36 protein-coding genes and 1 pseudogene are annotated in these 42,212 nt (G+C 40.2%); 23 read left to right on the top strand and 14 right to left on the bottom strand.

All coding sequences use genetic code 11. The features are described 5' to 3' along the window. The 13 genes and pseudogenes from BW976_RS29630 to BW976_RS28000 all read left to right on the top strand — a co-directional run. Positions 1-304, top strand: a pseudogene (locus BW976_RS29630) (hypothetical protein); the annotation flags it as partial. A 263-nt stretch (positions 305-567) separates the two neighbouring features. Beyond that, a complete protein-coding gene (locus BW976_RS28055) occupies positions 568-2,163 on the top strand; it encodes a glycoside hydrolase family 10-like protein (RefSeq protein WP_076378879.1) in 1,596 nt (531 codons plus the stop codon). A 131-nt stretch (positions 2,164-2,294) separates the two neighbouring features. Continuing rightward, positions 2,295-2,762: a PaaI family thioesterase gene (locus tag BW976_RS28050; protein WP_217696307.1), complete on the top strand. Its 468-nt coding sequence runs from the start codon at positions 2,295-2,297 to the stop codon at positions 2,760-2,762. Between the two features lie 222 nt (positions 2,763-2,984). After that, positions 2,985-3,941, top strand: a complete 957-nt coding sequence (locus tag BW976_RS28045) for a YpdA family putative bacillithiol disulfide reductase (RefSeq protein WP_076378875.1) — start codon at positions 2,985-2,987, stop codon at positions 3,939-3,941. Between the two features lie 161 nt (positions 3,942-4,102). Beyond that, positions 4,103-4,534, top strand: a complete 432-nt coding sequence (locus tag BW976_RS28040; RefSeq protein ID WP_076378873.1) for a hypothetical protein — start codon at positions 4,103-4,105, stop codon at positions 4,532-4,534. A 710-nt stretch (positions 4,535-5,244) separates the two neighbouring features. Next, positions 5,245-5,892, top strand: a complete 648-nt coding sequence (locus BW976_RS28035) for an N-acetyltransferase (protein ID WP_076378871.1) — start codon at positions 5,245-5,247, stop codon at positions 5,890-5,892. 80 nt (positions 5,893-5,972) lie between these two features. Continuing rightward, entirely contained in the window at positions 5,973-7,175 is a 1,203-nt protein-coding gene (gene argG, locus BW976_RS28030) for an argininosuccinate synthase (protein ID WP_076378869.1), read from the top strand. Further along, on the top strand, positions 7,168-7,521 hold the full coding sequence (locus BW976_RS28025) for a cupin domain-containing protein (RefSeq protein ID WP_076378867.1): 354 nt from the start codon (positions 7,168-7,170) through the stop codon (positions 7,519-7,521). The genes argG and BW976_RS28025 overlap by 8 nt, the downstream gene beginning before the upstream one ends. Further along, positions 7,499-8,497 (top strand): N-acetyl-gamma-glutamyl-phosphate reductase, encoded by a 999-nt coding sequence (gene argC, locus BW976_RS28020; RefSeq protein ID WP_076378865.1) that lies wholly within the window; start codon positions 7,499-7,501, stop codon positions 8,495-8,497. Before BW976_RS28025 ends, argC begins: the two co-directional genes overlap by 23 nt. A gap of 145 nt (positions 8,498-8,642) precedes the next feature. Further along, positions 8,643-9,776 (top strand): aspartate aminotransferase family protein, encoded by a 1,134-nt coding sequence (locus tag BW976_RS28015; protein ID WP_076378863.1) that lies wholly within the window; start codon positions 8,643-8,645, stop codon positions 9,774-9,776. A 23-nt stretch (positions 9,777-9,799) separates the two neighbouring features. After that, a complete protein-coding gene (locus tag BW976_RS28010) occupies positions 9,800-10,747 on the top strand; it encodes an N-acetylornithine carbamoyltransferase (RefSeq protein WP_076378861.1) in 948 nt (315 codons plus the stop codon). A 12-nt stretch (positions 10,748-10,759) separates the two neighbouring features. Then, positions 10,760-11,149: a hypothetical protein gene (locus BW976_RS28005; RefSeq protein ID WP_076378860.1), complete on the top strand. Its 390-nt coding sequence runs from the start codon at positions 10,760-10,762 to the stop codon at positions 11,147-11,149. Positions 11,150-11,177: 28 nt separating this feature from the next. After that, entirely contained in the window at positions 11,178-11,786 is a 609-nt protein-coding gene (locus BW976_RS28000; protein WP_076378858.1) for an FMN-binding negative transcriptional regulator, read from the top strand. A gap of 15 nt (positions 11,787-11,801) precedes the next feature. Here the strand turns inward: BW976_RS28000 and BW976_RS27995 are convergent, their stop codons facing one another. Beyond that, the gene (locus tag BW976_RS27995; RefSeq protein WP_076378856.1) at positions 11,802-13,100 is read right to left on the bottom strand and encodes an NAD(P)/FAD-dependent oxidoreductase; all 1,299 of its coding nucleotides are present in this window, start codon (positions 13,098-13,100) and stop codon (positions 11,802-11,804) included. Between the two features lie 202 nt (positions 13,101-13,302). Here BW976_RS27995 and argB point away from each other — a divergent pair, with 202 nt between their 5' ends. From argB to BW976_RS27975, 4 genes are all read left to right on the top strand, one after another. Continuing rightward, positions 13,303-14,148 (top strand): acetylglutamate kinase, encoded by an 846-nt coding sequence (gene argB, locus BW976_RS27990; protein WP_076378854.1) that lies wholly within the window; start codon positions 13,303-13,305, stop codon positions 14,146-14,148. Then, positions 14,145-14,963: a pyrroline-5-carboxylate reductase gene (gene proC / locus BW976_RS27985; protein ID WP_076378852.1), complete on the top strand. Its 819-nt coding sequence runs from the start codon at positions 14,145-14,147 to the stop codon at positions 14,961-14,963. Before argB ends, proC begins: the two co-directional genes overlap by 4 nt. A 186-nt stretch (positions 14,964-15,149) precedes the next feature. Next, on the top strand, positions 15,150-16,526 hold the full coding sequence (locus BW976_RS27980; RefSeq protein WP_076378850.1) for an aspartate kinase: 1,377 nt from the start codon (positions 15,150-15,152) through the stop codon (positions 16,524-16,526). A gap of 259 nt (positions 16,527-16,785) precedes the next feature. Further along, positions 16,786-19,596, top strand: coding sequence for a S9 family peptidase (locus tag BW976_RS27975; protein WP_076378848.1), 2,811 nt, complete (start codon positions 16,786-16,788; stop codon positions 19,594-19,596). 187 nt (positions 19,597-19,783) lie between these two features. On the opposite strand, the gene BW976_RS27970 is transcribed toward BW976_RS27975, so the two are convergent. The 4 genes from BW976_RS27970 to BW976_RS27950 form a co-directional block, all read right to left on the bottom strand. Further along, positions 19,784-20,908, bottom strand: coding sequence for a serine hydrolase domain-containing protein (locus BW976_RS27970; protein ID WP_076378846.1), 1,125 nt, complete (start codon positions 20,906-20,908; stop codon positions 19,784-19,786). A gap of 276 nt (positions 20,909-21,184) precedes the next feature. After that, entirely contained in the window at positions 21,185-22,657 is a 1,473-nt protein-coding gene (locus tag BW976_RS27960) for a dihydrolipoamide acetyltransferase family protein (RefSeq protein ID WP_076378842.1), read from the bottom strand. A 55-nt stretch (positions 22,658-22,712) separates the two neighbouring features. After that, positions 22,713-23,948, bottom strand: coding sequence for a competence/damage-inducible protein A (locus BW976_RS27955; RefSeq protein ID WP_076378840.1), 1,236 nt, complete (start codon positions 23,946-23,948; stop codon positions 22,713-22,715). A 5-nt stretch (positions 23,949-23,953) separates the two neighbouring features. Further along, positions 23,954-26,761, bottom strand: coding sequence for a putative LPS assembly protein LptD (locus BW976_RS27950; protein WP_245834797.1), 2,808 nt, complete (start codon positions 26,759-26,761; stop codon positions 23,954-23,956). Between the two features lie 97 nt (positions 26,762-26,858). Between BW976_RS27950 and BW976_RS27945 the strand changes: the two genes are divergently transcribed. Both BW976_RS27945 and BW976_RS27940 read left to right on the top strand, forming a co-directional pair. Continuing rightward, on the top strand, positions 26,859-27,767 hold the full coding sequence (locus BW976_RS27945) for an N-acetylmuramoyl-L-alanine amidase family protein (RefSeq protein ID WP_076378838.1): 909 nt from the start codon (positions 26,859-26,861) through the stop codon (positions 27,765-27,767). A gap of 82 nt (positions 27,768-27,849) precedes the next feature. Continuing rightward, the gene (locus BW976_RS27940; protein ID WP_076378836.1) at positions 27,850-28,794 is read left to right on the top strand and encodes an MlaD family protein; all 945 of its coding nucleotides are present in this window, start codon (positions 27,850-27,852) and stop codon (positions 28,792-28,794) included. Positions 28,795-29,036: 242 nt separating this feature from the next. Here BW976_RS27940 and BW976_RS27935 read toward each other — a convergent pair whose 3' ends face one another. From BW976_RS27935 to BW976_RS27920, 4 genes are all read right to left on the bottom strand, one after another. Further along, positions 29,037-29,951, bottom strand: a complete 915-nt coding sequence (locus tag BW976_RS27935; protein WP_076378834.1) for a ribonuclease Z — start codon at positions 29,949-29,951, stop codon at positions 29,037-29,039. 22 nt (positions 29,952-29,973) lie between these two features. After that, on the bottom strand, positions 29,974-30,351 hold the full coding sequence (locus BW976_RS27930; RefSeq protein WP_076378832.1) for an STAS domain-containing protein: 378 nt from the start codon (positions 30,349-30,351) through the stop codon (positions 29,974-29,976). Positions 30,352-30,405: 54 nt separating this feature from the next. Beyond that, entirely contained in the window at positions 30,406-31,350 is a 945-nt protein-coding gene (locus tag BW976_RS27925) for a phosphoribosylaminoimidazolesuccinocarboxamide synthase (RefSeq protein ID WP_076378830.1), read from the bottom strand. A gap of 89 nt (positions 31,351-31,439) precedes the next feature. Then, the gene (locus tag BW976_RS27920) at positions 31,440-32,402 is read right to left on the bottom strand and encodes a PhoH family protein (RefSeq protein WP_076378828.1); all 963 of its coding nucleotides are present in this window, start codon (positions 32,400-32,402) and stop codon (positions 31,440-31,442) included. 100 nt (positions 32,403-32,502) lie between these two features. Between BW976_RS27920 and BW976_RS27915 the strand changes: the two genes are divergently transcribed. From BW976_RS27915 to BW976_RS27900, 4 genes are all read left to right on the top strand, one after another. Continuing rightward, positions 32,503-33,279: an SAM hydrolase/SAM-dependent halogenase family protein gene (locus BW976_RS27915; RefSeq protein ID WP_076378826.1), complete on the top strand. Its 777-nt coding sequence runs from the start codon at positions 32,503-32,505 to the stop codon at positions 33,277-33,279. A gap of 4 nt (positions 33,280-33,283) precedes the next feature. Then, positions 33,284-33,802: a hypothetical protein gene (locus BW976_RS27910; protein ID WP_076378824.1), complete on the top strand. Its 519-nt coding sequence runs from the start codon at positions 33,284-33,286 to the stop codon at positions 33,800-33,802. 28 nt (positions 33,803-33,830) lie between these two features. Next, positions 33,831-35,663, top strand: a complete 1,833-nt coding sequence (locus BW976_RS27905) for an ABC transporter ATP-binding protein (RefSeq protein ID WP_076378822.1) — start codon at positions 33,831-33,833, stop codon at positions 35,661-35,663. 116 nt (positions 35,664-35,779) lie between these two features. After that, complete coding sequence (locus BW976_RS27900) at positions 35,780-37,180, top strand: MBL fold metallo-hydrolase (RefSeq protein WP_076378820.1); 1,401 nt, start codon at positions 35,780-35,782, stop codon at positions 37,178-37,180. On the opposite strand, the gene BW976_RS27895 is transcribed toward BW976_RS27900, so the two are convergent. The 5 genes from BW976_RS27895 to BW976_RS27870 form a co-directional block, all read right to left on the bottom strand. Next, positions 37,171-37,716, bottom strand: a complete 546-nt coding sequence (locus BW976_RS27895) for a GNAT family N-acetyltransferase (protein ID WP_076378818.1) — start codon at positions 37,714-37,716, stop codon at positions 37,171-37,173. The two genes, BW976_RS27900 and BW976_RS27895, sit on opposite strands and share 10 nt — an antisense overlap. A gap of 575 nt (positions 37,717-38,291) precedes the next feature. Then, positions 38,292-39,242, bottom strand: coding sequence for a D-2-hydroxyacid dehydrogenase (locus BW976_RS27885; protein WP_175614200.1), 951 nt, complete (start codon positions 39,240-39,242; stop codon positions 38,292-38,294). Between the two features lie 96 nt (positions 39,243-39,338). Next, on the bottom strand, positions 39,339-40,406 hold the full coding sequence (serC, locus tag BW976_RS27880) for a 3-phosphoserine/phosphohydroxythreonine transaminase (protein WP_076378815.1): 1,068 nt from the start codon (positions 40,404-40,406) through the stop codon (positions 39,339-39,341). 184 nt (positions 40,407-40,590) lie between these two features. Next, positions 40,591-41,259 (bottom strand): ribulose-phosphate 3-epimerase, encoded by a 669-nt coding sequence (gene rpe / locus BW976_RS27875; protein WP_076378813.1) that lies wholly within the window; start codon positions 41,257-41,259, stop codon positions 40,591-40,593. A gap of 187 nt (positions 41,260-41,446) precedes the next feature. Then, positions 41,447-41,770 carry a GIY-YIG nuclease family protein gene (locus BW976_RS27870; RefSeq protein ID WP_076378811.1) on the bottom strand — a complete coding sequence of 108 codons (324 nt, stop codon included), beginning with the start codon at positions 41,768-41,770 and terminating at the stop codon, positions 41,447-41,449. Positions 41,771-42,212: the final 442 nt, after the last annotated feature.

Below are 42,212 nucleotides of genomic sequence, written 5' to 3'. Positions count from 1 at the left end.
AAGTAAAAGTAAGGGTAAACCTGCCGTCGGTCAGATCTTCAAACAAATGGCCCAGGGCTTGCTGAACAGCAAATACATTGGCTGGGGTGCGTTTGCCAGGCGGCTAAGGGGACGTAAAGGGCCGGCAGTCGCCATAAAGGCTACTGCAAGAAAACTTGCCGCTCAATATTGGCGCCTGATCGTCAAGGGAAACGAGTTCGTTGAAAGAGGTATGGAGGCCTATCAAACGATCCTTATCCAGCAGAAAAAGAAGCGCTTAGAAAAGTTAGCCCTCGAATTAGATATGAAACTTGTACCTGCTTAATTAAGTATGTCATGGGTAGGAACGAAGGATCTATTCTACAATTGAAAAGTCTGATATCAGATGCTTCACTCCGTTCAGCATGACAAAAGATTTGAAGCCGGCACTAAAACAACAAATGTCATCTTGAATAAGATATGAGGAGCATATCTTCTACGTGGGATGCATCCAAGTCAACTGTGCAAACGTTGGCTGTCTGGAAAATGTGTACCTTTAGGCATACCTTTTATTTGGTAACAATAGCTTAAAATCTACTCATTTAGTGCATGTTAAAAAAATCAATAATTTTCCTTTGTATAACGTTCCTTTTCACTATTGATCATAAAACAAACGCTCAACTGTTAATCACACCCAAACGAGAGTTTAGAGGAGCGTGGCTATGCACCGTATCTAATTTAGACTGGCCTTCAAAACCCGGATTATCTTCTACAATACAAAAGCAAGAGCTATTGACTATTTTAGACAGCTTACATTCATCAGGAATAAACGCGGTTATGTTCCAGGTTAGGCCCTCAGCAGATGCTTTTTATGGCAGCGGACCCGAATTATGGAGTCGCTATTTAACCGGAAGGCAAGGCTTACCGCCCAACCCTTATTACGATCCCTTAACTTTTATTATTTCCGAGGCACATAAAAGAGGGATGGAATTACATGCCTGGTTTAATCCATACCGGGCATCTATGGATTTAATAGCATCTCATTTTAATGACAAGCACATTAGTAATCAAAAACCCGAATGGTTCTTTAATTACGCCGGACAAAAAATATTTAACCCCGGCCTCCCCCAGGTCAGGCAATATATTACAAGTGTTATTATGAACGTTGTTAGAAATTATGATATTGATGGCGTGCACTTTGACGATTATTTTTATCCTAATGAAGTTCATGGCAAGCCTTTACCGGATTTGGCAGCTTACAAATTATATAATCCTGATAGTTTAAATATCAAAGATTGGCGACGACAAAATGTGGACGTTTTAATCCATGATTTAACAGACAGTATACATGCCTGTAAATCATACATAAAATTTGGTATAAGTCCTTTTGGTGTTTGGAAAAATAAACAGCAGGACGCCGATGGTTCTCTTACAAATGGGGGCTCATCTTATTATGAATTATATGCAGACACCAGGAAGTGGTTAAAGAATGGATGGATAGATTATATTAATCCGCAGCTTTACTGGCCCATAAAGCATCGCTTAGTGCCTTTTGAAAAACTATTGGAATGGTGGAGCAATAATACTTATGGCAGGCATCTTTATATTGGTCAGGCAGCCTATCGGGCACAGGAAAACGTCCAGGGCTTTCGTAATCGTAGTGAACTTTCAGATGAGATCAGGTATGTTCGTGGGAATGCGCGGGTACAAGGAAGCGTTTTCTTTAGAGCGAAGTCCTTAATAGACAATTTAGCGGGACTGAAAGATTCTTTGAAGAATAATTTCTACAACCGTCCCGCTTTACCGCCAGTAATGCTTTGGTTAGACAGCATACCTCCCAATGCCCCTCAGAATGTAATTGCTAAACAATTGGCCAACAAATCCATCCAAATAAGCTGGACAGCTCCCATAAAGGCGAAGGATAATGATTTGGCCTATGGGTATGTTATTTATCGTTTTAATGACGGGGAAAAAATACAGATAGATAATCCCCGGAACATCATCAATATTTCATTTGAAGATACCACCACATTTGTTGATAATACAATTACGAGACCGGGTAAATATATTTATCTCGTTACGGCAATTGACAGAATAAAAAATGAAAGTTTGAATTCTAACCCGGCACCGGTCGAAGTGAAGTATGTAGTCTATGGCCGGTATTATCACCGCACCACCCCACAGGATTCAATCAAAGCAGAATAACCATATTTATTCGGTATTCAGTATTCGATATTACCTCTTCATCTGTTATGGTCAAATACTTCAAAACTGTATATTTTAATTGAGCCGGATTGTAGTTAGTTTTGTTCCATAATACAAATTACATCATGCCTATGATCTCCGTTTTAGATTATCTTAAACATCAGTTAGCCGGTACGCTTACTCCGGATATGGAAACCCTTATGAGATATCCAACAGCGATATCCCGCACTTTAGCCATCAATATAGCAGCAGTAGATCACGGAACCGCCACCGTTGAAATTGATGCCGATGCACTGATCCATGGAAACCAGCAAGGTACAGTCCACGGCGGACTCATCTGCGAACTAGCAGATGCAGCCATCGGCACAGCACACTCCACATTGATGAAAGAGGGACAATCCTTTACCTCGATAGAATTAAAAATAAACTTTTACCGTCCGGTATGGAAATCAAAGTTAAGAGCCATTGCCACCCCTTTACAAAGCGGCAAAACTATTTCGCATTACAAGTGTGAAGTAAAAAACGAAGAAGACAAAGTGGTGGCCATGGTGACCAGTACGGTAATGACGCTTCATGAAGATAAGGCAGCAGGACGCTAGTGGGTCGATAAATGTAGAATATCGGATGCTGAATATCGAATTACAAAGTACTACTATCTTTTATCCTACACTTCGATATTCTGCATTCAAAATTCATTATTCGATATTACTTCTTAATTACAAAGTACCACTACCCTTTATCCTACACTTTGTCATCCGTCATTCAAAATTCATTATTCGATATTACTTCCTGCGAAACCCCAAACTACCTATATTCGCAACATGCTTGATATACTCATTATAGGTGGCGGCCCAATTGGTTTGGCTTGTGGTTTGGCTGCTCAAAAGGCGGGGTTAAGTTTTGTTATTATTGAAAAAGGCTGCCTGGTTAATTCGCTTTATAATTACCCATCAACCATGACCTTCTTTTCTACATCAGAAAAACTGGAAATTGGCGGAGTACCTTTTGTAACCGTACATAATAAACCCACCCGTAATGATGCTTTGGAGTATTATCGCCGTGTAGCGCTTTCCAACCATCTACCCATCAACCTATTTGAGGAAGTGACCAATGTTACCACCGAGAACGGCACTTACACCATAACTACGAGTAAAGCTACCTATCAGGCCAAAAGGGTGATCCTTTCCACCGGCTTTTATGATATCGCGGTTAACCTGGATATCCCGGGCGAAGATCTGCCTAAAGTAAAACACTATTACCAGGATCCGCATTTTTACACCCTGCAAAAAGTAGTGGTGGTTGGCTCCAGCAACTCGGCCATCGACGTGGCATTGGAAACCTATCGTAAAGGCGCCGAAGTTACGCTGGTGATCCGCGGCGGTGAAGTAAGTAATCGGGTGAAATACTGGGTTCGGCCAGATATTATCAATCGCATCAAAGAAGGCAGTATCAAGGCTTATTTTAATTCTAACCTTCAGGCCGTCCGCCCGCACGAAGTAGATATCCAGACGTCCGAAGGCCTGGTAACCATCCCCAATGATTATGTAATGGCTATGACAGGTTACCAACCTAATTTTGATTTCCTGAAGAAGCTGGGCATTGTATTGTCTGAAGATAAATTCATCCCACAATACAATCCCGAAACTATGGAAACCAACCTGCCGGGCTTGTACCTTGCCGGTGTAGTTTGCGGTGGTTTAGATACTCACCTGTGGTTTATCGAAAACTCGCGTATCCATGCCAATATGATCATCAATGATATCGTAAATAAACGCTGATCAGACATCTATCTTCCCGCAATATATCTCATCTGAATAAATTACCTATTCATTATCAGATAGTTATTGATTTTAATTTTATTAAATAGTACTATGTATTGCATATTACTATTTAAAACACTTATCTTTATTTCAGTTTTAAACCACATAAAGTAAAAACCATGAAATCAACCATTATTGCACTGCTGCTGTTATTGGCCGGCAGTACCGTGTGTCTGGCGCAATGCGACAAAAAATTAAGACTCGTAACCTCCAAAACAGAACACCTGGATGCCAGTGGCAACCTGGAGCGGACTGAAGACGAGCAAACCGTTATTGAAATAATTGACAAGAAAATCTCGGTTAATATCGAAAACGGAAAACAAACTCTTACAGGAACCATCAAATCAAATACCTGTAACTGGACAACACCATTTAAAGAAGGAAAATCGGTGATTAACACCACCATCAGCGATGAAGACGGAAACGGTGAAAAAGAGTATACCCTCACCATTGAAGGCAAAGATGGCAAGGTTACCCTGACCGCCGAAAGCCCGCAAATGCCGGATCATAAGCTAAGATTTGTTTTAGACAAATTTGAAGAGAAGAAGTAACGATAACATCCTAGCCTTTGCTACTTATCAAAAATTTTAAGTATATTTATATCATTAGGGCCCGGTTCTCTTTTATCCAGAGATCCGGGCTGTTTATTTAAAGGAAAGCAAGACCCAAAACCGACTGTTTTATATTTAGTTATCTGAATAACAATTAGTTAGTACTTTTTAAACCTTTCAAAACCCATCAAAAATTTGTTAAAAAGTGTTAAAATGGCGTTAAAGTTCTGCTAAAGTGGGTAATTATCGAGTCTTTTTACCTTGTTTTTGACTAAAAAAGTGTTAAAATTTAAGGTTTAAAAAGTTTTAGAGAAGGTATCAGATCAGGAGTATTCTAAAAGCTAAAACGCAAGCCGTAAAAAAACGAATATAATCTTAACGTTATTAAATCATTTTTTTCTTGCATAAGTAAAATTTTATGCAATAATTTGCACCCAAATTAAAAACACAGTAAATACCACAAAAAAATGAATCTACAAAGCTTAAATAAGCCCGCAATAAGAGCAACATTTGCTCCGGCTGCCGCTGCTTTGGTTTCAACTGTTTTTTTATGCTGCCCTCCCCGACGAAGGCCCTATATGCCAAGGGTTTGAATTAATTTCCTGTAACAAACCCCGCCAAAAGAAAAAAGCTTTAAACTTATTCTTTTAAAAACCATCTAATTATTAAGGCCTTAAAAGCCAATTAATTTAACGGTAATATCTATTTTAATGACCATACAAGATTTTGATATTCAGGTTGCTACTGCACAACATGTAGATTATGCGCCTCAAATATGTGTTGAAATGGCCGAATCGGCCAAAGCCCGCGGCACAGGTATAGCCCAGCGCTCACCAGAATATGTTGCTAATAAGATGCTGGAAGGCAAGGCTGTTATAGCGCTGCATAAAGATGGCACCTGGGCCGGTTTCTGCTATATTGAAACCTGGAGCCACGGCGATTTTGTGGCTAACTCAGGTCTTATTGTTAATCCGCAATTTCGTAAAGCAGGTTTGGCAAAAGCCATTAAGCACCGTGTTTTCCAGCTTTCCAGAACTAAATATCCCGAGGCTAAAATATTTGGTTTAACAACTGGTCTGGCTGTAATGAAGATCAATTCAGAAATAGGCTATGAACCAGTAACTTATTCAGAGCTTACCCAGGACGAAAACTTTTGGGCAGGCTGCAAAAGCTGTGTTAACTATGATATTTTAATGAGCAAGGAGCGTAAAAACTGCATGTGTACCGCCATGTTGTTTGATCCTGCCGAAAAACAAAAGCAGGACGAAGAGAAAATGAAAAGGATCACACACAAAGCTACCCTGCTTGAACGCATTGAAAACGCCATCAAGAAAAGAATACACCACGATAACGATTAAGGGTTTATAATAACAAATACACATAAATTAAAAAGAAAAAGCTTTAAGCCTTCCGCTTTTAGCTTTAAGCTCAAAAAAAGATGAAGAAAAAAGTAGTATTAGCGTATAGCGGTGGATTAGATACCTCATTTTGCTGTATTTATTTAACACAGGATCTTGGTTATGAAGTTCACTCCGTTATAGTAAACACTGGTGGTTTTAGCGACGAAGAGTTAAAAGGAGTTGAAGAACGTGCCTACAAAATGGGCGTTACCTCGCACCATGTGGTTGATGAAACCAAAAACTTTTACAACACCTGTGTTCGCTTTTTAATTTATGGTAATGTTTTAAAAAATAACACCTACCCCCTTTCGGTAAGTGCCGAACGCGTAAGCCAGGCAACGGCCATTGCTAACTATGCTAAAGAAATAGGTGCAGAATATGTAGCACATGGCAGTACCGGTGCCGGTAACGACCAGGTGCGTTTTGACATGATCTTCAACATCCTGGTACCTGAAGTACAGATCATCACCCCTATCCGCGACTTAAAACTAAGCCGCGAGGAAGAGATCGAGTATCTGAAAAAACATGGCGTTGATATGAACTTCGAAAAAGCGAAGTACTCTATCAATAAGGGTATATGGGGAACATCTGTAGGTGGTAAAGAAACGCTTACCTCCAACTTAGGATTACCCGAAGAAGCTTGGCCTACCCAGGTTACTGAATCGGAAGTAAGAAACCTGGAGCTTTCTTTTGAAAAAGGCGAACTGGTTGGTATTGATAACCAAAAATTTGATCACCCAACAAAAGCTATACAGGCTTTGCAGGCTATTGCACAACCTTATGGCATTGGCAGGGATATTCACGTGGGCGATACTATTATTGGCATCAAGGGCCGCGTTGGCTTTGAAGCTGCCGCACCAATGGTGATTATCAAAGCTCACCATACCTTAGAGAAACACGTATTAACCAAATGGCAATTGACCTGGAAAGACCAACTGTCCGCTTTCTACGGAAACTGGCTGCATGAAGGACAGTTCCACGACCCTATTATGCGCAACATGGAGGCATTTTTAAGCGATACCCAGCAAAACGTAAGCGGCAAGGTATTTGTACAACTGCACCCGTATCGCTTCCAGGTAATAGGTATCGAGTCGGAGCACGACCTGATGTCGAACAAATTTGGTAGCTATGGCGAAATGAATAATTCATGGTCTGGCGAGGATGTTAAAGGATTCTCTAAAATATTCGGCAACCAGGTTATGATCTATCACAAGGTTAATAATCAATCACAAAATGATTAATATAGCTTTTTCAAAGGGTGAATGCCTTGACCACTATAACTGGGGTGATGACTGCCATGGCTGGACTTTTATTGATACTGAGGCATTATCTGTTAAACAGGAATTAATGCCACCGGATACCGCCGAACAGTTACATTACCACGAAAAGGCCACACAGGTATTCTTTATCTTAAAAGGGAGAGCTACATTTCATATCGATGGCAACGTTACGGAACTAAAACCGGAACAAGGAATCGAGATCTTACCCGGTCAAAAGCATTTTATTAGTAATAACGATCGAAGCGATCTCGAGTTTATTTTATATTCTTATCCATCAACAAACCATGACAGGATCAACCTCAAATAAAGTACGTGCGGGCATTATTGGCGGTGCGGGATATACCGGTGGTGAAATGTTGCGTATACTCATCAACCACCCTCATGTGGAGATAGCTTTTGTACATAGCAACAGCAATACCGGCAATTATGTTCATGAAGTTCATACCGACCTTTTTGGCGATACCAATCTGCGTTTTACCGGCGAGCTGTCATTTGCTATTGATGTGCTTTTCCTATGCGTTGGCCATGGTGATGCAAAGAAGTTTTTGGAATCGACAGTTATCCCTGATCATATCAAGATAATAGATCTAAGCCAGGATTTCCGTCTGACTCAAAGCTCTAAATTCAAAAATAAAAGCTTTGTGTACGGGCTGCCTGAGTTAAATCGCGAAGCCATAAAAACAGCTGCCAATATTGCTAATCCTGGCTGTTTTGCAACTTGTTTACAGTTAGGTTTATTGCCACTGGCATCAAAAGATCTATTGAATAATGAGGTCCATGTGGCCGCCACAACAGGGTCAACGGGTGCAGGTCAAAGCTTAGCTCCTACTTCTCACTTTACGTGGCGAAATGATAACCTATCTGTTTATAAAGCATTTAATCATCAGCACCTAAATGAGATAGGTCAATCACTAAGGCAATTGCAGGGCAATTTCAATAAAGCAATCAACTTTATACCCTATCGCGGCGATTTTACCCGTGGCATCATTGCTTCAATATATACAGAAAGCGACCTGAGTGAAGAGAAAGCTTTAGATTTATATAAAAACTACTACGAAGGTCACCCTTTTACGCATGTGACCAATCGCAATATCGATTTAAAGCAAATTGTGAATACCAACAAGTGCTTTATCCAAGTGAGTAAGCACGAGGGTAAACTATTAATCATCAGCATACTGGATAATTTACTTAAAGGCGCCTCGGGCCAGGCAGTACAAAACATGAATTTGTTATTTGGCCTTGATGAGCGCGCAGGGCTACGACTCAAGGCAACCGCTTTTTAAGCAGAAAACTTAAGGCTGTTGCCACGAATTTGCATAAGTAAATAACACATTAACGAAGTAAGGGCTATGCTGATTAGCCTTATTAAAACACAGAGGAAGGAAAAGAGCTTTTTGCTTTCGGCCTTCCGCTTTTAGCTTAAATAAAATGAATTTATTCGACGTATATCCTGTTAACCCCATAAATATAGTAAGAGGCCAGGGCAGCCTGGTTTATGACAATCACGATAACGAGTACCTGGATATGTACGGCGGTCATGCGGTAATATCTATTGGTCATACTAATCCGCACTATGTAAAACGTTTAGAAGATCAACTTCATCAGCTGGGTTTTTACTCTAATTCTATCGAGATCCCAATTCAAAAAGAGCTGGCCGCTAAATTAGGTAAAGTATGCGGTAAAGATGATTACCAGCTATTTATGTGCAACTCCGGTGCCGAAGCCAATGAGAATGCTCTAAAACTAGCATCGTTTTACAACGGTAAAAAGAAGGTGATTGCTTTTAGAAAAGCGTTTCACGGTCGTACCTCTTTGGCCGTGGCCGTAACTGACAATCCAAAGATCGTAGCGCCTATAAATGAAACAGATAATGTGATATTTTTGCCATGGGCTGATGAAACCGCTTTAGAGCAAGCATTTGCCGACCATGGAAACGAAATATCATCAGTTATTATTGAAGGCATACAGGGTGTTGGTGGTATTCAGGTAGCCCCTGAAAGCTTCCTGCAAAAGATCCGTTCTTTATGCGATCAGCATAACGCTGTTTTTATAGCCGATTCTGTTCAATGCGGTTATGGGCGTACCGGTAAGTTTTTCTCGCAGGATTTTGCGGGCATTAATGCCGATATCTATAGCATGGCCAAGGGCATGGGCAATGGTTTCCCGGTTGGTGGCATCATTATCTCCCCTAAAATACAACCTGCTTATGGTATGCTGGGCACCACTTTTGGTGGTAACCATTTGGCCTGTGCCGCTGGTTTAGCGGTATTGGAAGTGATAGAGCAAGACAACCTGTTGCAAAATGCAGCAACCATTGGCGAATACCTGATCAAAGAGCTTAAGAAATTGGAACAGGTTAAAGAAGTTCGTGGCCGGGGACTGATGATTGGTATTGAATTACCAGAAGAACTATCAAACGCACGTAAGGACCTTTTATTTAAACATCATATTTTCACAGGTGAAGCCAAGCCCAACGTGGTAAGGTTATTACCTGCTTTAAATTTAACCAAAGCACACGCCGACAGATTTTTAGAGGCTTTTGTAAATGTTTTAAACCAATAATTCGCTATTAAATATCCGGGCTAATGAAACTATTCTCTTCTGTAAATGATGTTGCCAATATCAACGCTCTTGTAAAGGAAGCTTTGAAGCTTAAACAAAATCCGTATGCCAATCAGGATTTAGGTAAAAATAAAACCTTGGCACTGGTATTTTTAAACCCAAGTCTGCGTACCCGTATGAGCACTCAAAAAGCAGCCCTTAACCTGGGTATGAATGTAATGGTGCTTAATATTGATAAGGAAGGATGGGCTTTAGAGCTCCGTGATGGTGTGATCATGGATGGCAGCACTGTAGAGCATATTCGCGAAGCTGCGGGTGTTATGGGGCAGTATGCAGACATTATCGGCGTACGATCATTCCCTGGTTTAAGAAATCGTGAAGAGGATTATAGCGAAATGATATTCAACAAGTTCGTGCAGTTTTGTAAAGTGCCGGTGGTGAGTTTGGAGTCGGCTACACGTCACCCGCTACAAAGTTTAGCGGACCTCATCACCATCGAAGAATTAAAAAACGTAGCCCGCCCAAAGGTCGTACTAACCTGGGCCCCGCACATTAAACCCCTGCCACAGGCTGTACCTAATTCATTTGCGGAGTGGATGTGCAAAGCCGATGTTGATTTTACGATTGCCCAACCAAAAGGTTATGAACTTTGTGCAGATTTTACGCAGGGTGCAAATATCATTTATGACCAGGATGAAGCATTAACCGGCGCCGATTTTATCTATGTAAAAAACTGGTCGGCCTATGAGCCTTACGGCAATATCCTTGGTAAAAACGAAGAATGGATGCTGACCAATGAAAAATTGAAGATAACCAATGACGCCAAAGTAATGCACTGCTTACCTGTACGTCGAAACCTGGAACTATCTGATGAGATACTCGACGGGCCAAATTCAATAGTAGTACATGAAGCCGGGAACCGGGTTTGGGCTGCTCAAGCAGTATTAAAACAAATGCTGGAGAGTTTGTAGCTTTAACTCGACATGGGTAAGGTTTATGATATATTGCTTGATGAAGTTAAAATAGGAACCTCTCGGCTCGAAAATGCGGACGCTCCTATGGGTGTGGTATTTGGGCGCATTGATTTTATCGATCCGAAATTAGGATACCAGTTTTTCAAGAACTATTGTTTACAAAACAAGGTAGATTTTACAGATTATCCTGAAGATAAATTGATATCTACCAGGATGATACCCGATTTAAATGTATACGATAAAAGCGGTTATGAGATAAAAGGGTTGGCATCCTCTATTTCCGGGATGGATAGTGATCAATTTGATATTTCAATTGAAGGAATTTCCTATCCATTTTACCAGGAAGAGTTTCCTCATCATGTAAAAGCTTATCAAGAAATGCTTAAACAAATGAAGTAATTGGACGGTGAATATCTAATTTTATAGAATGTACATCCCCTCCTTCAACAAATTCGAAAGCGAGCAAGAGGCCATCGTCTTTATGCAGCGTTATAGTTTCGCTACTATAGTTACTTCTGTTGATGATATACCGGTTGCTACCCACTTACCATTTATAGTAGAACAACGTGATGATAAGCTGGTCTTATCATCACATTTCGCAAAAGCCAATCCGCAGGCAACAGGTATAGAGGGCAAAAATGCACTCGTAATCTTTACCGAACCCCACGCCTATATATCACCCACTAACTACGAAAAGGAAACCAATGTACCCACCTGGTATTATCTGGCGGTACACGCGTATGGCAAAGTCACTTTACTCAACGAAACATCAGATCTGCTTGCCCGTACCATCAGCAACTACGAAGAAAATTACCTGCAGCAATGGAATAACCTGACCGATGACTACAAGCAAAAAATGATGAAAGGGATCGTCGGTTTTGAAATTATAGTGGATGACCTGCAAGCCAAAAAGAAGCTAAGCCAAAACCGCAGTGAACAGGAAAAAGAAAGCATCATCAATACTTTAAGTAAGAGTATTAATACTACTGAAAATGAGACAGCTGAATACATGAAGCTCATCAAACTCAAACACTAATTTCTTACTTATATTTTACTTTGGATCAGGATCAATCGCCCGGGTCTTAATATCAAAATAACGAACGATCAGGCGGTTATCGCTATTCTTGGTAAAGTAAGATATGGCCCAGCTAAAAAATATAGTTCCCTTATTGGTGAATCCTGCTAATGACATGATGTGCACCACACCCCATATCACCCAGGCTATAAATCCCTGTAGGTGAATTTTACCAAGATCGGCAACAGCTTTGTTTCGACCAATAGTGGCCAGCGACCCTTTGTCATTATATTTAAACGGGATGGTGGCTTCGCCGTTAATCATACGAGCCAGGTTTTTTGCCAGATGCTTCCCCTGCTGTATCGCTACTTGCGCTACACCGGGGTGACCGTTTGGCGTGTCGGTTGTAATCACAGCTGCAACATCCCCAATAGCAAATATATTTGCATAACCATTTACCCGGCCAATTCCATCTGTTTGGATACGGTTACCTTTGGTGATAGATGTCTCGGGCATGCCTTCGGGTACCTCTCCTTTTACACCTGCAGCCCATAATACATTACGTGTTAATATAGTGGTGCCATCGTCAATTTTAAGTTCGGTACCATTGTAGCTTTGCACATGTACGCTATTAAATATGGTTACGTCCATATCCAATAAAAACTTTTTGGCCTTTGCAGATGCGCCAGATGAAAACGAAGCTAACAGTTCTGGCTTCCCTTCAACCAGGTAAACCTTCATGCTATGCTTACGCAAGCCATGATAATCCTTCATGAGTATCAGTTGGCGCATTTCGGCCAAAGCGCCAGAAAGTTCAACTCCGGTTGGGCCTCCCCCTACTACCACAAATGTCATTAAAGCCGCCTTTTCTTCAGGATCTTTAGCAACTAATGACATTTCCAGATTCTGCAATATCAGGCTGCGCAGATTAAGCGCTTCAGGAATATTTTTCATAGGCATAGCAAAATGCTCTATTTCTTTGTTCCCAAAAAAGTTGGTATTTGAACCTGTAGCTATAATCAGGTAATCAAAATAAATAGTACCTATATTAGTAGTAAGTGTATTGTTTTCCGGATTTACGCGCTCCACTTCGGCCAGGGCAAACCTAAAATTATCCTGTTTGGTAAATATCCTCCTGATAGGGAATCCGATAGAATCAGCAGCGATACCACCGGCAGCCACCTGGTAAAGCAAAGGCTGAAAGGTATGATAATTATGCTTGTCTAACAAAAGCACATCTACTGGCGCATTCTTAAGATTTTTGGCTAGTTCCAGACCTCCAAATCCTCCACCTATAATAACTACACGGGGTTTTGTACTTTTCTTTTGATCCATAGAAAAAACTTTAAGCAAGTTTAGTGCCTTAAAACTCAATATTACTAATTATTTCATAATCAAATTGTAAAGTTACACAGATAATACTTTAATCATTTTTTAACATTTTTTGAATAAAATACACTATAAATTCATATTTTTAGCAAGTTCCTGTTTAATTTAATAGGAATTTAACATCAAGACGGTTACATTACTATTAACAATGGATAAAACTGATACAGTTTCGGAAAATTCTGTCACATTACAGGAAAATAAAAGCTTGTACATCATAAAAATAGGAGGAAACGTAATTGATAACTCCGAAAACCTGTATCGTTTCCTGAAAGATTTTGAAGGGCTGGATGGTTTTAAAATATTAGTACACGGCGGTGGCAAGGTAGCTACCCAAATTGCCGAAGAATTAGGCATCGAAGCCAAAATGGTTGATGGCAGGCGTATCACCGATATTGAAACCCTAAGAGTGGTTACTATGGTATATGGTGGTTTGATCAATAAAAACATAGTGGCGCAGTTACAGCGTTTCGGTAACAATGCTATTGGCCTTACCGGGGCTGATGGTAATTTTATAAGAGCAAAAAAACGCCTGGTTAAAACCATTGATTATGGTTTTGTGGGCGATATTGATAAGGATTCTATTAATCCGGAAAATATAAGTCGATTAATAAAGGCAGGCTTTACCCCTGTTTTTTGCGCATTAACGCATGATGGCGAAGGACAATTACTAAATACCAATGCCGATACTATTGCTTCGGCACTGGCTGTATCATTGTCATCATTATATAAAACCACGCTTATTTATTGCTTTGAGAAGAAAGGTGTACTTCAGGATATTAATGATGAAGAATCACTGATCAGGGAAATTGACACGATACGTTACGAAGAATTAAAAGCCCAGCATATTATACATAGCGGCATGTTACCCAAACTTGACAATGCTTTTACCGCCATTTCCTGTGGCGTAAAAGCGGTGATCATAGGTAAATCTGACGATCTGGGACAATTAAAAGAAAATAAACCATTTGGAACACGTTTAAGCAAAAACGCATGAATTCATCACAGCATTTAGCCATTTTAGGCTCTGGTAACATCGGGCTGTCATTAGCCAAAGGGTTGGTAAAAGCAAATATTTGCAAGCCCCAGCAAATTTCACTCACCCGCCGCAATGTATCGGCGCTGGCGGAGTATACTCAATTGGGATACCACACAACCGACAATAATACTAAAGCGGTAAAAAAGGCCGATATTATTGTTTTGGCGGTACTTCCCCAACAGCTTAACAAGCTACTGGATGAAATAAGGCCTGCCATAAAAGCGGATAAGCAACTGATCATTTCTGTCATATCAGGGGTTACCTGCAATGATATCCGGCAACAGCTTGATTTGAATGTACAGGTAATACGAGCCATGCCTAATACAGCAATAGCTATTGGCCACTCCATGACCTGTATTGCTACTGACAACGGTACCAATAAAAACATAAACCTGGTAAAATCTCTTTTTGATACCGTGGGTATGAGTATCCAGATCAATGAAGAACTCATGACCTCGGCAACGGCTCTCTGTGCTTGTGGTATTGCATTTTTCCTGCGCTCTATACGTGCAGCCTCACAGGGCGGTACCGAAATAGGGTTTCATGCGCATGATGCCTTAAAAATGGCAGCCCAAACGGCTAAAGGCGCTGCCGACTTGCTGTTACAGTTGTCGTCGCACCCGGAGCAGGAGATTGATAAGGTTACTTCGCCAAGCGGATGTACCATTGCCGGCTTAAATGAAATGGAACATAATGGTTTTAGTTCGGCCATGATTAAGGGCATTAAGCTCTCAGCCCAAAAGGCAGGCGATCTTTACAAAAAAGACGAATAAGTACAACATCAAATATCCTTTTATTTTGATAGCTGGCATATTGATATGATATACCGGCTTAAATAATACACATAATACAATAACCTAAAAACCAATTTCTTAAACGCGCCACATTAACTAAAAAGTCACTATTTTGTCGATGGTATAGTTTTGGTGTTGATGTGCTAAAAGCGTTTATTTTTAAAAATGTTAACAGTCGAAAAAATCGGCGGTACTTCTATGACCGCCTTAAATGATGTTATCAAAAACATCATCCTATTTGAACGCTCCGGACAACAATTGTACAATCGCATCTTTGTAGTATCGGCCTTTTCGGGAGTAACTAATCTCCTGCTCGAAAATAAAAAAACTAGTGCTCCTGGTGTTTATCACAAGCTGGCTACCTATAAAGATTTTCATAAACCACTTAAAGCCCTGATCGTAAAGCTAAAGCAGATCAATAAGAGTTATGAAAGTCTGGGGCTGAACATTGCCGAAGCCGATAAATTTATTGAGCAACGCCTTAAGGATGCGCAAACCTATCTGGAAAACATAGCCAACATCCTGGCTTCGGGTTATGTCAATAAAGATGATGTTTTGCTGGCTGCCCGCGAGATCCTGGCATCGATCGGCGAAAGCCACTCGGCTTTTAACTTTACCAATATCCTGCAAAACATGGGTATCAACGCCACGTTTGTTGATTTGAGCGGCTTTCATGACCATCGTTCTTTCACCATCGATCAACGTATTAAGAAAGATCTGCAGGATATCGATTTTGAAAATACGATCACTATTGTAACCGGTTACACCAAAGGTACTGAAGGTATTATGCGGGAATTTGACCGGGGCTATTCGGAAGTTACTTTTAGTAAGATAGCCGTAGCTGTTAAGCCAGAAGAAGCCATCATCCATAAAGAATATCACTTGTGTACAGCCGATCCCGAGCTGGTTGGGGTAGAGAATTGCTTCCCGGTAGGTAATACCAACTATGACGTGGCAGACCAGCTGGCTGATGTGGGCATGGAAGCTATACATCCTAAGGCATCAAAACCATTGGAGATACATGATATCGACCTTCGCATCAAAAACACCTTCCAACCAGAACATCCGGGAACACTAATAACCCGCCAATATATCTGCGATAAAAAACGGGTTGAAGTAATTACAGGTACAGAGCGCGTAATGATGATTGATATTTACGATCCATCCATGGTAGGTAATGTGGGTACGGATTTTCACATCATGCAGCTGTTCTATAAGTTCGGTGTGAGTTATACTTTTAAGGCCACCAGCGCCAATAGTATCTCTATAGTGATATGGGATAAGGATTTCAATAAAAAACTGATACAAGAGCTCGAAAACGATTATGAGAAAGTAACGGTAGAAAAAATGGCTATGGTTTGTCTAATAGGCTCCAATATGGATCAACCGGGCTTACTGGCTAAATCTGCAACGGCATTGGCTCAAAAAGGCATCAATATTAAGAGTTGTGGTTTTGCCCTGCGTAAGGTCAATATCCAGTTCCTGATAGCACGTGAAGATTTTAAAGAAGCAATAAAAGCATTGAACAAGGCGATGATATAAATTTTTACAATTCCTTCTCAGGAGTATAAAAGTGGGTTTACACTTTAAAGGCATTATATAGCATATATTACACACAAATATTTGATTTTTAATAATTTATAATCATATTAATCATAAAAAGTGTAAACCATGTAAACCCAATTTTCAACAAAAAAGTCAGTCTTTGTCGAACTTGATTTGAAAACTTCAGTAAATTTCTGCAGTTAAATTTTAATAAACATCCAGTTTTTAGCATATTTAACTCTTACTTAAGTTTCTTATGCGCAAAACCTTACTCCTGTTATTTTCGATCTTTATTTTTTTTAATGTATCTGCCCAAAAAACGGCAAAAAAACCTTTAGACAATACCGTTTTTGATGGATGGCAAAGCATCAGCAATCAGCACATCAGCAATAATGGTAAATGGATATTCTATATAATAAAACCCCAGCAGGGTGATGCAGAGCTGGTAATAACCAACTCCACTAACACCACTAAAATAAGGATTCCTCGTGCTGATACGACCAGCTTCAGCAATGATTCTAAGTTTGTCACATTCCTGATCCGGCCCTTTTATAAAGCCATCCGTGAAGCAAAAATCAAGAAGAAAAAACAAGCTGATTTTCCTAAAGATACGCTGGGCATTATTACATTAGGTTCTCAAACTATTACCAAGGTGCCGGCTATTCGGTCGTTTAAGCTTTCGGCAAATGCACCAGTTGTAGCCTACCTGGCCGCTGCTGATACTATAAAAAAAACGCTACCCAACGACACCTCTAAAAAAGCGGTAAGCGCGACTATTGCCCCCTCAACACATGAAGGTTCCGATTTAACGGTGAATAAATTGGGCAGCACTACTACCCGTACATTTAAATACGCCACTGATTACCAGGTAAGTAAAAATGGAAAGTTATTAGCATTTTCCGTTACTGCACCAATCAAACAGAAAGATGTTAAGTCGGGCATGTATATTTATGACATTGATAAAAATCAGCTAAAAATAATTAGTAGTGGTCGTGGTAATTATCGTAATATTACCATCGATGATGAAGGTAAACAATTAGCCTTTACCGCCGAGAAAAACCCGGAAAAAGCCTTAGTTAAACCTTTTAAACTTTACTATTATACCAATACTCACGACAGTGCCACAGTTATAGCAGCCGCAGATTCAAAAGGTCTTCCTCAACAATGGGCTGTAAGCGGCGATGGTAAAGTCTATTTTAGCAAAAGCGGCAGCAACCTGTTTTTTGGAACAGCCCCTATCCCCAAACCAGCTGATACTACTATTGTAGATTTTGAAGTGGCCAAACTGGATATCTGGAATTACAAAGATGATTACCTGCAGCCACAGCAGCTAAAAAACCTGCAAACAGAATTAAAACGCAGCTACCTGGCTGTTATAAAACCAAATGACACCGAATCGAAGCCATTACAATTAGGCAGCAAAGCTATACAGGAAGTATTGGTTGCTGAAAATAAAGACGCCCGCTACGTTTTAGGTGTAACTGATACTGGTGCACGCATACAAGCCCAATGGCAAGGCGGCACTAAACAACAAGCTATTTTGATTGATACCAAAAGCGGTAATAAACGTCTTATTAATGCAAGTGCCAGAGCAAGATACCGGATATCTCCTGATGGTAAATATGTGATTTGGTTTGATCTGGAGCAACAAAACTGGTTTTGTTATACTATTGCCAACGGGCAGAAAAGCAATCTTACAGCTACTATAGGAACTAAAATGGGCGACGAGTTAAATGATGTCCCCGATTATGCCTCTGATTATGGATTAGCCGGCTGGCTACAAGGCGATAAAGCCGTTTTAATATATGACCGCTACGATATCTGGAAGATAGATCCGGCTACTGGGGCGGTAACTAGTTTTACCAATGGTATAGGCCGCAAGAATAAATTCATTATCCGTTATGATGCCACCGATCCTGAACAGAAGTTTATTCCGTTAAAGCAGCAAATGTGGCTGCAAACACAAAATGAGGCTAATAAACAATGGGGCTATTGTACTAAATTTCCAGAGAGCAATTCTGTTCCGGAAAAGGCTACGATGATTCCGATGAGTTATGGTGATCTATTAAAAGCTAAAAATGCCAATACCTACATCTATACCAAAGCCAGCTATGAACTGCCTCCTGATTTATACGTATCGTCAGATCTAAAAAAAGAAACTAAATTAAGTGATATCAATCCACAACAGGCTGATTATAATTGGGGAACTGCATCATTAGTACATTGGACAACCCCAAAAGGGTATCATTCCGAGGGTATTTTATACAAACCCGAAAATTTTGATCCTAATAAAAAGTACCCAATGATCGTATATTTTTACGAGAAACTATCTGAAGGGCTTTACAATTATATGGCGCCTTCACCCACTCCATCCCGCTTACCCATTTCTTACTTCGTGAGTAATGGGTATTTGGTTTTTGCGCCTGATATTAGCTATCAAACCGGTCATCCGGGTACATCCGCAGTTGAATACATCAATTCTGGTGTAGAGGCTCTTAAAAAGAACTCGTGGGTTGATGCTGCCCACATCGGTATCCAGGGCCAAAGCTGGGGAGGCTACCAGGTGGCCTATCTCATCACGCAAACTAATATGTATGCCGCCGCCTGGGCCGGCGCACCTGTAGCCAACATGACATCGGCTTATGGTGGTATACGTTGGGAATCGGGCGTAAACAGGCAGTTTCAGTATGAAAAAACCCAAAGCCGTATTGGTGCTACTTTGTGGGAAAAACCAGAATTATACATCGAAAATTCACCTTTATTTCAGCTCCCTAAAGTACAAACACCAGTAATGATCATGAGTAATGATGCCGATGGCGCTGTACCATGGTACCAGGGTATAGAAATGTTTACCGCGTTGCGCCGCCTGGGGAAACCCGTTTGGCTTTTACAATACAATGGCGAGGCACATAACCTGGTGTTAAGACAAAACCGCAAGGACATCACCATACGTGAACAGCAATTTTTTGATCATTTTTTAAAAGGCGCACCAATGCCGGTTTGGATGGCTAAAGGGGTACCTGCCGTTGACAAAGGAAAAGACTGGGGTTTTGAACTGGTGAAATAGTAGCCTTTAACCGAGAGGGAGCCAAGCCACAAAGAAATTCTGAAACAAATTTAGGTTGACCAACTTGATATAAAACAGAAAAACCGGATAGTATCCGGTTTTTCTGTTTTATTGAGTAAAATTGCATTTCTCTAATCAATAGCAAATGACTTTTTAAAGCGACTATCAACTTATCGCAGTATTATGCTCACTCGTCGGAAAGTAAAATATCTCGTATTTTATCGTGTACGTACTGAATATCTATTTCCTGGGTATTACTTAATAAAATAATTCCTAATTTTTTTTCGGGGATTAATGTCAGTACGTTCCTGTATCCTAAATCACCTCCATCGTGCGTGTAATTCATCAATCCTTTATAGGGTAATATAAACCAGCTTAATCCGATTGATGCTTTTAGATTAGGGTATATGGTGAATGTCGGAGTCATCATCATAGCATATGTTGAAGGCGAAATTATCTGTTTGTTTTTATATTTCCCCTCATACATATTGGCAATCGCCCAGTGGGATAATTCCAACACATTAGTATTCAGGGTAGAGCTTGGTGCATGCATTCTATTGTATGGATATATTAAGCTTACAACAGGCGGTTTACCTGTGTGTGGAGTGGTGCGCAGATTTTTCTTCGTCTCTGGAAAATAAAAACTGCCCTCGTACATTTCCAGCGGAGTTAAAATGTTATCTTTTACATATTTCTCAAATGACGTCCCTGAAACCTTCGCGATCAGATCTCCCATAACATCAAATGCCATATTGCTATAATGAAATTCCGCTCCTGGATTGCTAATCATTTTTTTATCTGCCAGGCTCTTGGTATATCGCTCAGCCGCGCCTTCGTCTGAGATAGCCTTCTCCCACTCATAATTTTCTACATCAGGCATTCCAGAGGTATGGTTGAGCATTTGTTTAATAGTAATTGCTTTATAGCGTTCATCATCTAACTTAAAATATGGAAGATAGGTAACCAGAGGCTTATTGATATCAATTTTACCTTGTTCAGCAAGCTGCATTACTGCCGTTGCCGTAAATGTTTTGGATATAGAAGCAATATGAAAATTATGCCGGGGCTCCAGTTTTTCCCTGGTTTGTACGTTGGTAACTCCAAAACCTTTGCTATATGCCACATCCTGCCCGTTTGTTATAGCTATCGCAATACCGGGAACATTTCCGCTATCAACTATAGATTGAAGATAAGTTTCAATTTTATGAAAGTCTTTACCGCTTGTTTTAATTACCTGTTCAGATTTTTTGCAACCAACAATGCTTATCAAAAAGATTGCAATAATCCCAAAAACAGAGTTTCTTATAGTCATTTTTTAGTCGTTTTAATTGTCAGGAATATTCGGTCACTTACCAAGCGTGTTTACAAGTGCCATTCTATTTTTAATTTATTGTAAAACACTCTCCAACTGATTTACCCTGATCCAATACTGAAATTATTTTCATTACACTCATAAATCTCCCGGGCGGATATTTTGATCTGATAACTATAGAATTTTAATAATAATAAATTGAATGATAAATTATTTATATTATAAAAACAGAAAAGCCGGATAATATCCGGCTTTTCTGTTTTTATAATTATAGAGTTATATTTCCCGATTGGGATCCCATTTTTCAAGATAATCAGCAACGCGACGTACAAATGATCCTCCTAAAGCCCCATCAACTACACGATGATCGTATGACAATGACAGGAACATCATGTGACGAATAGCGATCATATCTCCTTCTTTTGTTTCGATCACAGCAGGTTTTTTCCTGATAGCGCCAACAGCTAAAATAGCCACCTGTGGCTGATTAATAATAGGAGTACCCATTACATTGCCAAATGAGCCAACATTCGTAATGGTAAATGTGCCATCCTTTACATCGTCGGGTTGCAGTTTGCCGATACGGGCCCTGTTGGCCAAGTCATTTACGGCTTTGGTTATACCAAGTAAGTTTAACTCGTCGGCTTTTTTAATCACCGGTACTATCAAATTACCACTTGGCAGGGCCGTAGCCATACTAATGTTAATAGCCGCTTTTTTGATGATCTGTGTACCATTTACGGTAATATTGATCATCGGGAAATCTTTGATAGCTTTTACAACAGCCTCGATAAATATCGGTGTAAAGGTTATTTTTTCGCCTTCACGTTTTTCAAAACTACCCTTAACCTTATCGCGCCATAACACCAGGTTGGTTACGTCAGCCTCAACAAATGAAGTAACATGCGGTGAGGTATGTTTGCTCATCACCATATGATCGGCAATTAAACGGCGCATCCTGTCCATTTCAATAACTTCATCTGTGCCAGATACCGAAACAGCCGGCTTTGGTGCTTCTATTGCTTTAGCTGGTTCTGCAGCTGGGGTGGCAACTGGAGGAGGCGTATAAGTATTTGCAGCAACTGGCGCTACAGGAGCACTAAATGTTACAGGAGCCTGTTGTTTTAACGGCTCTTCAACTTTTTGAGCAGGAGATGACTTCTGCTTATGCTGAAGATAGTTTAAAAGATCATCTTTGGTTAAGCGGCCGTCAGAACCGCTTCCCGGTATTTTGTCCAATTCCTCAGTAGTGATACCTTCCTGGCCGGCTATATTTTTTACTAAAGGCGAGTAAAAACGTCCTTCACTTTTAAATGAAGATGCATCGGTAGCGATATTCTTTTTCTCCAATTGATCCAAGCCTGGTATGACTAAAGGTTCAGACAAAACTGAGGGCTGCTCATTTTGCACCGTTTCTGCAACATGGGCAGGAGCTGATTCTTCCGGAGTTTTTTGTTCTTCGACAGGTTTTACGACTGTTGGTGTTTCAGTTTCATTTGAAGCAGGTTCATTGGTTTCAATGATGGCAATCACCGATCCCACCTGAACAACATCATTCTCTTTGTAGAGTTGTTCAATAAGTTTGCCAGCTACCGGTGATGGAACATCCGAATCAACTTTATCAGTTGCTATCTCCATTACTGCTTCATCAGCATCTATATGATCTCCTGGATTTTTTGTCCATTTAATTATAGTTGCTTCTGCAACACTCTCACCCATTTTTGGCAATAATAGTTGGTATTTGGCCATTCTAAAATTATAGTTTCTCTCCCAAAATTATGAATTTCGATCAGTACTTTACAATTTATGTGAGTAAAGTATTCAACATTGTTAACGCGGTTACCGCGCTCCTTTCAATGTTTTGACGGCGTTTATTACCGAATGTGTATTTCTTTATTAACATTTTTTGATTGCCTGCCACCGCAATCCACACAGTACCAACTGGTTTAGTTTCAGTACCACCGTCGGGGCCGGCAATACCGGTTATAGCAATAGCAAAATCCGATTTGAAATTTTTCAAGGCACCCTCTACCATTTCAGTTACGGTTTGTTCACTTACGGCACCAAAATTATCCAACGTTTCTTGTTTTACCCCCAAAATACTTTCTTTTAGCTCGTAGGCATAAGTAACACCTCCACCTAAAAATACAGATGAGCACCCGGGATGCTGAGTAAACAAATGGGAAAGATAACCACCGGTACAGCTTTCTGCAACTGATAAAGTAAGCCCACGGCCTTCCATTTTATCTAGTATAGCTTTTTCAAGGGCAATATCCTCATCTATTACAAAAGCAACGCCTATACGTTCAATTATCCTTTTGGCAAATTGATCAACTTGCTCTTGCAAACCTGTTTCCTGTTCACCAAATGCGCTTAAACGCAAACGTACCATACCCAACTTGGGCAAATAGGCTAGTTTGATGTGGGCAGGAAGGTCATCTTCAATATCGGCTATACGTTCGGCTAAAAAGGACTCCCCTTCTCCTGCAGTCAAAATGGTTTTATGAATGATAACGGGCAGCTTAAACAACTCTTTAATTTGAGGTAATACCCGCTCTGTCATCATGTACATCATTTCGAAAGGTACTCCTGGCATAGAAATATAGGTAACTTTATTTTCATAAAACCACATACCCGGTGCTGTACCGTTTTGATTGAAGATTACTTTACAATTAGCAGGCACGTAGGCCTGTAAGCGATTCACCTCAAGTAAAGGCCGATTATAACGGGCAAAAATACCCTTTACATGTTCAAGGGTCTCAGGATCTTCTACCAATTCAACATTAAAATATTCTGCTAATGTTTTTTTAGTAATATCATCCTTGGTTGGCCCAAGACCTCCTGTAACAAAAACAATATCCACACGATTGGCAGCCTCAGTCAGAGCTTTCAGGATGTGTTCACGATCATCAGATATCGAGGATATTTGTTTTACGCGGATGCCAATTTGATTTAGCTCGGTGGCCATCCAGGCCGAATTGGTATCAACAATTTGACCTATAAGTATTTCGTCGCCTATAGTTATAATTTCTGCCAGCATTTTAATTAATAAAAACTTCCACTGTTGGTATAATCATTTCGCTTGCTCAGTTTCAGATCCTGCAATATAGTTGATTTTACCTTCAACGTAACATTATATGATTTCAAATAACCAAAAGGTATCCATTGAATGGAAAGATCCCAACAGTGCAGATCGCGATAAATCGAAAATGAAGTTGCGCTCCCTAGTTTCCCGGCTTTGATGTCATAGTTAGTTGAATATTGCACCTTCCACTTAGGCGAAACATTAACATCCCCGCTTATCTGTACCGTATTGCTCGTTGTAACCGTATTTAACGAGTTGGTATAGCTATAGCTATAGTTAAAGTTAATATTCCAGGGCACATTAAAATCAACATAAGCATTCGGATCACTGTTTACCAAAGCCAAACGCTGAGATTGAGTTGGTGTAAGATTAGCCAGGCCGTTTACTGCGCCTGGTGTACCTCGTGCTGCCGCCTTTGTTGAATTTAAGCTACCACTCATGGATATGCCTATATTTGATAATTGAGGAAACTTACCATCTTGCCAGGCATAACGGTTTATAAGCTGGCTATATCTTACAATATTATTATTTTGAATTGAGTCGCGAACTACTGTCACATACGGATTAAAGCTACCCTGAAAGCTAATACTCAGTTTTTGATTAAAGATAGCAGTATGCCCCGAAAACGTAATAGGTGAAAGCTTCATAGTATCTGCAGCAAAGTTGTAAAAGGTCGAAAATGATAAGCCCTGCAAAATGGTTATCTTACGATCTGTACCAGATGTATCTGTACTTTTCGCCTTTACTTTGGCTTCAATCGTATTATCTACGCTAAAATTAAGTCCGGCTTGCTTACCTGGTGAAGGGCCTCCATAAACAGCTCCATCAAAAATAGAATATTTCTGAGAGGCGTATGGATAAGGTATGGTAGCATTACTTACAGCGGTTTTATAATATCCAAAACTTGGATCAGAAAAATCCGGGCGGTAACCAAAACTTATAGAAGGTGTCATTACATGCCTGATCGCTTTCAGGTTTCCATGTTTAAAATTGACCTGTCCATACAATTTAGTAGATAAACCCGTACTCACACTGTATTCTCCGGCACGTTTAAAACCAGGTACAGTATCTGTAATCAATTGATCTGAATTACTGATACTCCCGCGTTCAAATCTTTTAGTTATACTTTGAAAGTACCAACGCTCGGTATAGTTAATGCTACTGTTAAACTGGAAGTATTTCAACACGTTAAGACCTAAGCTTACAGGTATCTGGTGCTGGAAACCATTTTGTAAACGTTTTGAAAGCGTTTCGCTCTTAAAGAGTTCAGCCTCTGGTATATTATTTACCTTATTGGTAGCCGTCATGTTGTAGCTTACGGTAATTTTCTGATACCATTTTTGCTCGCCTACCCTATCTTTGGAATCAAACGGGTTTATGGACGACATACCAAAGGCCACCGTTGGTAATTCTATAGTAATTGTTTTATTAGCGATATCCTGGCTATGTGACAAACCAACACTTAAATTGAATGGTGTACCAGCCCAGGTTTTACCATAGGATATACTTGAACGTAAACTGCTTGTAGCTATAGTAGTGGGATTAACAGTTCCCCTTGTATTTCTGAAAAACCCGGAAGTACCGGCATTTACTGAGGCACTGAAAGTAGAGCCAGGGTTAGCGTTGGGGTCCTGAGAGTGCGTCCAGTCAATGTGAACGTCTTTTGTAGCTGGATCACCCGGTAAGCCATAATTATGCGATCCGAAGCTTAGCGCGAGGTTCCCGGTATATTTATATCGTTTTAAATAACGCATCACGCTATTTAACTCATATGATCCTTTAGAATATACAGTAGCAGTGGTGGTAAGATCTATATAATCGTTAAAGCCTAAGTAATATCCAAAATTGGAGAGTTTAAATCCAAGTTGCTGATCCTCGCCAAAAGTGGGTAGTATAACACCTGATGTTCGCTGGTTGGGTTTCGGAAAAAAGCCAAACGGAATAGCTAATGGTAAGGGAATCCCCTCAATTTCAAGATATGCCGGGCCAGAGATGATTCTGTTTTTTTCACCAATACCACGGGTTATCACAATACCAAAATGGGTTTCCGGGTATGGAAGATCACAAGTACTGAATATTACATTGCGATATGCTACCTCGGTTTCGTTCAGTTTTTTTGCCTGTCCACCGGATATAAAATTGCCCTCTTGTTCTGATGCCGGGTTATATAGTTTTCCCTTTTTAGTTTCATAGTTAAACAACAGCGAATCAGAAGACACTGGTTTTTCAGTTTTTTGCTTCGATATTGGCCGTCCTATGTAACGGTGTGTACGTGGGTCGATGCTTCCACGAGCGAATATGATATGATTTTTCTGATCAACACGGATATAATCGGCATCGAGTTCAAAGTCTTCATAAGTAACGCGGGCACGGCCATATAGATATAAAATATTATGTTCGTTATCTACATGCGTAGAATCTTCGGCCACAGCCTTTACTTCAGATTGTATATCACCCTTCTTTTGTGTGGTATCAGTTTTGGCAGGAGTATTCTTGGATGATGAGATACGTGTGTTTTTTTTACCCTTAAGCAGTTTTTTATCTTTTATAGTATCAAGCTTTATAATAGTATCGGTAGCTGGAGCTATATTGTAATTTTTGTTTAAACCTGTATTTTCAACATTAAGTGCATTAGTATTTTGCTTAGGTTTCTTAATTCTAAGCAGTTTACTGTCTCGAACAGAGTCAAGTTTTATAATTGTGTCTCTAACAGGTTTGCTGCTATAAGCTTTATATGTATTTTTGCTTTCGGCAGAAAATACACTCACCGTTAAAAAAATTGCAAGTAGAAAAAAAAAGGTTGTGAATTTCAAAATTGATTATGAATAGTATTTTTGCAGATAAAGTTAACAGCGTTCAAAAATAATGAAAAATAGGGCATTGAAAAGATTGATTTATAGTTTATCGGTATTACTCGCATTCCTTTCATATTTTCCGGTCACATCTTATGGTTCCATAAAAAAAGATACAGTTATAAATAACACTGGTTTCAAGATCAAAACTATTATTATTGATGCAGGCCACGGAGCCAACCCTGCCGGAGCAGGGCATTTTTCACCTGGTGCATCAGGAAGTTTTTCCAAAGAAAGAAATGTAACGCTTGCTATCGCATTAAAATTGCAAAAAGCGGTAGAAAAAGATATGACAGGCGTAAAAGCTGTATTGACGCGCGCTAACGAGAACGATGTTTCTTTTGAACGCCGTGCCGAAATAGCCAACGAGAATAAAGGAGATGTTTTTATTTCGATACATTGTAATTCTTTATCTGATAGACGCGTAAGCAGAAGAGTAGGTACTAAACATCATAAACCGGTTTATAAAACAAGTTTGGTTCCCGATCGTTCAGGTAAAGGTGTGTTATTATTGGTTTATGCATTAAAGCGTACAAGAGAGGCCGAAAATGAGATTAAAAGAAACCAGGTTGAGGGTGATTCTGAGCTTGATGGAGGAGCTTTAGACCCAAATGACCCTATAACTATTATTTTAACAAACGAGTATAAAAGAAAATTCAGGCAGCAAAGTATAAATCTGGCAACATTGCTTAACAAAGAGTTTGTTGAAACAGACGGAAGACCAAGTGACGGCATAAGAGACCAGAGTATTTATGTATTATGTCATAGTTCTATGCCATCTGTTTTGGTAGAAACCGGATATATTAATAATCCTGATGATGAGGCTTATTTAAATTCAGAGGAGGGACAAAATACAATTGTCAATTCTATTGTACGGGCATTAACAAATTTTAAAAATGAGGTTGAGCAGGTTTCAAAGTAATATAACTTAGTTTTGCCTGTTGTATAAAATAACACCAACGATTCAAAATAGAAAAATAATTTAATCCGAAAACCACTACTTAATGAAAATCTCAAACGAAACAAAAATAGGCGCTCTTACAGCCATAGCCATTACTATATTGATATTAGGATATAGTTTTTTGCGCGGTAATGATGTTTTTTCGGGTTCAAATAAATATTACGCGGTTTACAGAAGTGTGGAAGGCCTTGCCTTAGCAAAACCCGTATTGGTTAACGGTTTTCAGATAGGACGTGTATCAAGCATGAAATTGCAGCCTGATGGGCATACTATTGTAGAGTTTAAGATTGATCCGGATTATGTTATACCTAATAACACGCTGGCAAAATTGTCAAGTACCGATCTTTTAGGCAGTAAGGCTATTGTTTTTGAACTGGGTAACAGTAAAGTAGCGGCTGAGGATAAAGACACTTTGAAAGCCGACATACAGGGAAGTTTGGCCGAAAGCTTGCAACCTATACAGAAAAAGGCAGAAATGCTGATATCAAAAATGGATTCATCATTGGCAGCTATCAATAAAATATTGAACCCTAACTTCCAGAAAAATGTTGATCGCAGTTTTATGAGTATTGCCAATTCACTGCAAACGTTGGAAGGTACTACTAAAAAGATCGATAATCTGGTGGCTTCACAATCAGGTCATATCAATGGTATTCTGACTAATGCCGAAGAGGTATCCGGAAGCCTGAAAACCAGTACTACTCACCTGAATGGCATGACTGCCAACTTTGAAAAAGTGAGCAACGATATGGCATCTTCAAACATTAAACAAACACTGGATAATGCCAATAAAGCTATGGCCGATTTGCAGGCTACAATGGCAAAAATCAACAATGGTCAGGGTTCATTAGGTTTATTGATGAATGACGATAAGATGTACAAAAATCTTACCGATGCATCAAATAACCTGAATAACCTGTTCATTGATCTGAAAGCACATCCAAAACGCTATGTAAGCTTCTCGGTTTTTGGGGGTAAAAAAGACTAAGCCAAGAATCAAGGCTACAAATACTCACTTAAAAAGTGGGTTTACATGGTTTACACTTTTCATGGTTAACATTTATTTATATAATTGACAATCAATATATTATATAGATTTTACATGAAAAAACGGATTTTTATGTTAACCATAAATAAAAAAAAGCAAACGATATTCGCTTGCTTTTTTTTATTTATGGTTAATTTTATTAACTAAAACCCAAGTCTCATTATCCTAAAGTCCCTAATCCTTTATTCTATGGCGAATGTTTTTCCTTCAATAGCTAATTCCGTTTCCGGGAAAACGCTTCTGGCTTCATCAAGCAATTCATTCAGCGTTTTATATCTAGCCGAAAAATGACCGATCAGCAATCTTCGGGCATGCGTTTTTAGTGCTATCTCTCCTGCCTGCAAAGCTGTGGTATGGTGCGTTTCCTTTGCCCTGTCAAGCATATCATTTAAAAACGTAGACTCATGATAAAGCAGCGTAACATTACTAATCTGTTCAAAATACTGCTCATTATAAAGCGTATCTGAGCAATAGGCATATGATTTCGGAGCTTGAGAATCGGTAGTTAAAGTATCATTCTTATACACCTTACCACTTGCCGATGTATAATCATTTCCTCTTTTTAAAGCGGTGTAATACTCTACCGGAACATTCAGATCTTCCAATTTTTCTTTTATCAGCTTGCGCAAACGTTTCTTTTCTTTGAAAAGAAAACCGGTACAGGGAATACGGTGATCAAGCGGAATGGTCTCTACAATAACATCACTATTATTGACAATCACTTCAGCTTTTTGAGCATCAATAGCCGTAAACTCCAACGGAAACTGTAGTGTCGTTTCTGAATATTTAAACTGCAGGTCTATAATTTCTTTGAGATGGGCAGGGCCAAAAAGATAAAGTGCTTTTTTACGGCCATTAAGATGCATGGACGATAATAAACCTACCAGTCCCAAGTAATGATCGCCATGAAGATGACTGATGAATATATGATCAATACGGCTGGCTTTAACATCAAAACGCAACATTTGCTGCTGAGTGCCTTCTCCGCAATCAATTAAGTACAGGCGCTCATTGATGTTAAGCGCCTGTGCTGTAGGATTTCTGTTAAAAATGGGTGTCGCGGAACTACTTCCCAGTATTGTTACCTCAAATTTCATATAGGGTAAACAATCATAAGGCCTATCTTGCTTCTTTTTTCAGCTCTTTTTCAATCTCTTCCATGAAAATAAGATCGATACCTTCTTCAGCTGTAGGCACAATGTTCAGTACATTATCCAATTGTGATATGGTTACTAAACGGGCCACTGCGTCATTTAAACCAGCCAGGATAAATAACCCGGTAGCATTTTTACATAAACGGTGGCCTACCAGTAAGCTGCTTAAACCAGAAGAGTCTGCAAATTTCACCTGTGAAAGATCAAGAATTATATTTCGCTGACCTTCAGTATTGATCAATATCAACTCGGATTTTAATTGAGGCGTAACCAATGAGTTCAATTTTGACTCATTAAGCTTCACTAAGATATATTTCTCGTGCTTATCGACAGTAAATTTCATTCCTATTAATAATTAGAAAGCTAAGATATGATAATTTTACGGGTAATTAAAAAACTACAAATTTGTTAGCGCTGTTTTGATACCTGTTTCAACCCGATTAAGTACACTTTCGTTATCCGGTTTTACAAATGGTTCGCCGATAATTTGCTCGTATAACTCAATATAACGTTCGGAGATAGATTGGACAATTTCCGGGGTCATAACCGGTACAACCTGACCATCTTTACCCTGGAAGCCGTTCTCAATTAACCATTTTCTTACAAACTCTTTGGAAAGTTGTTTTTGAGCCTCCCCTTTTTGCTGGCGTTCTTCATAACCTTCTTTATAAAAGTATCTTGATGAATCGGGGGTATGTATCTCATCAATCAGGTATATCTGACCATCAGCTTTACCAAATTCATACTTGGTATCAACCAGTATCAGACCTTGTTTGGCTGCTATTTCAGTTCCACGTTTGTAGAGAGCCTTGGTGTAGGCTTCCAATTTGGCGTAATCATCGGCAGATACAATGTTCTGTTTCAATATCTCCTCCTTTGATATATCCTCATCATGCCCAACAGATGCCTTGGTAGTTGGTGTTATAATGGGCTCTGGTAGGATATCGTTCTCCTTTAAGCCTTCGGGTAAGTTTTCACCACAAACTTGCCTTTTACCAGCGCTGTATTCCCGCCAGGCATGGCCGGCTAAATAACCACGAATCACCATCTCTACCTTAAAGGGCTCACAAATGCGACCAATGGTAACGCTCGGGTCGGGCACAGATATCACCCAATTGGGTACAATATCGGCGGTGGCTTCTAAAAACCGCGCCGCTATTTGATTAAGTACTTGTCCTTTATACGGGATAGGTTCTGGCAGTACCACATCAAAAGCTGATATGCGGTCGGTAACAACCATAGCCAGGTATTTATTATTGATAGTATAGACATCACGTACCTTGCCTTTGTAATAATTAGTTTGGCCAGGTAAGTTAAAATGTGTTTCTTTTATTGCGTTCATTCTTTTTTAGTTCATGGTTAATAGTTCATAGTTCATGGATGATTTGCAAGAATACTATGAACCATCAACCATGAACTATGAACCTTTCCCTATTGTATATCCCCGTAAGCTTCCAGTATTTTACGTACCAGTTTGTGCCTTACCACGTCTTCGCCGCTCAGGTAAACAATTTCAATTCCTTTAATATCAGTTAATATGCGCAGGGCGGTATGCAAACCCGATTGCTGTTTTTTAGGTAGATCTATCTGGGTAACATCGCCGGTAACAATAAATTTGGCCGATGGGCCCATACGGGTCAAAAACATTTTGAGCTGCATATCGGTGGCATTTTGTGCCTCGTCCAAAATCACAAAACAATTGTCCAGTGTACGACCACGCATAAATGCCAGCGGAGCTATCTCAATGGTGCGGTTCTCCAGGTAAAACTTTAGTTTTTCTGCAGGGATCATATCATCAAGTGCATCATACAAAGGCCTCAGGTACGGATCTATCTTTTCTTTCAAATCGCCAGGTAAAAAGCCAAGGTTCTCCCCTGCTTCAACCGCTGGCCTTGTTAAAATTATCCTTTTGATCTCCTTATTTTTGAGCGCCCTTACCGCTAAGGCCACAGCTGTATAGGTTTTACCGGTACCAGCAGGCCCTATGGCAAAAAGTATGTCGCTTTGATTGATGCAGTCAACCATTTTGCGTTGGTTGGCAGTACGTGCCTTAACCATTACACCATTTGGCCCAAAAACAATTACCTCGCCACTGGCAAATTTATCAGTTGTTGTCTGATCTATTGACGGTCCCGTAGTTGTTTTTGATCCCAGGATACGCTCCAGGTCGGTAATATTCAGGTTTTCGAACTTCTCTACATGTTGTAGCAGGTGATCGAATTTTTCCTGAAAAATATTCAGTTCGTGATCATCACCCAGAATTTTAACTTCGCTGCCACGCGCAACTATTTTAAGCTTAGGATATTGTTTCTTAATGATCTCAAAATGATCATTATTTGGCCCCCACAATACTGCCGGATTTACATTTTCAATTGATAGCTTTAGCTCGTTCAATAGTAATTTGATTTTTAGTTACGGATTTTTATGAATTAAAAATTGAATATTTGTAGCTTCAAATGCTACTACAAGATTAGCAATAAATATTATAAAATTAATGGCAATAATAACATTAACTACTGATTTGGGCGATAAAGATATTTACCAGGCTGCTTTGAAGGGCAGCATCTACAAATTGTTGCCCACAGTGAATATTGTTGATATTACCAATAACGTTGCCGCGTTTGATGTACAGCAGGCCGCCTTTATATTAAAAAACAGTTTTTACTACTTTCCTGATGGTACAGTACACCTCATTGGCATTGATACTGTTTATAACGATCACACCAAGTTTCTGGCTGTAAAATATAAAAACCATTATTTTGTTGGTGCCGATAATGGGATTTTTTCGTTGATGTTTAAGGAAACACCTGACGAGATCGTAGAAATAAACATTATGCAGGATCTCAAGTTTTTACATTTTCCGTTGGCGGATATTTTTGTAAAAGCAGCATGCCACCTGGCCAAAGGCGGTAAGCTTAATGAGATAGGCATCCCTGTACAGGACATTGAAAACAAAATGAACCTGCAGCCGGTTATCGAAAAAAACCTGATCAAAGGTGTGGTTATATACATTGATTCATTTCAAAATGTGATTACCAACATTACCAAGGAGTTTTTCAATAGCGTGCAACAGGGTCGTAAATTCGTACTGAACTTTAAACGGAACGAAACCATCAACCACCTGAGCTGGCATTATAATGAAGTACCGGTTGGTGAAAAATTATGCCTCTTTGGTATAAGCGATCATTTGGAAATAGCGATTAACAAAGGTAACGCCAGTGGCCTTTTAGGTTTAAATTTGAATGATAAGGTAATCATTGAGTTTCAATAACATTATGAAAAAGTTCTTATTGATTGGTATTATCTTCTTGTTGTTTAATGACTTATACGCGCAAACGAACGCGCAGGTAAGTGCCGACTCTATTGCTTATCAGCTGCAGCGAAAAAAAATAAACAGTATGCTGGACGCCCGCAAAGTACGTTTTGGCCAATACAGTCAAAGCCTGAATGAGCATACCGGGATATTCGGTTTTCAAACAAAAAGTGATATCCGCCGATCGAATGATATTTTGATGGATATTGTTAAAACAGATGATAACATTTATAAAGAGCTCAAGATCCTGTTGGAATATCGTGCCTTTCAACAACGGCAGATCCAAACCCACTCCAAAGAGGCAGAAACCATCAACCAAAATTATGTCAATCTGATCAGCAAGCTAAGGCAGCAAAATGCAACTTTAAAAGCAGAGGCTCAGCACGCTGCAACGATGCAGCGCATTTATATTTTGATCATTGTTCTCATGATTGCGTCAATTTTATTTCTGATAAGCAGAAAAAGTAAAGTTATGGTGTAATTTTGCGATCTTAACTATAAATGTATACATGGCAAGAGGACGACTGAATAGTGGCGCTAAGGCAGAAGCAGAATTACCAAAAGCAAAAATAAACAGGCAGAGCATACAGAACATCCGTAAATTGCTCAACTACATTAAACCTTACCGGGGCAAATTTATAGCAGGACTGATATTTTTGTTTGTATCCAGCCTGGTTGGACTTGCTTTTCCTAAAATATTGGGAGCACTGATTGATGCCGCACAAGGTAAATATCCCAACAGCTATTTACCTCACAGCCTTAACGCTATAGCCCTTGCAGGTTTTCTGTTATTATTTGGACAGGCCTTTGTTTCCTTTTTCAGGGTGGTTTGGTTTGTTCAGGTAGCCGAAAAATCCTTGGCCGATATCCGTCGTGATACTTATTTTAAGCTGATTACCCTGCCTATGAACTTTTTTGCCAACCGCCGTGTTGGTGAATTGAACAGTCGCATATCAGCCGATCTTTCACAAATACAGGATACGTTAACCACTACTTTTGCCGAGATCATCAGGCAATTGGTGATCATGGTGGGCAGCGTTATTTTGCTGGCTGTGGTATCTATAAAATTAACCCTGGCTTTACTGGCTATCCTCCCATTCCTGGTAGGCTTCGCTGTATTTTTCGGGAGATATATCCGGAAGCTATCACGCCAGGCGCAGGACAGGCTGGCCGAATCAAACACCATTGTTGAAGAAACCCTGCAAGGCATCGCCAACGTGAAGGCGTTTGTGAACGAAGCTTATGAAGCCACCCGTTATGACAAAATTCTGCGTATGGTAGTGAATATAGCTGTAAAAGGCGCTAAATTCCGCGGCATATTTGCGTCGTTCATTGTGTTTTGTTTATTTGGCACATTTGTAGGTGTCATATGGTACGGCTCGGTTCTGGTGAGCCACCACGAGATCCTGGTGGGCGATTTGACCACTTTTATCATGTACTCCATATTTGTTGGTGCAGCTATGGGTACCTTCCCCGATCTGTATGCTAATTTGCAAAAAGCCGTCGGTGCAAGTGAACGTGTACTGGAAATACTGGCCGAGCAAGGCGAGGACATCCACATGGTTGAAAACAACAACCAGGTAGATCAAAAAATTAAAGGCAACCTCGCTTTTGACAATGTGGTATTCGCCTATCCTTCCCGCTCGGAACTAACTGTTTTAAAGGGCATTTCCTTTGATGCGGCTGCTGGTCAAAAAGTGGCTATTGTTGGGCCAAGCGGTTCGGGTAAATCAACTATGGCATCGCTTATCCTGCAATTCTATCATCCACAAAGCGGCGCTATTTTATTTGACGGTCGAGCTGCTTCAGCGTTTTCCATTACCGATATTCGCAACCAGGTAGCCATTGTACCCCAGGATGTGATGCTTTTTGGCGGAACTATATCCGAAAACATTGCCTATGGTCGATTGAGCGCATCTAAAGAAGATATCATACAAGCTGCTAAACGTGCCAACGCGCACCAGTTCATCACCTCCTTCCCTGAGGGTTACGAAACCATTGTGGGTGAGCGCGGTGTTAAACTATCCGGTGGTCAGCGGCAGCGTATCGCCATAGCCCGGGCATTACTTAAAAACCCATCTATTCTGATCCTGGACGAGGCTACTTCGTCGCTTGACTCTGAATCTGAACGCCTGGTACAGGAAGCTCTGGAAGAATTGATGAAGGATCGTACCTCTATTATTATAGCGCACCGTTTGTCAACCATTCGCGAAGCTGATAAGATCATCGTGTTGGAAAAAGGTGAGATCATTGAATGCGGCAATCACCTGGAACTGATTAGCAATGAACAAGGGTTGTATCGTTATTTGAACCAGTTACAGTTTGATGCGCAAAATGGGTAGAGGTTGTACGTATGACGTTGTATGTTTTACGTCACCTAATGACGATATTCAAATAATTATAAAATCACATAACTTTTAAAAACGTATAACGTAACACGTATAACGTTTAACGTAAAATGAAATTAACCATACACGGGGCAGCCCGGCAGGTAACCGGCAGCATGCATTTGCTGGAGGTTGACCGATATAAGATTTTAGTGGATTGCGGGTTAGATTATGAGAAAGACCGCAGTATACAGGATAACGAAAACTTTCCTTTTCGCCCGGAAGAGATTGACGTGGTGATATTAACGCACGCGCATATTGATCACTCCGGCAATCTGCCCACACTCGTCAGGCTGGGTTTTAACGGCCAGATCCTGTGCACCCCACCTACTGCCGACTTGACTGAACTATTACTGCTCGATTCGGTTAGTATTTTCATGAATAAGGCCAACAAGGGCCACAAGAAGCGCGGTAAAGGCAAATTCAATACCGGCGGAGGTCCTCAACCACTTTATCTGCAAAAGCACGTACTGGACACGGTTGACCGGTTTGTTACCATTGGTTTTAACCGGCCCTTCCGCATCAACGGCAATATTGAGCTTACTTTTATACCTGTCGGGCATTTATTAGGCGCAGCATCCGCTGTATTGCGCGTAATAGAAAATGGAGAAGAAAAATCCATCGCCTTTACCGGTGATATCGGCAGGAAAAACTACCCAGTACTCAATGATCCGCAGGAATTACCCCCTGTAGACTTTTTGGTTTCCGAATCAACTTATGGAGGCCGCTATCACACTAAAGATAAATCCGTGGAGCAAACCCTCATAGAAGTTATTGATAAAGCATGTGTCAAAGAACAAGGGCGGTTAATTATACCCGCGTTTAGTATTGGCCGTACCCAATCGCTGGTTTATTCGCTTAATAAGATCTTCAGCGAAGGCCTGCTGCCACCGGTTAGGGTGTTTGTAGATAGCCCCATGGCTACCATGGCGACGGGCATTTTCAGGAAATATCATAGCCTGGTGAACCAGGACGCCCAGGATTTTTACAAAGACAAAGGCGACGAGTTTGAGTTCGAAAACCTTACCTATATAGAAAATTTAAAGGATAGCCGCCAGATATCCAATTATTACGAGCCCTGTATCATCATTTCTTCGGCGGGGATGCTGGAGGGTGGCCGTATCCAGGATCACCTGTTTTATAATATCCAGAACTATTACTGTACCATCCTTTTTATAGGCTATTGTGCCAAAGGCACTTTAGGTCACCGTTTACTGCGTGGCGACTCTATCGTACACATTAAAGACCGTGAACTGGCGGTTTATGCTACCATTAAACAAACCGACGTTCTGAGTGCCCATGGTGATCATAACGACCTGACAGAGAATGTAAAACAGCAAGACAAATCAAAGCTCAAAAGCGTTTTCCTGGTACATGGCGAAACCGAAAGCATGCAACTACTGGCTGACGATCTGGAGCAGAACGGCTATACCGTTACCATCCCTGAAAAAGGCGTGGTGTATCAGTTATAAACCGGGTTCTCCAGTACGTAATGATAAAACGACCGGTAACCACCATGCTCGGTTTGACTAAGCGTAAAGCCCAGCTTTTCAATGATATGTACGGAGGCATCATTCCCAACCTCTATCATGGTAACGATGCGTTTTAGGTGGTGGGTATTAAAACCAAACCTAATCAGAGCACGTCCCGCTTCGGTGGCAAAGCCTTTTCGCCAGTATTTGTGGGCTATGTAAAGCCCCATGGAGGCATCCCCTTCTATGATCTTACCAGCCTCATTGTAGTGTGGATATAAGCCGCATCTGCCAACGTATTGATTATCTGCTTTTAATATAGTAGCCCACATAGCCCAGAAACCATCATGGGGCTGCATAGGGCCGTTAACAAATCGATCTTCGGCCTCAACGCGGGTGCGTGGTTTGCCGCCTACATAGCGGCGTACTTCGGGGTCCTGTTCCATGGCACAAAAATCGTCCATGTCATCAGGAGTATGCAGCCGGAAGAACAGCCTTTTCGATTCTAAAATTATTTTTCCATTTTTTGGTTCCATGTCATGATCACGGTGAGAACCCTAAGATACAAATCCCTTCTGAAAACTTTTTAAACCTTTAATTTTAACACTTTTCTGTTCGAAAACGAGCTAAAAACGGGTCGAAAATCATTTAAAACCATCCATTTTAACACTTTTTAACAAATTTTAACGCAATTTTGAGCAGTTTTAAAAACTTTAAAAAGTACTAATTTATTGACTATCAAATAACTACATACCAAACGACCGGTTTTTGACCTCGTTTTGTCCTTAACCAAACAGCCCGGATCTCCTCAAAAAGAGACCCGGGCTGTGGTTATTATAAATATACAAAAAATTAAGGAGATTGCCAAAACGGCCGGAGGACGGGTAATACCTAAACAGGTGTCATTTCGAACGAGGAACGAGGAGAAATCTTCTGCGATTGGCTCTGACTACTGCAAAAGATTTCTCTTTCGCGCGGCCCTCATACCCCCATCATGCTCTATCGAAATGACAACCTTTCTGCAACTGTTATTTAGCCCCAAAAACAAAATAGCCAGGATCAATTACAGATCCCGGCCATTTGCGTTAAATAGTAAACCTCGTATTTACTTTTATTTCTTGAAATGATCAATGATCAGATTGGCCAATTCAACCCCTATACGTTCCTGGGCCTCGTTAGTAGCAGCGCCAATATGTGGGGTAAGGGAAATTTTAGGGTGTTTTAATATTTCTTCGCGCGGTGTTGGTTCATTATCAAATACGTCTAAAGCGGCAAATGAAACCTGTCCGCTGTTTAAAGCGTCAACCAGGGCCAGCTCGTCAATTAAGCCGCCGCGTGAAATATTTACCAGGCCAACACCTTTTTTGGTTTGAGCTAATTCTTCGGCGCCTAATAGAGCTTTATCGATAAATGGTGTATGCAGCGTAATAAAGTCGGCTGCTTTGATCACCTCATCAAGCGTAGCTTTTTTAACAGCTACTTTTACAGTACTACCGCCACCTAAAACGATGTCAAGCTCAGGGTTAAAATCAAAAAGGTCATAAGCTAAAACATCCATACCCACGCCGATAGCGATTTTCGCTACCTCACGGCCGATACGGCCAAAACCTACAATGCCTAATGTTTTACCACGCAGCTCGATACCTTTAGCATATGCTTTTTTCAGATCGTTGAATTTGGTACCGCCTTCAACAGGCATTTTGCGGTTGCTGTCATGCAAAAAGCGTACAGCGCCAAATAAGCTGGCAAATACCAGTTCTGCAACTGATAAAGAAGAAGAAGCCGGCGTGTTATAAACGCTCAGCCCTTTTTCCCGGGCATATTCTACATCAATATTATCCATACCAACACCACCACGACCAATTACTTTCAGGTTAGGTGTAGCGTCAATTAAAGCCTTACGCACCTTTGTTGCGCTGCGTACAGTGATAGCATCGTACGCTTTTAATTTTTCAGGCAATTCATCCTGAGGTATATTGTTGGTATCAACAAAAAATCCAGCATCTTCCAACAATTTTTTACCTATTGGATCTATACCATCGTTAGCTAATATTTTGATCATCTTAATTAGGGTCATTAAGTCATTGGGTCATCAAGTCATTGAACAGCGTCATTATAAAAATGACCGAATGACTTAATGACCTGATGACGTGAATAATTATTTATTACTTTCTGCAAACTCGTTCATTACATCAACCAGCACTAAAATGCTGCTTAAAGGCAATGCATTGTAAATTGAGGCACGGAAACCACCTACACTGCGGTGACCTTTTATACCTATTATGCCTCTTTCGTCGCATAGTTTAAGGAAAGGTTTTTCCAGTTCAGGATTTTCCATTACAAAGCATACGTTCATGTTCGAACGATCTTCCGGAGCAGCTACCGCTTTAAATAATGGGTTAGCGTCTATAGCATCATATAATACACGGGCTTTGGTAATGTTTTCCTGCTCAATGGCAGCAACACCGCCTTTACCTTTTAACCATCTAAGTGTTAACATAGATACATAGATGGCAAAACATGGAGGTGTATTGTACATGGAACCACCTTCAATTTGAGCCTGGTAGTTAAACATAGAAGGAATCTTACGATCAACTTTTCCTAAAATATCATCTTTTACAATCACCAGGGTTACACCGGCAGGACCCATGTTTTTTTGAGCACCGGCGTAGATCAAACCAAAATCGGCTACGTTAATTTTACGACTGAAAATATCTGACGACATATCGCAAACCACCGGTATTGGCGATTTAGGAAACTCCTGTAATTGCGTACCGTAAATAGTATTATTAGAAGTAATGTGGAAATAAGCAGCATCAGCAGGGATAGTATAATCTTTAGGGATATACGTAAAATTGCTCTCTTTGGAAGTAGCCACAATTTCAACCTCGCCAAAGTATTTAGCCTCTTTTAAAGCCTTGTTAGCCCATACGCCTGTTTCCAGGTACGCTGCTTTACCGGTTGATGGTAACAGGTTATAAGGAGCCAAAGCAAACTGCGTACTGGCGCCTCCCTGTAAAAACAGAACCGAATAACCCTCAGGAACGCTGAATAATTCTTTCACCAAACTAACAGCTTCATCTAAAACTGCCTCAAATTCTTTTGAACGGTGTGAGATCTCCAATAATGACAATCCTATACCATTTAAATCAATTACTGCCTCAGCAGCTTGTTTTAAAACTTCCTGAGGTAAAATGCCTGGTCCGGCACCAAAATTATGTTTCATATAGTTAACAAATTGTAGGTTCTGAATACACGATTAGGAACTTCGTATTTAGTTGGGCCGAAGTTAATTAATTTGACAAAATATATAGAGATTATTTGCATTTTTTGAAAAAATATACAATTAATCAACAAAAGGCCCTTTGATTGCAAATTTGTAATTTATCCTACGGAGTTCGTAGAATTTATTACGATTGTAATAACTTTTCGGGATATTTAAGGTGAGATATGGCGGCCGAGGGACTGGCCGACGAAAACACAGAACTGCCTGCAACCAATACATTGGCACCGGCATCAACCAATTTTTGGATGTTGTGCTGGTCAACACCGCCATCAACCTCAATAAACAGGTTTGGATTTTTGTCGCGGCTCAGCGCTTTCAGGTCGTGCAGTTTTTTGTAGGTATTTTCAATGAATTTTTGTCCGCCAAAACCGGGGTTTACAGACATGATCAAAACCAGGTCAAGATCGCCAATGATATCCTGCAGCAAGGTAACCGGTGTATGCGGATTTAGGGCCACCCCCGCCCTGCAGCCGAGCTCTTTAACGGCTTGTATGGTACGGTGCAAATGTGGACAAGCCTCGTAATGTACCGTCATGCCATCAGCGCCGGCATCTTTAAAAGCCTTTAAATAACGATCGGGCTCCACAATCATCAAATGAACATCCAGCGGTTTGGTGGCGTGTTTTTTGGTAGCGCTAACTACCGGGAAACCAAATGATATATTGGGCACAAACATACCGTCCATAATATCAACATGCACCCAATCCGCATCGCTTTTATTGATCATTTCCAGATCGCGTTGCAAATTGGCAAAATCGGCAGCTAAAATTGATGGTGCTATCAAATGGTTCATATGCAAATATAATAATCCCTCCGGCCCTCAAAAGGGAGAGTTATAAAATTTATGTAAAGTTTTTTGGGGAAGGTTTGTCATCCTGAGGAACGAAGGATCTGTTTATGAACTGTACAAACCGGAAGAAAAGGCGTAGAATAGATCCTTCGCTACGCTCTGAATGACAAGGATTTTTTTAGATTATAGTTTAGTCTGTAAATATTGGAGGCCATTCCATAATTTCCTTATTTAAAAAATCCCAATTCGGATTCTCCTGCTCAATCAATTTTACCTTTTTCTCCCTCGTCCAGCCTTTAATCTCCTTTTCACGTTCAATAGCGTGATTTATAAATTGATGCCTTTCAAACCAAATAAGATAATAACACTTATACTTTGAGGTAAAACTTTCACCTTGTGCTACACCAAAATAATGCTCGTATAATCTTTGATTTAAATCGTTAGTTACACCAGTGTATAATACCGTTTTATTATAGTTTGTAAGGATGTAGGTAAAAAAGTTATACTGACTCATCTTGCAGATGAATATACAAATTTGGCACCTATTTAAAGAAATAGCTGTAGGGTAGATTCTTCGCCACGCTCAGAATGACAAGGATATTGTTAGAGCTCAACCTCAAAAGTTTGTCATCCTGAGTTTTAAAATCCGGGGGCCTTTAAGGGTTCAATGACATTATCTTTGCAAAGCCGTGCAGTGTGGCCGTCTAAGTTATAGTGCATTTTTGCCTGTCCCTGAGTATGGTTCTGAAGCAATGAGTCTAAGGGTATGGTACAACACTAACTGTGTTTGTCCGATGGGTAGCCTGTCTTTTTCTTTACACTCCTTCGGGCACGGCTTATTAACGATAAGTCAACAGGATGGAAAAGATGCATCATCATGCAGCCGGTATAGATATCGGCTCGCGTAAGGTATTTGTAGGATTGGAAAACAGTCCGGTACGCTGGTTTGAGACCTT

It is taken from the genome of Mucilaginibacter lappiensis (assembly GCF_900155965.1).
GTDB classification, from domain to species: domain Bacteria; phylum Bacteroidota; class Bacteroidia; order Sphingobacteriales; family Sphingobacteriaceae; genus Mucilaginibacter; species Mucilaginibacter lappiensis.
This window is presented reverse-complemented; position numbering and strand designations above follow the sequence as displayed.

Bases quoted from the DNA above. Each gene is read 5' to 3' on its own strand.
- argC (WP_076378865.1), top strand. From the start codon at position 7,499: ATGACAGGATCAACCTCAAATAAAGTACGTGCGGGCATTATTGGCGGT.
- BW976_RS27885 (WP_175614200.1), bottom strand. From the start codon at position 39,242: ATGATCAAAATATTAGCTAACGATGGTATAGATCCAATAGGTAAAAAA.
- BW976_RS27930 (WP_076378832.1), bottom strand. From the start codon at position 30,351: ATGAAATTTACTGTCGATAAGCACGAGAAATATATCTTAGTGAAGCTT.
- BW976_RS27955 (WP_076378840.1), bottom strand. From the start codon at position 23,948: ATGCTGGCAGAAATTATAACTATAGGCGACGAAATACTTATAGGTCAA.
- BW976_RS28050 (WP_217696307.1), top strand. From the start codon at position 2,295: ATGATCTCCGTTTTAGATTATCTTAAACATCAGTTAGCCGGTACGCTT.
- proC (WP_076378852.1), top strand. From the start codon at position 14,145: ATGAATTCATCACAGCATTTAGCCATTTTAGGCTCTGGTAACATCGGG.
- BW976_RS28025 (WP_076378867.1), top strand. From the start codon at position 7,168: ATGATTAATATAGCTTTTTCAAAGGGTGAATGCCTTGACCACTATAAC.
- BW976_RS28055 (WP_076378879.1), top strand. From the start codon at position 568: ATGTTAAAAAAATCAATAATTTTCCTTTGTATAACGTTCCTTTTCACT.
- BW976_RS28010 (WP_076378861.1), top strand. From the start codon at position 9,800: ATGAAACTATTCTCTTCTGTAAATGATGTTGCCAATATCAACGCTCTT.
- BW976_RS27925 (WP_076378830.1), bottom strand. From the start codon at position 31,350: ATGAACGCAATAAAAGAAACACATTTTAACTTACCTGGCCAAACTAAT.
- BW976_RS27970 (WP_076378846.1), bottom strand. From the start codon at position 20,908: ATGACTATAAGAAACTCTGTTTTTGGGATTATTGCAATCTTTTTGATA.
- BW976_RS27895 (WP_076378818.1), bottom strand. From the start codon at position 37,716: ATGGAACCAAAAAATGGAAAAATAATTTTAGAATCGAAAAGGCTGTTC.
- serC (WP_076378815.1), bottom strand. From the start codon at position 40,406: ATGAAACATAATTTTGGTGCCGGACCAGGCATTTTACCTCAGGAAGTT.
- BW976_RS27910 (WP_076378824.1), top strand. From the start codon at position 33,284: ATGAAAAAGTTCTTATTGATTGGTATTATCTTCTTGTTGTTTAATGAC.
- BW976_RS27935 (WP_076378834.1), bottom strand. From the start codon at position 29,951: ATGAAATTTGAGGTAACAATACTGGGAAGTAGTTCCGCGACACCCATT.
- argG (WP_076378869.1), top strand. From the start codon at position 5,973: ATGAAGAAAAAAGTAGTATTAGCGTATAGCGGTGGATTAGATACCTCA.
- BW976_RS27995 (WP_076378856.1), bottom strand. From the start codon at position 13,100: ATGGATCAAAAGAAAAGTACAAAACCCCGTGTAGTTATTATAGGTGGA.
- BW976_RS27915 (WP_076378826.1), top strand. From the start codon at position 32,503: ATGGCAATAATAACATTAACTACTGATTTGGGCGATAAAGATATTTAC.
- BW976_RS28040 (WP_076378873.1), top strand. From the start codon at position 4,103: ATGAAATCAACCATTATTGCACTGCTGCTGTTATTGGCCGGCAGTACC.
- BW976_RS28015 (WP_076378863.1), top strand. From the start codon at position 8,643: ATGAATTTATTCGACGTATATCCTGTTAACCCCATAAATATAGTAAGA.
- BW976_RS27980 (WP_076378850.1), top strand. From the start codon at position 15,150: ATGTTAACAGTCGAAAAAATCGGCGGTACTTCTATGACCGCCTTAAAT.
- BW976_RS28000 (WP_076378858.1), top strand. From the start codon at position 11,178: ATGTACATCCCCTCCTTCAACAAATTCGAAAGCGAGCAAGAGGCCATC.
- argB (WP_076378854.1), top strand. From the start codon at position 13,303: ATGGATAAAACTGATACAGTTTCGGAAAATTCTGTCACATTACAGGAA.
- BW976_RS27975 (WP_076378848.1), top strand. From the start codon at position 16,786: ATGCGCAAAACCTTACTCCTGTTATTTTCGATCTTTATTTTTTTTAAT.
- BW976_RS27945 (WP_076378838.1), top strand. From the start codon at position 26,859: ATGAAAAATAGGGCATTGAAAAGATTGATTTATAGTTTATCGGTATTA.
- BW976_RS28005 (WP_076378860.1), top strand. From the start codon at position 10,760: ATGGGTAAGGTTTATGATATATTGCTTGATGAAGTTAAAATAGGAACC.
- BW976_RS27905 (WP_076378822.1), top strand. From the start codon at position 33,831: ATGGCAAGAGGACGACTGAATAGTGGCGCTAAGGCAGAAGCAGAATTA.
- BW976_RS28045 (WP_076378875.1), top strand. From the start codon at position 2,985: ATGCTTGATATACTCATTATAGGTGGCGGCCCAATTGGTTTGGCTTGT.
- BW976_RS27960 (WP_076378842.1), bottom strand. From the start codon at position 22,657: ATGGCCAAATACCAACTATTATTGCCAAAAATGGGTGAGAGTGTTGCA.
- BW976_RS28035 (WP_076378871.1), top strand. From the start codon at position 5,245: ATGACCATACAAGATTTTGATATTCAGGTTGCTACTGCACAACATGTA.
- BW976_RS27940 (WP_076378836.1), top strand. From the start codon at position 27,850: ATGAAAATCTCAAACGAAACAAAAATAGGCGCTCTTACAGCCATAGCC.
- rpe (WP_076378813.1), bottom strand. From the start codon at position 41,259: ATGAACCATTTGATAGCACCATCAATTTTAGCTGCCGATTTTGCCAAT.
- BW976_RS27900 (WP_076378820.1), top strand. From the start codon at position 35,780: ATGAAATTAACCATACACGGGGCAGCCCGGCAGGTAACCGGCAGCATG.
- BW976_RS27870 (WP_076378811.1), bottom strand. From the start codon at position 41,770: ATGAGTCAGTATAACTTTTTTACCTACATCCTTACAAACTATAATAAA.